Source organism: Vibrio sp. 10N.222.52.C3 (assembly GCF_041474195.1).
GTDB lineage: Bacteria > Pseudomonadota > Gammaproteobacteria > Enterobacterales > Vibrionaceae > Vibrio > Vibrio crassostreae_C.
Window position 1 is genome coordinate 1 of the sequence record NZ_JBFRTQ010000026.1, and the last position, 57,671, is coordinate 57,671.

Annotated in this window: 53 protein-coding genes, 1 pseudogene and 1 riboswitch (1 of these 55 running past the window's edge); of the genes and pseudogenes, 36 read left to right on the plus strand and 18 right to left on the minus strand. The window is 45.7% G+C overall.

What is annotated here, in order from left to right; all coding sequences use genetic code 11:
- Positions 1-467 precede the first annotated feature (467 nt).
- From hemG to AB4517_RS03835, 3 genes are read right to left on the minus strand one after another with little or no spacing between them, the layout of a single operon-like run.
- On the minus strand, positions 468-995 hold the full coding sequence (hemG, locus tag AB4517_RS03825; protein WP_065584162.1) for a menaquinone-dependent protoporphyrinogen IX dehydrogenase: 528 nt from the start codon (positions 993-995) through the stop codon (positions 468-470).
- Between the two features lie 10 nt (positions 996-1,005).
- Positions 1,006-2,463 (minus strand): TrkH family potassium uptake protein, encoded by a 1,458-nt coding sequence (locus tag AB4517_RS03830; RefSeq protein WP_372147918.1) that lies wholly within the window; start codon positions 2,461-2,463, stop codon positions 1,006-1,008.
- Positions 2,464-2,497: 34 nt separating this feature from the next.
- A complete protein-coding gene (locus AB4517_RS03835) occupies positions 2,498-3,121 on the minus strand; it encodes a YigZ family protein (RefSeq protein WP_372147919.1) in 624 nt (207 codons plus the stop codon).
- Between the two features lie 227 nt (positions 3,122-3,348).
- Between AB4517_RS03835 and fadB the strand changes: the two genes are divergently transcribed.
- The 3 genes from fadB to AB4517_RS03850 all read left to right on the plus strand — a co-directional run bounded on the left by fadB (position 3,349) and on the right by AB4517_RS03850 (position 7,933).
- Positions 3,349-5,520: a fatty acid oxidation complex subunit alpha FadB gene (gene fadB, locus AB4517_RS03840; RefSeq protein WP_372147920.1), complete on the plus strand. Its 2,172-nt coding sequence runs from the start codon at positions 3,349-3,351 to the stop codon at positions 5,518-5,520.
- Between the two features lie 26 nt (positions 5,521-5,546).
- Positions 5,547-6,710, plus strand: a complete 1,164-nt coding sequence (gene fadA, locus AB4517_RS03845) for an acetyl-CoA C-acyltransferase FadA (protein WP_017058821.1) — start codon at positions 5,547-5,549, stop codon at positions 6,708-6,710.
- Between the two features lie 242 nt (positions 6,711-6,952).
- Positions 6,953-7,933, plus strand: coding sequence for an MDR family oxidoreductase (locus tag AB4517_RS03850; RefSeq protein ID WP_019825590.1), 981 nt, complete (start codon positions 6,953-6,955; stop codon positions 7,931-7,933).
- 135 nt (positions 7,934-8,068) lie between these two features.
- Here AB4517_RS03850 and AB4517_RS03855 read toward each other — a convergent pair whose 3' ends face one another.
- Together AB4517_RS03855 and AB4517_RS03860 are read right to left on the minus strand one after the other, a co-directional pair.
- A complete protein-coding gene (locus AB4517_RS03855; RefSeq protein ID WP_017058819.1) occupies positions 8,069-9,010 on the minus strand; it encodes a LysR family transcriptional regulator in 942 nt (313 codons plus the stop codon).
- Positions 9,011-9,166: 156 nt separating this feature from the next.
- Positions 9,167-9,352, minus strand: a complete 186-nt coding sequence (locus AB4517_RS03860; RefSeq protein ID WP_004736674.1) for a hypothetical protein — start codon at positions 9,350-9,352, stop codon at positions 9,167-9,169.
- Between the two features lie 149 nt (positions 9,353-9,501).
- Here AB4517_RS03860 and tusA point away from each other — a divergent pair, with 149 nt between their 5' ends.
- Positions 9,502-9,753, plus strand: a complete 252-nt coding sequence (gene tusA / locus AB4517_RS03865; protein ID WP_004736675.1) for a sulfurtransferase TusA — start codon at positions 9,502-9,504, stop codon at positions 9,751-9,753.
- Between the two features lie 83 nt (positions 9,754-9,836).
- Here tusA and AB4517_RS03870 read toward each other — a convergent pair whose 3' ends face one another.
- Together AB4517_RS03870 and AB4517_RS03875 are read right to left on the minus strand one after the other, a co-directional pair.
- Positions 9,837-10,091: a hypothetical protein gene (locus tag AB4517_RS03870; RefSeq protein WP_017058818.1), complete on the minus strand. Its 255-nt coding sequence runs from the start codon at positions 10,089-10,091 to the stop codon at positions 9,837-9,839.
- A gap of 151 nt (positions 10,092-10,242) precedes the next feature.
- Positions 10,243-10,797, minus strand: coding sequence for a TMEM165/GDT1 family protein (locus AB4517_RS03875; RefSeq protein ID WP_017058817.1), 555 nt, complete (start codon positions 10,795-10,797; stop codon positions 10,243-10,245).
- Between the two features lie 93 nt (positions 10,798-10,890).
- A riboswitch (yybP-ykoY riboswitch) is annotated at positions 10,891-11,007 on the minus strand.
- Between the two features lie 210 nt (positions 11,008-11,217).
- Between AB4517_RS03875 and glyQ the strand changes: the two genes are divergently transcribed.
- From glyQ to AB4517_RS03895, 4 genes are all read left to right on the plus strand, one after another.
- On the plus strand, positions 11,218-12,135 hold the full coding sequence (gene glyQ, locus AB4517_RS03880) for a glycine--tRNA ligase subunit alpha (protein WP_017058815.1): 918 nt from the start codon (positions 11,218-11,220) through the stop codon (positions 12,133-12,135).
- A 2-nt stretch (positions 12,136-12,137) separates the two neighbouring features.
- The gene (gene glyS, locus AB4517_RS03885; protein ID WP_372147921.1) at positions 12,138-14,204 is read left to right on the plus strand and encodes a glycine--tRNA ligase subunit beta; all 2,067 of its coding nucleotides are present in this window, start codon (positions 12,138-12,140) and stop codon (positions 14,202-14,204) included.
- A gap of 202 nt (positions 14,205-14,406) precedes the next feature.
- Positions 14,407-16,494 (plus strand): alpha-amylase, encoded by a 2,088-nt coding sequence (locus AB4517_RS03890; protein WP_372147923.1) that lies wholly within the window; start codon positions 14,407-14,409, stop codon positions 16,492-16,494.
- 254 nt (positions 16,495-16,748) lie between these two features.
- The gene (locus AB4517_RS03895; RefSeq protein WP_372147924.1) at positions 16,749-17,999 is read left to right on the plus strand and encodes a valine--pyruvate transaminase; all 1,251 of its coding nucleotides are present in this window, start codon (positions 16,749-16,751) and stop codon (positions 17,997-17,999) included.
- Between the two features lie 106 nt (positions 18,000-18,105).
- On the opposite strand, the gene AB4517_RS03900 is transcribed toward AB4517_RS03895, so the two are convergent.
- Positions 18,106-18,540 (minus strand): Hsp20 family protein, encoded by a 435-nt coding sequence (locus AB4517_RS03900; RefSeq protein WP_009848140.1) that lies wholly within the window; start codon positions 18,538-18,540, stop codon positions 18,106-18,108.
- 142 nt (positions 18,541-18,682) lie between these two features.
- Between AB4517_RS03900 and AB4517_RS03905 the strand changes: the two genes are divergently transcribed.
- Complete coding sequence (locus AB4517_RS03905) at positions 18,683-18,805, plus strand: hypothetical protein (protein ID WP_267869012.1); 123 nt, start codon at positions 18,683-18,685, stop codon at positions 18,803-18,805.
- 239 nt (positions 18,806-19,044) lie between these two features.
- Here the strand turns inward: AB4517_RS03905 and gyrB are convergent, their stop codons facing one another.
- From gyrB to dnaA, 4 genes are all read right to left on the minus strand, one after another.
- The gene (gyrB, locus tag AB4517_RS03910) at positions 19,045-21,462 is read right to left on the minus strand and encodes a DNA topoisomerase (ATP-hydrolyzing) subunit B (protein WP_017058811.1); all 2,418 of its coding nucleotides are present in this window, start codon (positions 21,460-21,462) and stop codon (positions 19,045-19,047) included.
- A 17-nt stretch (positions 21,463-21,479) separates the two neighbouring features.
- The gene (recF, locus tag AB4517_RS03915; protein WP_017058810.1) at positions 21,480-22,559 is read right to left on the minus strand and encodes a DNA replication/repair protein RecF; all 1,080 of its coding nucleotides are present in this window, start codon (positions 22,557-22,559) and stop codon (positions 21,480-21,482) included.
- A gap of 53 nt (positions 22,560-22,612) precedes the next feature.
- Positions 22,613-23,713, minus strand: a complete 1,101-nt coding sequence (gene dnaN / locus AB4517_RS03920; protein WP_017058809.1) for a DNA polymerase III subunit beta — start codon at positions 23,711-23,713, stop codon at positions 22,613-22,615.
- An 81-nt stretch (positions 23,714-23,794) separates the two neighbouring features.
- The gene (gene dnaA / locus AB4517_RS03925; RefSeq protein WP_017058808.1) at positions 23,795-25,216 is read right to left on the minus strand and encodes a chromosomal replication initiator protein DnaA; all 1,422 of its coding nucleotides are present in this window, start codon (positions 25,214-25,216) and stop codon (positions 23,795-23,797) included.
- Positions 25,217-25,527: 311 nt separating this feature from the next.
- On the opposite strand from dnaA, the gene AB4517_RS03930 reads away from it, so the two are divergent.
- The 24 genes from AB4517_RS03930 to AB4517_RS04045 all read left to right on the plus strand — a co-directional run bounded on the left by AB4517_RS03930 (position 25,528) and on the right by AB4517_RS04045 (position 47,560).
- On the plus strand, positions 25,528-26,277 hold the full coding sequence (locus AB4517_RS03930; RefSeq protein WP_009848135.1) for an amino acid ABC transporter substrate-binding protein: 750 nt from the start codon (positions 25,528-25,530) through the stop codon (positions 26,275-26,277).
- Positions 26,278-26,412: 135 nt separating this feature from the next.
- Complete coding sequence (locus AB4517_RS03935; RefSeq protein ID WP_009848134.1) at positions 26,413-27,084, plus strand: amino acid ABC transporter permease; 672 nt, start codon at positions 26,413-26,415, stop codon at positions 27,082-27,084.
- Complete coding sequence (locus AB4517_RS03940) at positions 27,081-27,818, plus strand: amino acid ABC transporter ATP-binding protein (RefSeq protein WP_017063027.1); 738 nt, start codon at positions 27,081-27,083, stop codon at positions 27,816-27,818. The genes AB4517_RS03935 and AB4517_RS03940 overlap by 4 nt, the downstream gene beginning before the upstream one ends.
- A 206-nt stretch (positions 27,819-28,024) precedes the next feature.
- Positions 28,025-28,159, plus strand: a complete 135-nt coding sequence (rpmH, locus tag AB4517_RS03945) for a 50S ribosomal protein L34 (RefSeq protein WP_004735800.1) — start codon at positions 28,025-28,027, stop codon at positions 28,157-28,159.
- Positions 28,160-28,204: 45 nt separating this feature from the next.
- Complete coding sequence (gene rnpA, locus AB4517_RS03950; RefSeq protein WP_017055478.1) at positions 28,205-28,528, plus strand: ribonuclease P protein component; 324 nt, start codon at positions 28,205-28,207, stop codon at positions 28,526-28,528.
- A complete protein-coding gene (gene yidD / locus AB4517_RS03955) occupies positions 28,495-28,752 on the plus strand; it encodes a membrane protein insertion efficiency factor YidD (protein WP_004735802.1) in 258 nt (85 codons plus the stop codon). Before rnpA ends, yidD begins: the two co-directional genes overlap by 34 nt.
- Positions 28,753-28,754: 2 nt before the next feature.
- The gene (gene yidC / locus AB4517_RS03960; protein WP_017058806.1) at positions 28,755-30,377 is read left to right on the plus strand and encodes a membrane protein insertase YidC; all 1,623 of its coding nucleotides are present in this window, start codon (positions 28,755-28,757) and stop codon (positions 30,375-30,377) included.
- 130 nt (positions 30,378-30,507) lie between these two features.
- On the plus strand, positions 30,508-31,869 hold the full coding sequence (mnmE, locus tag AB4517_RS03965; protein WP_029235098.1) for a tRNA uridine-5-carboxymethylaminomethyl(34) synthesis GTPase MnmE: 1,362 nt from the start codon (positions 30,508-30,510) through the stop codon (positions 31,867-31,869).
- 50 nt (positions 31,870-31,919) lie between these two features.
- Positions 31,920-32,354 carry an FMN-binding protein MioC gene (gene mioC / locus AB4517_RS03970; protein WP_017058804.1) on the plus strand — a complete coding sequence of 145 codons (435 nt, stop codon included), beginning with the start codon at positions 31,920-31,922 and terminating at the stop codon, positions 32,352-32,354.
- A gap of 482 nt (positions 32,355-32,836) precedes the next feature.
- A complete protein-coding gene (gene mnmG / locus AB4517_RS03975) occupies positions 32,837-34,732 on the plus strand; it encodes a tRNA uridine-5-carboxymethylaminomethyl(34) synthesis enzyme MnmG (protein ID WP_017058802.1) in 1,896 nt (631 codons plus the stop codon).
- Positions 34,732-35,364: a 16S rRNA (guanine(527)-N(7))-methyltransferase RsmG gene (rsmG, locus tag AB4517_RS03980; protein ID WP_372147926.1), complete on the plus strand. Its 633-nt coding sequence runs from the start codon at positions 34,732-34,734 to the stop codon at positions 35,362-35,364. The genes mnmG and rsmG overlap by 1 nt, the downstream gene beginning before the upstream one ends.
- A gap of 14 nt (positions 35,365-35,378) precedes the next feature.
- On the plus strand, positions 35,379-36,152 hold the full coding sequence (locus AB4517_RS03985; RefSeq protein WP_017077301.1) for a ParA family protein: 774 nt from the start codon (positions 35,379-35,381) through the stop codon (positions 36,150-36,152).
- Positions 36,153-36,175: 23 nt separating this feature from the next.
- Positions 36,176-37,057 carry a ParB/RepB/Spo0J family partition protein gene (locus AB4517_RS03990; protein WP_017058799.1) on the plus strand — a complete coding sequence of 294 codons (882 nt, stop codon included), beginning with the start codon at positions 36,176-36,178 and terminating at the stop codon, positions 37,055-37,057.
- Between the two features lie 192 nt (positions 37,058-37,249).
- Positions 37,250-37,639, plus strand: coding sequence for a F0F1 ATP synthase subunit I (locus AB4517_RS03995; protein WP_017058798.1), 390 nt, complete (start codon positions 37,250-37,252; stop codon positions 37,637-37,639).
- An 8-nt stretch (positions 37,640-37,647) separates the two neighbouring features.
- Positions 37,648-38,445, plus strand: coding sequence for a F0F1 ATP synthase subunit A (atpB, locus tag AB4517_RS04000; protein ID WP_017058797.1), 798 nt, complete (start codon positions 37,648-37,650; stop codon positions 38,443-38,445).
- Positions 38,446-38,493: 48 nt separating this feature from the next.
- Complete coding sequence (gene atpE, locus AB4517_RS04005; RefSeq protein WP_004411110.1) at positions 38,494-38,751, plus strand: F0F1 ATP synthase subunit C; 258 nt, start codon at positions 38,494-38,496, stop codon at positions 38,749-38,751.
- 59 nt (positions 38,752-38,810) lie between these two features.
- Positions 38,811-39,281, plus strand: a complete 471-nt coding sequence (gene atpF, locus AB4517_RS04010) for a F0F1 ATP synthase subunit B (protein WP_032545592.1) — start codon at positions 38,811-38,813, stop codon at positions 39,279-39,281.
- 15 nt (positions 39,282-39,296) lie between these two features.
- Complete coding sequence (gene atpH, locus AB4517_RS04015; RefSeq protein ID WP_017058795.1) at positions 39,297-39,830, plus strand: F0F1 ATP synthase subunit delta; 534 nt, start codon at positions 39,297-39,299, stop codon at positions 39,828-39,830.
- A gap of 13 nt (positions 39,831-39,843) precedes the next feature.
- Positions 39,844-41,385 (plus strand): F0F1 ATP synthase subunit alpha, encoded by a 1,542-nt coding sequence (gene atpA / locus AB4517_RS04020; protein ID WP_102321083.1) that lies wholly within the window; start codon positions 39,844-39,846, stop codon positions 41,383-41,385.
- 48 nt (positions 41,386-41,433) lie between these two features.
- A complete protein-coding gene (gene atpG / locus AB4517_RS04025) occupies positions 41,434-42,300 on the plus strand; it encodes a F0F1 ATP synthase subunit gamma (RefSeq protein ID WP_017058793.1) in 867 nt (288 codons plus the stop codon).
- 34 nt (positions 42,301-42,334) lie between these two features.
- A complete protein-coding gene (atpD, locus tag AB4517_RS04030; protein WP_017058792.1) occupies positions 42,335-43,738 on the plus strand; it encodes a F0F1 ATP synthase subunit beta in 1,404 nt (467 codons plus the stop codon).
- A gap of 18 nt (positions 43,739-43,756) precedes the next feature.
- Complete coding sequence (locus AB4517_RS04035) at positions 43,757-44,179, plus strand: F0F1 ATP synthase subunit epsilon (RefSeq protein WP_017058791.1); 423 nt, start codon at positions 43,757-43,759, stop codon at positions 44,177-44,179.
- 182 nt (positions 44,180-44,361) lie between these two features.
- On the plus strand, positions 44,362-45,720 hold the full coding sequence (glmU, locus tag AB4517_RS04040) for a bifunctional UDP-N-acetylglucosamine diphosphorylase/glucosamine-1-phosphate N-acetyltransferase GlmU (RefSeq protein ID WP_136982680.1): 1,359 nt from the start codon (positions 44,362-44,364) through the stop codon (positions 45,718-45,720).
- Between the two features lie 220 nt (positions 45,721-45,940).
- Positions 45,941-47,560: a sensor domain-containing diguanylate cyclase gene (locus AB4517_RS04045; RefSeq protein WP_102429019.1), complete on the plus strand. Its 1,620-nt coding sequence runs from the start codon at positions 45,941-45,943 to the stop codon at positions 47,558-47,560.
- A 71-nt stretch (positions 47,561-47,631) separates the two neighbouring features.
- Here AB4517_RS04045 and punC read toward each other — a convergent pair whose 3' ends face one another.
- On the minus strand, positions 47,632-48,843 hold the full coding sequence (gene punC, locus AB4517_RS04050) for a purine nucleoside transporter PunC (RefSeq protein WP_017063021.1): 1,212 nt from the start codon (positions 48,841-48,843) through the stop codon (positions 47,632-47,634).
- A 163-nt stretch (positions 48,844-49,006) separates the two neighbouring features.
- Here punC and punR point away from each other — a divergent pair, with 163 nt between their 5' ends.
- The gene (gene punR / locus AB4517_RS04055; RefSeq protein WP_136974240.1) at positions 49,007-49,921 is read left to right on the plus strand and encodes a DNA-binding transcriptional activator PunR; all 915 of its coding nucleotides are present in this window, start codon (positions 49,007-49,009) and stop codon (positions 49,919-49,921) included.
- Between the two features lie 97 nt (positions 49,922-50,018).
- Here punR and ilvA read toward each other — a convergent pair whose 3' ends face one another.
- From ilvA to ilvG, 5 genes are read right to left on the minus strand one after another with little or no spacing between them, the layout of a single operon-like run.
- Complete coding sequence (gene ilvA, locus AB4517_RS04060; RefSeq protein ID WP_372147927.1) at positions 50,019-51,563, minus strand: threonine ammonia-lyase, biosynthetic; 1,545 nt, start codon at positions 51,561-51,563, stop codon at positions 50,019-50,021.
- Between the two features lie 2 nt (positions 51,564-51,565).
- On the minus strand, positions 51,566-53,407 hold the full coding sequence (gene ilvD, locus AB4517_RS04065; RefSeq protein ID WP_048610861.1) for a dihydroxy-acid dehydratase: 1,842 nt from the start codon (positions 53,405-53,407) through the stop codon (positions 51,566-51,568).
- A gap of 33 nt (positions 53,408-53,440) precedes the next feature.
- On the minus strand, positions 53,441-54,409 hold the full coding sequence (locus tag AB4517_RS04070; protein ID WP_065584154.1) for a branched-chain amino acid transaminase: 969 nt from the start codon (positions 54,407-54,409) through the stop codon (positions 53,441-53,443).
- A 12-nt stretch (positions 54,410-54,421) separates the two neighbouring features.
- Entirely contained in the window at positions 54,422-54,706 is a 285-nt protein-coding gene (gene ilvM, locus AB4517_RS04075) for an acetolactate synthase 2 small subunit (RefSeq protein WP_017055442.1), read from the minus strand.
- Between the two features lies 1 nt (position 54,707).
- Positions 54,708-56,354 carry an acetolactate synthase 2 catalytic subunit gene (gene ilvG / locus AB4517_RS04080; protein ID WP_017058784.1) on the minus strand — a complete coding sequence of 549 codons (1,647 nt, stop codon included), beginning with the start codon at positions 56,352-56,354 and terminating at the stop codon, positions 54,708-54,710.
- Positions 56,355-56,826: 472 nt separating this feature from the next.
- On the opposite strand from ilvG, the pseudogene AB4517_RS04085 reads away from it, so the two are divergent.
- Positions 56,827-57,471, plus strand: a pseudogene (locus AB4517_RS04085) (magnesium chelatase domain-containing protein); the annotation flags it as partial.
- A gap of 84 nt (positions 57,472-57,555) precedes the next feature.
- On the plus strand, positions 57,556-57,671 hold the start of the coding sequence (locus tag AB4517_RS04090) for a recombinase family protein (protein WP_372147928.1). It continues 1,531 nt past the right edge of the window; only the first 116 of its 1,647 coding nucleotides appear in the window; its start codon is at positions 57,556-57,558; the stop codon falls past the right edge of the window.

Consider the following 57,671-nt stretch of genomic DNA (forward strand, 5'->3'; position numbering starts at 1 on the left):
ATACTGACTTCAAAACTACAAAAAGTAATTCTAAAGCTATTACCATTCCAACAGAATGATAATGAATTGACTGTGCCGATAATAAATTATCGATTGGTCACTCAGTTCATTGAAATCAATGTGATTCCTAAGAATCAATTTTTGATATTCATCAACGAGTGCCCACACAGATTGATAGGTTTAAATTGTTAAAGAGCTTTTCCTTTTTGAGCTTCGCTCAAATCGGACGGCCATTTTAGCGATTTAAGTTTTAGTGTCAACCACTATTTTCAAAACTTTTTTCAAGCGCTTGGCTTGGCTAATTTGGCTTGCTGATTCGTTCTGGTTTCCTAAGAAGCCATCCCGTGTCAGCGAGGTGGCATTATAGAGATTTCGATCACACTGGCAAGCCCTTTTTTAAGTTTTTTTCGTTTTTTTATTCGTTCGATTAAAAAGAACTCAAAACGCCTCAAAAGTAGGCTTTTATCTTACATATTCTTCAGTTTTTCAGTGAACAAAGAGACTTTTTCCCAGTTTGTGTACTCAACTTCCTTCGTTGTATCCGTTTCACCACCTGTCATATTCATAATAAAGCGGATCATGGTTCTATCGAACCAGTTATAACGTGGGTAATAGAGGGCACCTGCAAATACACCGATTAAAGTCGGCTGCCATGGAGACTTGGTAAGGAACTTCTTAATATACGCACTGCCTTCTGGTGTATCTTTGCCTTGGTCTTCTTTACGCGCCGTTAAGTTAACACAGAAGAACGCAACCTTGCTTGATTGCAACTGAGTAAGGTTGGCATCAATAAATTGATATAGCTTCTTATTAAGGTGGCCATAACGAATCGATGCGCCAATCAACACTCTGTCGTACTGAGCAAAGTCCACCTTGCCAATAGTGTGCAGATCTTGAAGCTCACATTCGAACTCACTCATTTCTTCTTTTATATAGTTCAAGATTTTCTTGGTCTGCCCTTCACGGCTTGAATACAAAAATAGAGCTTTTGCCACAATGTTGTCCTTAGCTACGCCAAAACGTAGGGGTCAATAAGATTAATAAGGTGAAGATTTCTAATCGGCCAAACAGCATAGATACGATAAGTACCCATTTTGCTTTGTCGTTCACATCGCCAAAGTGCACCGCGACTTCACCAAGGCCCGGGCCAAGGTTATTTAATGTCGCCGCTACCGCAGAGAAAGCACTCAACTCGTCCATACCAGTTGCAATAAGAGCCAGCATACAAACCACAAACACTAATGCGTATGCAGAGAAGAAGCCCCAGACCGCATCTACAACACGTTGTGGTAGTGCAGAACCGCCAACCTTGATGGTATAGACAGCCCGTGGGTGAACAAGACGCTTCATTTCACGAGCACCTTGCAGAGTAAGTAGTAAGATTCGAATCACTTTCATACCACCACCCGTAGAACCTGCACATCCCCCTATAAAAGAAGAGAACAAAAGCAGTACGGGTAAGAACAATGGCCACTCTGAGAAACCCGTCGTTGTAAAACCCGCGGTCGTAGAGATAGACACGGTTTGGAACAAGGCTTGATCAAAGGCATCGTAATACGAGTCATAAGAGTGGTGATTCAGCAGTAATAAGAAACAAACCAAGAACAAGATCGCCTGAATAAAGATAAAGGCGCGGAATTCAGGGTCTTTCCAGTAATACTTAGGATGCACACCACCAGAAGCAAACGCAGCAAAGTGAAGCGAATAGTTACATGCGGATATAAGAAGGAACACAACTGTAATCATGTTGATCGCAGGGCTATTGAAATACCCCATGCTCGCATCGTGAGTCGAGAAGCCACCAATCGCAATAGTAGAGAAGCTATGACTGATGGCATCAAAGAAGCTCATCCCAGCAAGCCAAAACGCCACTGCACAAGCAATGGTTAAGCTCAGGTAGATGTACCAAAGCGCTTTTGCCGTTTCAGCAATACGCGGAGTCATCTTGCTATCTTTTACTGGACCCGGGATTTCAGCACGATATAGCTGCATACCACCGATACCCAGAACAGGGAGGATAGCTACCGCTAATACGATGATACCCATACCACCAAACCATTGTAGGAACTGACGGTAAAACAGAATCGCTTTAGGCAGATCATCAAGGCCAACAATTACAGTCGCACCTGTCGTAGTTAATGCAGAGAAGGATTCGAAGAAAGCATCGGTTACCGACACATTGGGGTTATCGGCGATCAAAAACGGCAGCGCACCCGCACTACCGATTACCGTCCAAAACAGAACAACAATCAAAAAGCCATCACGCGCTTTCAATTCATGCTTATAACGTCGGTTTGGAAACCAGCAAGTTGCTCCACAAAATAAGAGAACGAAGAAGGTCGTCACAAATGGCACACCCGCACCATCTCGATAGATCAGTGCGACGAGCGCAGGAGCAAGCATTGATACACTAAAAAGTGCTAATAATAATCCGACGATTCGAATAATTGAGCGAAATTGCATGAGCTATTGAACGAAGCGAAATGCTTCAAACTTCCTAGTTGTCTTTGACTTTCGTTACCAGTGCCTTAGCACCGCTTTTATTGATCATGGTTTGGGTAAACGAATCTACCTGAAGGAGCTCTATTTCAATAACAAGCTCAACTTGAACACCATAATCCGCTTGGACCTCAACAGCCTGATGCTGAGCCATGATGGATTGTGCGATCGGCACAAAGCCATAGTCTAACTCTAGCCGTAATTTTGTGGTTATTTTTTTCTCGATAGTTTGAAGCAGCTTGAGAGCTTGTTGTACACCACCGCCATAAGCCTTAACCAAACCGCCGGTTCCAAGCTTAATTCCGCCAGAGTAGCGCGTCACAACAGCCGTTAATTCACCGACGCCAGAGCCCGATAGTTGCGCCAAAATAGGCTTACCCGCTGTACCTGATGGTTCACCATCATCACTGAACCCCCAAAGCATTGAGTCTTCAGGTCGACCAGCAACAAAACCCCAACAGTTATGTCGTGCTGAAGAATGCTCTTTTTTCACCTGTTCTACGAACTGTTTTGCAGCTTCTACACTTGGAGTATGAGCAAGATGCGTAATAAAGACGCTCTTTTTTATCTCTTCTTCAAACAGAGCCGACGCAGAAGGTATTAAATAAGGCTGTTCATTCATATCGTTAACTTAGTTAATAAGAGCGACGAAGTGTATCACGCGTGAATAATAAGGGTTAGAGGATCTGTGCTATCGCACAATGTTAAACAATTGTTTAAAAAATGTATTGAAATTAATCAAGCAGAGGTACAGACTAAGATAACTGGTCTTACCAGGTATTCTACAATAATAGAAAGATAACAAGATTCTCTCAAACAATCGTGGATTGTATGTCATGGAGATAGACAATGATTTACCAAGCTAACACCCTACAGGTAAAGGAATTACAAGATGGTATTGCGGAATTAAGCTTCTGTGCACCAGCCTCTGTAAACAAACTCGACCTTGCTACTTTAGAATCACTAGACAAAGCGTTAGATGCTCTTAATGCTCACGCAGGATTACGTGGTTTAATCTTAACTTCAAACAAAGACGCGTTCATTGTAGGCGCAGACATCACTGAATTTCTTGGCCTATTTGCTAAGCCAGAAGCAGAACTTGATGAATGGTTAAGATTCGCTAATTCAATCTTCAGCAAGCTCGAAGACCTCCCTGTCCCAACTCTTTCAATGATGCGTGGCCATGCCCTTGGCGGCGGCTGTGAATGTGTACTCGCTACTGATTTCCGTATCGGTGACAAGACCACCAGCATTGGCCTACCTGAAACCAAGCTTGGCATCATGCCTGGTTTTGGTGGTTGTGTGCGCCTACCTCGTGTTATCGGTGCTGACAGCGCAATGGAAATTATCACGCAAGGCAAAGCATGCCGTGCAGATGAAGCGCTTAAAGTTGGCTTGTTAGATGCGATTGTTGAAACAGACCAGTTACTAGAATCGGCAATCAATACCATTTCTCTGGCTGCTAATGAAAAATTAGACTGGCAGCTACGCCGTAAACAAAAGACATCAGCGCTTTCACTAAGCAAACTCGAAGCGATGATGAGCTTTACCATGGCGAAGGGCTTAGTTGCTCAAAAAGCAGGGCCTCACTACCCAGCTCCGATTACTTCTGTGATTGCGATTGAAGAAGCAGCACGCAGCAATCGCGATGCAGCACTCGACATCGAACGTAAGCACTTCGTTAAGCTAGCGAAATCGGAAGAAGCAAAAGCATTAGTTGGCTTATTCCTGAATGACCAGTACATCAAAGGCTTAGCGAAACAAGCGGGTAAGTCAGCAAACAAAGCAACTGAGCGTGCAGCCGTACTTGGTGCAGGTATCATGGGCGGCGGTATTGCTTACCAATCAGCTCTAAAAGGCGTGCCAGTGATGATGAAAGACATCGCACAAGCATCGCTTGATCTAGGTATGAACGAAGCATCTAAGCTGTTGAATAAACGCTTATCACGCGGTCGCTTAGATGGATTCAAGATGGCAGGTATTCTGTCTTCTATTACTCCAAGCCTGCATTACGCGGGTGTAGAACAGTCGGATGTGATTGTTGAAGCAGTAGTAGAAAACCCGAAAGTAAAAGCAGCAGTACTGAGCGAAGTGGAAGGTTTGGTTGGTGAAGACACGGTTCTAACATCAAACACCTCTACAATTCCGATCAACCTGCTAGCGAAATCACTGAAGCGCCCAGAAAACTTCTGTGGCATGCACTTCTTTAACCCTGTGCATCGCATGCCTTTGGTTGAGATCATCCGTGGTGAACAAACTTCAGAAGAGACCATCAATCGCGTGGTTGCTTACGCAGCGAAGATGGGTAAATCCCCAATCGTTGTTAACGACTGCCCAGGCTTCTTCGTTAACCGTGTACTTTTCCCTTACTTTGGCGGTTTCAGCATGTTGCTACGCGACGGTGCTGATTTCACTAAGATCGATAAAGTGATGGAGCGCAAGTTCGGTTGGCCAATGGGCCCGGCTTACTTACTAGACGTTGTAGGCCTAGACACTGCACACCACGCACAAGCTGTGATGGCGCAAGGTTTCCCAGAGCGTATGGGCAAAGAAGGTCGTGATGCGATTGATGCACTTTACGTTGCTGAAAAATACGGTCAGAAAAACGGTAGCGGTTTCTACACATACAGCGTAGACAAGCGCGGTCGCCCTAAGAAGACCTTCTCTGAAGATATTCTTCCTATCTTGGCTGACGTATGCCAACAGCCACAAGACTTTGATGACCAGACCATTATCCAGCGCGTGATGATTCCAATGATCAACGAAGTGGTGCTTTGTCTAGAAGAAGGCATTATCGCGACACCGCAAGAAGCGGATATGGCACTGGTTTACGGTTTAGGCTTCCCTCCATTTAGAGGCGGCGTATTCCGCTACTTAGACAGTGTGGGCATTGGTAACTTCGTTGAAATGGCGAAAGGCTACCAAGACTTAGGTGCAATGTACCAAGTTCCTCAGCTATTGCTTGATATGGCAGCGAAGGGCGAAAGCTTTTACGACAGCCAACAAGCCAGTTCTCTGTAACCCACATTTGGAAAAGGAATAGCAAAATGAAAAATGTAGTTGTTGTTGATTGCCTTCGCACCCCAATGGGACGTTCCAAAGGTGGAGCTTTCCGTCACACTCGTGCTGAAGATCTGTCTGCACATTTGATGAAAGGCATTTTAGAGCGCAACCCAGAAGTAAACCCTGTCGAAATTGAAGATATTTACTGGGGTTGTGTACAACAAACACTAGAGCAAGGCTTCAACGTTGCACGTAACGCTGCCTTGCTTGCTGGTCTACCGATTGAGATTGGTGCTGTAACAGTCAACCGTTTATGTGGTTCATCTATGCAAGCTTTGCATGATGCAACTCGCTCTATCATGGTTGGTGATGCTGAAATCTGCCTGATTGGTGGTGTGGAGCACATGGGCCACGTACCAATGAACCATGGTGTTGATTTTCACCCAGGCATGTCAAAACACGTAGCAAAAGCGGCCGGCATGATGGGGCTAACCGCTGAGATGTTAGGCAAAATGCACGGTATTAGCCGTGAAGACCAAGATGCATTCGCAGCACGCTCACATGCTCGCGCTCAAGCAGCAACAGTTGAAGGTCGTTTCAAAAACGAAATTCTACCAACCGAAGCTCACGCTGCAGACGGTTCTCTGTTCACTCTGGATTACGACGAAGTCATTCGCCCAGAGACAACAGTTGAAGGCTTATCCCAGCTGCGTCCGGTATTTGACCCAGCAAACGGCACAGTAACAGCAGGTACTTCATCAGCTCTGTCTGATGGCGCTTCTGCAATGCTTATCATGAGCGAAGAGAAAGCTAACGCACTTGGCCTTAAGATTCGCGCTCGCGTGAAGTCGATGGCTATCGCTGGCTGCGATCCTTCAATCATGGGTTACGGCCCAGTACCAGCAACCCAAAAAGCACTTAAACGTGCAGGACTAACCATTGAAGACATGGGTGTGATTGAGTTAAACGAAGCGTTTGCTGCTCAATCTCTACCTTGTGCTAAAGACTTAGGTCTACTGGATGTTGTTGACGAGAAAGTAAACCTTAACGGCGGTGCGATTGCTCTGGGTCACCCACTAGGCTGTTCTGGTTCTCGTATCTCGACGACGCTAATCAACCTGATGGAAGCACAAGACGTGAAATACGGCTTGGCGACTATGTGTATTGGTTTAGGCCAAGGTATTGCAACGGTATTTGAACGCCCATAGCGTTTACTGACTGTAATATTTGAAGGGTAATCTTTTGTGCAGCTATATTTATATAGCTGCACTTTTTATTGCTTGGCATCCAACAATGCATCGATTGTGTTCAGCGAACTCAACGAGAGAAAAACCAACCCTGACATCTATGCACAAAACGCATATATTCAATGTTGATGTTTCATTATTTTTTCTCGGATGATTCAACTAAAGTTACTTCAGTTTCCTAATATTCCTCCACGGAGCAGATCATGTTTAAAGCACTTGTACTAAACCAAGAAGACAAAAAAACTATCGCGTCAGTTTCTCAAATTGAAGAATCTCAATTACCAGAAGGTAACGTGAAGATTGATGTTAGCTACTCTTCTTTGAACTACAAAGATGGTTTGGCGATTACAGGTAAAGGGCGCATTGTTCGCAACTTCCCTATGGTTCCTGGTATCGACCTTTCTGGTGTGGTTTCACAATCTGATGACCCTCGCTACAAAGCAGGCGACGAAGTGGTTCTAACTGGTTGGGGTGTTGGTGAAGGTCACTGGGGCGGCATGGCTGAGAAAGCGAGCCTAAACGGTGATTGGTTAGTGCCAATGCCAGCAGGTCTAGACGCTAAGAAAGTCATGGCAATCGGTACAGCAGGCTTCACAGCAATGCTTTGTGTGCAAGCTATCGTAGATGCAGGCATCAAACCAGAAGACGGTGAAATCCTAGTAACAGGTGCAAGTGGCGGCGTAGGTAGCGTATCTATCACTCTACTAAACCAACTGGGCTACAAAGTGGCAGCAGTGACTGGCCGTGCTTCTGTAAACGGTGAACTACTTAAATCACTAGGCGCGACACGTATTGTAGAGCGTGCTGAACTAGAAGAACCAGCTAAGCCACTAGAAAAACAACTGTGGGCTGGCGCTATCGATACGGTAGGCAGCAAAGTCCTTGCGAAAGTATTGGCGCAAATTGATTACAACGGTGCGGTTGCGATGTGTGGTCTAGCAGGCGGTTTTGACTTACCAACCACGGTAATGCCATTCATTCTGCGTAACGTTCGCCTACAAGGTGTTGATTCTGTAATGTGCCCTCGTGAAAAACGTATTAAAGCGTGGGAACAACTGGCTGAGCTACTACCAGAATCTTTCTACGCTCAAGCAACCAAAGAAGTGTCTTTAGACGGTGCAATTCAAGCAGCAGAAGACATCACTAACGGTCAAATCACTGGTCGCGTAGTCATTAAACTATAGGCTCTCAAACATAAAGTTATCAAACCTTAAGCAACAGCTTTAGGCTTGGATAACCCAAAACAACAAAGGGCTGATTTTTATCAGCCCTTTTGCGTTTTTGTCATTCGGGTCAAGTGAACTCAGACTCAGATCCGGTTAACCCAAACCGACATCCGCAATCCGTTTTTGAATCAACTCACCACACTCTTCTTTTACCACTCTTCTTAACCATTGTTGTGAAGCAGAAGAATCGCAACGCGAGTGCCAGATCAGTGAGTAATCAAACGGCATAAATTCAAATGGTAATGGCTTAACAACCAAGTCATAACGCTCTGCTACCAAATAAGCCAAATCAGCAGGCACAGTAATCACCAACGGCATTCTATCGACAATCGCCAATGCCGCTTCAAGGTGATAAGCACGCAGTACCATTTTTCTGGGTTGTTGATTAGCTAAAGCGTTGTCCAATAAAGCCTTAACACCATCACTGATCGCAATCATCGCATGTGGGAGTGAAACATAGTCTGCAAGGCTTAAAGGTTGATCGGCTAATGGATGGTTTTTAGATAACAGACACGACACACCAACCGGCCCCAAGACTTCTTGATGAAGTGGTGCAATGCTGCCACTCGGACGACAGATCGCCATATCAACGCGTTCGGTGCTGAGCTGTTTAAACAAATGCTCATGCTGCAACGGAGCAAACTCCAAAGAGATATTGGGTGCTTGTTCATAAATCTTAGGCAACGCATAAGGCAAGATGGTTTGCATCGCATAATCGGTGGTAGCGATCAGAAAACGTTCGCTGCAATAGTAAGGGTCAAAGTCACTCGGACTCAGCAATTGGCGAAAAGACTCCAAAGGCTGATCAATACGCTGACTGATCTCGAGTGCTTTCTTGGTAGGAATAAGGTGCTGACCTTGACGTGTAAACAACGGATCGTTTAGTAATTCTCTTAAACGCCCTAATACTCGACTGGTTGCGGATTGGCTTAAGTTAAGACGAAGCGCGGCCTGGCTTACGCTGCCCTCTTCAATCAATACCTTTAAAGCGACCAATAAATTAAGGTCTCTACGATAGATGTCTTCTAATTCCACGCCACTTACCTAGCTGTATACGATTGCCATTAGTCACTAAGTTGTTTATAGCATGCTTTAGATAAAAAAAATCCCGCAATTACGCGGGGAAGCCCAAGAAAATTTGGGGATAGTGTCGGAATGTTGTCGTATCGGAATTCGCTTGCTGTATTCGGGTTAGTGCTCTTGCTCTTCGGCTATGCCTTGCCAACGGCGCATCTCTACCCAAATACCAATAATCGTTGCTACTATGCCAAAAATAGGCATCAGTGAGGTCTCTGTCGATGAGCGTAGTACTAACGCACAAAAAGAAATAAAACAGAGAACCGAATAAATTGTTAATCTATCTAATCCTGTCAACATCGCCACTCCTTAGCTAGTTGCCTTTGCTTCAAGTTGTTATCAACTTGTTAACTAAGTTATAGGAAATGATTCTGTTTGCCAAGCACTTATTGCATATTTTTTCTGCAGACGTATTATTCACTCGTTAGATAGATATAGAGATACAAACCATGACATTCAAACCTGAACTGGCAACCCATACTTTAGAAGCTGAAGGCCTGCGTTGCCCGGAACCAGTAATGATGGTCAGGAAGACAATTAGAAACATGCAGGATGGCGATGTGTTACTGGTAAAAGCTGACGATCCTTCGACAACTCGAGATATTCCGAGCTTTTGTCGATTCATGGATCACCAGTTGGTAGGCCAAGCAACAGAAACGTTGCCTTACCAGTATTTGATCAGAAAGGGATTGGAGGCGTAACGCCCCACCGACTATCAAGTATCAAAAAAGCCGCTCGTACCTTATGTTCTTAAACAGAACTCAGAGTACGAGCGGCTTTTTGTTTATTCGCTTCTAGATTTGTTTTGCAGATGCTCCAGCTGATGCTGAATTTCTCGGATATCTTTGCGCATCGGAATAATATGCGCGACCCGAATCCAAGCCTCTACCGCAAGTGCAGTCATGATGATGGCACCCGCGACCATTGGCAGCCACATGTCCGTCAACACCATGCCTAACAGTGTAAGTGCAAGACCAAAAGTAAATAGATAACTTTGGCTTTGTGGAGTAATACCCATATAACGCGTCAACATAATCATGCCCTCGTGTTCTTAACTCACAAGATTAAAATATCATGACAAGTATGACAGTTATATGTCCATTCGCTCGATAAACCCCACAATACTGTAAGAGTATGACCTACAACACATTACTCTACTGATTGAGTATAATAAGACTCAATACCACCTGTTAATAGAAAGCAGCAGCGATAGCTAAACCCACGAATAGCAAGGCTGTGATCTTACGAATCAGATCAAGAGGCATCTTATCAGCAGACAGCTTACCGATGATCACCACAGGCACATTTGCCAGCAACATACCAATGGTTGTACCCAGAATCACCCACGCTAATGCATCCGCATATTGAGCCCCTAGGATAGAGGTCGCAATTTGGGTTTTATCGCCGATCTCAGCAATAAAGAAAGCGATAAAACTGGCGACAAACGGTCCTCGGTTTGAGATCTGTTCATCGTCATCTAACTTATCGGGAATCAAAATCCAGCCAGCCATCGCAATGAAACTGACCACCAGCACCCACTTTAATACTTCAGGTGAAAGATAATCAGCAACCACGACCCCGAGCCATGCTGCAAGGGCATGATTGGCAATGGTGGCAAAGAAGATAGCTGCGATGATAGGTATCGGCTTGCGATATCGACTGGCTAATAAAAGAGATAGCAACTGAGTCTTATCACCGATCTCGGCTAAGGCGACAGTTGTAATTGAAATTGCTAAAACGCTCACGACATGCTCATTTGGGATGGGGATTATTATATTTAACCAAAGACAAACCTCGCGCCCCATCCCGGTTCACGATGCTTGTCTATGGTCTTGCTAAGCACCACCAAGGTGGTGGTTGCCTCGAACGCCATGATGATTTTGCATCAATTATGTTGACGAACGAACTCATTCAATAGGATATGAATAAGTAAGCTACTCCCCAAAGACCGCGAGATTTTAATAGCCCATGCTTTCAAACACAAGTGTCAAAGTTATCAAAATATCCACTTGTGCCGAAAAACAAACATTAAAGGCACAAAAATCCACTAAACGACATTTTAGACCACTAATTAAACAAGATTACCCCTACTCGCTTTACGAATATCTCGGTATACTCAGAGGTTATTTTTCTCATTCATTTAAAAGAATCGCGCGAACCTGACTATGCAAAAATACGATATCAAAACCTTCCAGGGAATGATCCTCGCGCTGCAGGATTACTGGGCTCAAAACGGTTGTACCATTGTTCAACCTCTAGATATGGAAGTAGGTGCAGGCACCTCTCACCCAATGACATGTCTACGAGCACTTGGCCCAGAGCCAATGTCTACAGCTTACGTTCAACCTTCTCGTCGTCCGACCGATGGCCGTTACGGTGAAAACCCGAACCGTCTGCAGCACTACTACCAATTCCAAGTAGCGCTAAAACCATCGCCAGACAATATCCAAGAGTTGTACCTAGGCTCCCTAGAGGTTCTTGGTGTTGACCCACTTGTTCACGACATTCGCTTCGTTGAAGATAACTGGGAAAACCCAACACTAGGCGCATGGGGCCTTGGTTGGGAAGTATGGCTAAACGGCATGGAAGTAACTCAGTTTACTTACTTCCAACAGGTTGGCGGCCTTGAGTGTAAGCCAGTAACTGGCGAGATCACTTACGGTATCGAGCGTCTAGCAATGTACATCCAGGAAGTAGATTCTGTTTACGACCTAGTATGGAACGTAGCACCAGACGGTTCTAACGTGACTTACGGTGACATCTTCCACCAAAACGAAGTTGAGCAATCGACGTACAACTTCGAGCACGCAGACGTAGATTTCCTATTCACTTTCTTCGACCAGTGCGAGAAAGAGTGTAAAGAGCTACTTGAGCTTGAGAAGCCACTGCCGCTTCCAGCTTACGAGCGCATTCTAAAAGCAGGTCACGCATTCAACATCCTTGATGCGCGCAAAGCTATCTCTGTAACAGAGCGTCAACGTTACATCCTTCGTATCCGCAACCTGACTAAATCAGTTGCTGAAGCGTACTACGCGTCACGTGAAGCGCTTGGCTTCCCAATGTGTAAGAAGGAAGGTAAATAATCATGACGAAGAATTTTCTAATTGAACTGGGTACGGAAGAGCTTCCACCAACAGCACTTCGTTCTCTAGCAGAAGCGTTTGCTTCTAACTTTGAAGCAGGTCTTAAAACGGCTGAGCTTTCTCACGAAGGCATCAAGTGGTACGCAGCACCTCGTCGTCTAGCACTTAAAGTAACTGCACTGGCTGAAGGCCAAGCAGACAAAGTGGTTGAGAAACGTGGCCCTGCTGTTTCTGTGGCATTCGATGCTGAAGGCAACGCGACCAAAGCGGCACAAGGTTGGGCTCGTGGTAACGGTATTACTGTTGAGCAAGCTGACCGTCTGAAAACAGACAAAGGCGAGTGGCTTCTTTTCAAACAAGAAGTAGCTGGCAAACCAGTTCAAGAATTGGTGATGGACATTGCTGCGAAAGCACTGGCTGGCCTACCAATTCCTAAAGCAATGCGCTGGGGTAACTCAGACATTCAATTTATCCGTCCAGTAAAAACACTGACAGTACTACTAGGTGATGAGCTTGTTGAAGGCGAAATCCTAGGCGTAGCATCTGCTCGTACTATCCGTGGCCACCGTTTCATGGGCGAACAAGAGTTCACAATCGACTCCGCTGACCAATACCCTGCGATCCTAGAAGAGCGCGGTAAAGTAATGGCAGATTACGAAGCGCGTAAAGCGATCATCCTTGCTGATTCGCAAAAAGCGGCAGCTGCGGTTGGCGGTACAGCTGACCTAGAAGATGACCTTGTTGAAGAAGTAACGTCTCTGGTTGAATGGCCAGTAGTACTGACAGCGAAGTTTGAAGAAGAGTTCCTAAAAGTCCCTTCTGAAGCTTTGGTGTACACCATGAAAGGTGACCAGAAGTACTTCCCTGTCTATGACGACAACAAGAAGCTACTACCGAACTTCATCTTCGTATCGAACATCGAGTCTAAAGAGCCTCGTCACGTTATCGAAGGTAACGAGAAAGTGGTACGCCCACGTCTTGCTGATGCTGAATTCTTCTTCAACACAGACCGTAAGCGCCCGCTTATCGACCGTCTTGCTGAACTAGACCAGGCTATCTTCCAGAAGCAATTGGGTACTATCAAAGACAAAACAGACCGCATCACAGAGCTTGCAGGCTACATTGCTGAGCAAATCGATGCTGACGTTGAAAAGTCTAAGCGTGCTGGCCTACTGGCTAAGTGTGACCTAATGACCTCTATGGTATTCGAATTTACGGATACTCAAGGTGTGATGGGCATGCACTACGCGACTCACGACGGTGAAGACGAGCAAGTTGCACTGGCACTTTACGAGCAATACATGCCTCGTTTCGCGGGTGACGATCTACCAAGCACTGGTATCTCTTCAGCAGTAGCAATGGCAGACAAGCTAGACACTATCGTAGGTATCTTCGGTATTGGCCAAGCACCAAAAGGTTCTGACCCATTTGCACTTCGTCGTGCGTCTCTAGGTGTGCTACGTATCATCGTTGAAAACGGCTACAACCTAGACCTAACCGATCTGATCGGCAAAGCGAAAGAGCTACTAGGCGACAAGCTGACTAACAAAAACGTAGAAGCTGACGTTATCGACTTCATGCTAGGTCGTTTCCGCGCATGGTACCAAGATGCTGGTTTCAGCGTTGATATCATCCAAGCGGTACTAGCACGTCGTCCAACTAAGCCTGCTGACTTTGACCAACGTGTTAAAGCGGTTTCTCACTTCCGTGAACTGGAAGCAGCAGAAGCACTAGCAGCAGCGAACAAGCGTGTAGGTAATATCCTTGCGAAATTCGATGGCGAGCTACCAGCTGAAATCGACCTAACGCTTCTTCAAGAAGACGCAGAGAAAGCACTGGCTGAAAACGTTGAAGTAATGACGGAAGCACTAGAACCAGCATTCGCAACAGGTAACTACCAAGAAGCCCTAAGCAAGCTTGCTGATCTACGTGAACCAGTTGATGCATTCTTCGATAACGTAATGGTTATGGCTGATGACGAAGCGCTTAAGAAGAACCGTCTAACGCTACTGAACAACCTACGTAACCTGTTCCTACAGATTGCTGACATCTCTCTACTGCAAAAATAAGCACAAGTGAGACAATTACTCTAAGTCATACTCTGAGTAATTAACGGTAAACACCCAAAGGGAAGCGAAAGCTTCCCTTTTTGTTTTTGTGAACCAAGCATTTGTTTGTAGAGGTCTTATTGATTAACTGAATGAAACAGCACTCAGACTGTAGAGGGCATTGTTTGCTATAACTGACCTGTTTATTCAGGGGAAGGGAACAATGAAAAAAACAGTACTCGCGCTTTCAATACTCGCACTCAGCGCATGCAGCCAAACCAGTGACAACAACCTATTACTGACAATTGATAACGACACTGTCGTATTCGAATCATCCGGTAAAGGCACCGTGATTGCAGAACAGGAACTCGCGAAAGGTAGCTATACCTTCTCTATCAGCGATACTCAAAATACCTGTGGCACCAACTATGCGCTGGCTGAAGAAAACCGCATCAAATTCAATAAACCCCTTCGCCTAGACGACTGCGCCGAGAAGTCTGAATTAGATATCAAGATCTTTCGCGCTAACACCTATCAGTTTATGCTCAACCCACAAACCAATGAACTGACCGTTCAGATAAAGCCGAAGCAACAACAAGTACAAAGCTTTGCTTGTCCGGTTCCTAGTGACGAACCAACCATCATCGACGTTGCTCAAACCTTTGATGATGGCACCGTGGTTAGAGACGCTCTTTCAGGCAAACAAGTCACAGTAACGAATGGCAGCGTCACCATGCAGCCAGCAGAAAATAGCCAAGGTGTTCTGCTGCTTGAGAAAGTAGAACCAGAAACCAAAGCTGACTTTAGTTGGGATAACGCCACGGTTTACTTCGTAATGACTGACCGTTTCCACAATGGTAATCCTGATAACGACAACAGTTACGGTCGCAGCCAAGATGGACAAGACGAAATCGGCACCTTCCACGGTGGTGACTTGGCAGGCTTAACCGAAAAACTCGATTACATAGAATCACTCGGTGCTAATGCTATCTGGATAACGTCTCCGTTAGAGCAAATCCACGGCTGGGTTGGCGGCGGTGATCGAGGTGACTTCAAACACTACGGCTACCACGGCTACTACCATCAAGATTGGACCAAGCTCGATGACAACATGGGCACCGAAGACGAGCTAAAAACCTTCATCGATACCGCGCATAGCAAAGGCATTCGTGTTATTTGGGATGTGGTAATGAACCACACCGGCTATGCGACGCTTGCCGACATGCAAGAGTTTGATTTTGGTAAGCTCAACCTAACTGACGAAGAAGCCAAACAAACACTTGGCGAAAACTGGACAGATTGGCAACCTACCAAAGGTCAGAACTGGCACTACTTCAACAACTACATCTCTTACAGCGACAAAGAAGCGTGGGAAAAGTGGTGGGGCAAAGCTTGGCTACGCAGCGATATCGGCGCCTATGACTCTCCGGGCTACAATAACCTCACCATGTCTTTGGCGCATCTGCCCGATTTCAAAACAGAGTCGACAGAGACAATCGGGCTGCCTAATTTCTATCGCAATAAGTCCACCAGCGCGACCGATGAACTCAAAACACCTCGTAACCATTTAATCACTTGGTTATCGGATTGGGTGCGCGAATATGGTGTCGATGGTTTCAGGGTCGATACCGCTAAACACGTTGAACTCGAAGCATGGGCAGAACTGAAAGAGAGCACCAACCAGGCACTTGCCGAGTGGAAACAGAACAACCCAGACAAGGCCTTGGATGACTTACCCTTCTGGATGACTGGCGAAGTATGGGCACACAGCGTGGTCAAATCAGATTACTTCGCTAACGGATTTGATTCGATCATCAACTTTGAATTCCAGAGTGATATCGCACCAAAGGCGCTCAAGTGCCTATCCGATCTTGATGCTGATTACCTTCGATACGCAGAGAAGATCAACAACGACAGCGAGTTCAACGTACTGAGTTACCTTTCGTCTCACGACACCTCGCTATTCTGGACACAACATGGCAGTGACTTTGCAAAACAAACCAAAGCTGCAAACGCGTTGATGCTGGCTCCCGGTGCGGTACAGATCTATTACGGCGATGAAATCGCCCGAGACTTTGGCCCAACGGGTTCTGATCCAATGCAAGGCACACGCTCAGACATGCCTTGGGATCAAATCACTGGCGAACGTGCAGAGCTGCTAGAACACTGGCAAGCGCTTGGCCAATTCCGCCAACGCCACCCAGCCGTTGCTCAGGGTAAGCACATCATCCGTAACAGCAAGGGCTACTATGCGTTCGAACGCCAATACCAAGATGACAAGGTATTAGTCGTTTATACCGGTTCGAACTAAACCTTCATTAACATAAACACCAGAAACTAAAGGGGAAGCTTAGGCTTCTCCTTTTTTTATCGCTAAAGGTACGTTCAATAAGCAAGCTGTCACTCATTAACCAAACTTTATAGAAGTTTTTTACGTGTTAGAGCATTTGGCGCTATGCGTCGCAAAAACATTGCGGTATGTTCAAGGAATACACTAATGGCAGACATAAGGTCTGCCTTAATGACACGTAACAAGCAATCACAATGAATTAGGTAAAATTAGTAATGCAGTTCTCTAAGTTTGGCGAAAAGTTTAATCGATACTCTGGAATCACTCGTTTAATGGATGATTTGAATGATGGCCTGCGCACTCCTGGCGCTATCATGCTCGGTGGTGGCAACCCAGCCGCTATCCCTGCCATGCTCGATTACTTTAACCAAGCCAGTGCCGACATGCTCGCCAGTGGAGAACTCATCGCCGCCCTCGCCAACTACGATGGTCCGCAGGGTAAAGACAGCTTCATCAAATCGTTAGCGGCAATGCTGAAAGAGACCTATGGCTGGGATATCAGCGAGAAGAACATCAGCCTGACTAATGGCAGTCAAAGTGGCTTCTTCTACCTGTTCAACCTGCTAGCAGGCCAACAGCCTGACGGTTCACATAAGAAAATCCTACTGCCAATCGCACCGGAATACATCGGCTACGGCGACGCGGGTATTGATGACGATATCTTTATCTCTTACCACCCAGAGATCGAACTGCTAGAAAACCGTCAGTTCAAATACCATGTTGATTTTGAAAAGCTTAAGGTTGATGACTCGGTTGCCGCTATCTGTGCATCTCGTCCAACTAACCCAACAGGTAACGTACTGACCGACGAAGAAGTACGTAAATTGGATACACTGGCGCGTGAAAACAACATCCCACTGCTGATCGACAATGCTTACGGCCTGCCGTTTCCAAACATCATCTTTGAAGATGTCGAACCGCTCTGGAATGAAAATACGATTCTGTGCATGAGCCTTTCTAAGCTTGGTTTGCCGGGTGTGCGTTGCGGTATCGTGATTGCGAGTGAAGAAGTAACACAAGCATTGACCAACATGAATGGCATCATCAGCTTAGCGCCAAACAGCGTCGGCCCTGCAATTGCCAATCACATGATTGAAAAAGGCGATTTACTGCGCTTAAGTAGCGAGGTAATCAAACCTTTCTATAAAGATAAGTCACTACGTGCAGTTGAACTGTTACAAGACGCTATCGACGACCCTCGCTTCCGTATTCACAAGCCTGAAGGCGCTATCTTCTTATGGCTATGGTTTGATGAGCTGCCGATCACCACAATGGAACTGTACGACCGCCTTAAAGCTCGCGGCGTATTGATTGTTCCGGGTGAATACTTCTTTATCGGCCAAGAAGACGAGTGGGATCATGCTCACCAGTGCTTACGCATGAACTACGTACAAGATGATGAGGCGATGCAGAAAGGCATTGCTATCATTGCTGAAGAAGTGAAAAAGGCTTACTCAGAGCAGTAATAAGAGCTTTTAGCTTACCGCAGGTCAAATACAAAAAGAGCACCTCATTAGGTGCTCTTTCACTTTTACTTCCCGATATTTTTTAGCTCTAAGGAGCTAACAGTAATTAGCCTTCTAGTAGACTATTACCATTGATAGCAATCTTACGTGGTTGCATCGCTTCTGGGATTTCGCGTTCGAGGTCGATGTGAAGAAGACCATTTTCCATGCTTGCACCTACCACTTTTACGTAGTCAGCCAGTTGGAATTTACGCTCGAAATCGCGCTCTGCGATACCTTGGTATACGAAGGTTTTCTCTGCTTCTGCTTTACGCTCACCTTTCACAATTAGCATGTTCTCTTTCTGAGTCAGATCTAATTGGTCATCAGCAAAACCAGCGACTGCCATAGTAATACGGTAGTTGTTCTCGTCTTTTTGCTCGATGTTGTATGGAGGGTAACCGCCAGAAGAGTTCTTCGATGTATTCGCTTCCATCATGTTGAATAGACGATCGAAGCCGATTGCGTTGCGGTAAAGTGGAGTGAAATCTACAGTTCTCATAATGCTATCCTTTTAGTAAGCAATAGTCTTAGCTGCGAATTTTACTTGGATCTAACCTGTGTGTGACCCAGTAAACAGCTAAGAGATTCAATTCGCATTCCTCGGGTTTCACCTCTATTGGCGACAACGCTGGGACATGGCAATGAATCAATTTTTAAGTTGTGTGCTGCCAAAGTTATCCTCTATTGAGCGATACTTCGTTAGCGGTAATGAAGGTTCTGTTTCTTCTCTTGTAGAGCAAGACAGTCATCCTCTTCACAAATAGATATATGGATTGAGCAAAATAGTTTCAAGGGGTTATTTTCAATTATTTTTGCAACTCAATATTTTTCAATATCTTACAAACATAAAAAAGCACCATCCAAAGGATAGTGCTTTAAAATGATTTTAGTTTTTTGAGACGAAGCTATTTGGCTTTAGTTCAAGGAAGAGGCGCGGAGCATACGAATGTATGTGAGCACCTCTGACACAGAAATTAAGCCAAAGAGCGAAGTATCAAAGAGACTAAACGTCTAGGTTTGCTACTTTCAGTGCATTCTCTTCGATGAAGTTACGACGAGGTTCAACTTGGTCACCCATTAGCGTCGTAAACAACAAATCAGCACCAACAGCGTCTTCAATTGTTACTTGCATCATACGGCGAGTTTCAGGATCCATTGTGGTTTCCCAAAGTTGATCCGGGTTCATCTCGCCTAGACCTTTGTATCGCTGTAGGCTTAGACCACGACGAGACTCTTTCACTAACCAGTTCAGAGCATCAACGAAGCTAGAAACTTCTTGAGTACGCTCACCACGCTTAATGTAAGCGCCTTCTTCAATCAAGCCATCAAGAGCTTCAGAAAGATCCGCTAGCTTACCAAACTCTTTAGAGTTAATAAGATCGATGCTTAGTAGGTGTTCATGAGTCACACCATGAGTACGAACCACAATCTTAGGAACGCTTAAGCCTAGCTCTTCGTGTTTTTCAACTTCAAGGCTGTATTGGCTTGCACCTACTTCTTTCGCGTTTAGCTGTTCAACAAGCTGCTTACCCCAAGCTTCAACTGCCGCGTCATCATGACACTGCTCAGCCGTTAGACGAGGAACGTAAATCAGTTCGTGAACCAATGCGCGTGGGTAACGGCGGCTCATACGATCAACAAGCTTGATGCCTGCATTGTATTGCTGAACAAGCTTCTCTAAACCTTCACCTGCAAATGCTGGCGCTTCAGGGTTTACGTGCAGTTCTGCGTTGTCTAAAGCCAAAGATACTTGATACTGGTTCATCGCATCTTCATCTTTAATGTACTGCTCTTGCTTACCTTTCTTCACTTTGTAAAGTGGCGGTTGAGCAATGTAGATGTAGCCACGTTCAATCAGCTCTGGCATTTGACGGTAGAAGAACGTCAGTAGCAGGGTACGGATGTGAGAACCATCGACATCGGCATCGGTCATGATGATGATGTTGTGGTAACGCAGTTTATCTGGGTTGTATTCGTCACGACCAATACCACAACCAAGAGCGGTGATTAGCGTTGCTACTTCTTGAGAAGACAGCATTTTATCGAAACGTGCTTTCTCTACGTTAAGGATTTTACCTTTCAGCGGTAGGATTGCTTGGTTCTTACGGTTACGCCCCTGCTTAGCTGAACCGCCAGCAGAGTCTCCTTCCACAATATATAGTTCAGACAGTGCAGGATCTTTTTCCTGACAGTCAGCAAGCTTACCAGGAAGACCCGCTAAATCTAATGCGCCTTTACGACGAGTCATTTCACGAGCTTTACGCGCTGCATCACGAGCACGTGCTGCATCAATAATTTTAGAACAAACTGTTTTCGCTTCACCTGGGTTCTCAATAAGGAACTCAGACAACTTCTCACCCATTGTAGATTCAACGGCAGACTTCACTTCTGAAGAAACCAGCTTATCTTTAGTTTGGCTTGAGAACTTAGGATCAGGCACTTTAACAGAAACAATCGCCGTCAGACCTTCACGAGCATCATCACCAGAGGTCGCAGTCTTCGCTTTCTTAGAGAAGCCTTCCTTGTCCATGAAGCTGTTCAGAGTACGCGTTAGCGCCGCACGGAAACCTGCTAAGTGAGCACCACCATCGCGTTGAGGGATGTTGTTGGTGAAACAGTAGATGTTTTCTTGGTAGCCGTCATTCCACTGCATCGCAACTTCAACGGTAATACCGTCTTCGCGCTCAGAGTTAAAGTGGAAGATTTTTTGGATGATTGGCGTTTTGTTAGTATTAAGGTGTTCAACAAACGCTTGGATACCGCCTTCGTATTCGAAGTGATCCATTTTGTCTTCTTCGCGCTCGTCAATTAGCTTAATTGATACACCTGAGTTCAAGAATGATAGCTCACGTAGACGCTTAGCTAAAATGTCGTAATGGAACTCGATGTTAGTGAAGGTTTCTTCACTCGGCCAGAAACGAATCTCTGTACCTGTTTTATCCGTGTCACCGATAACCGCTAGTGGCGCTTGAGGCTCACCGTGGCTGTAGGTTTGAGTGTGGATTTTGCCACCGCGGTGGATAGTAAGAGTAACTTGCTTAGAAAGTGCGTTAACTACTGAAACACCAACACCGTGCAGACCACCAGATACCTTGTACGAGTTATCATCGAACTTACCACCAGCGTGAAGAACCGTCATGATTACTTCGGCTGCAGATACGTTTTCTTCTGGGTGCAATTCTGTTGGAATACCACGGCCGTCATCGCTCACAGACACAGAACTATCTTCATGGATAGTTACAATGATGTCATTACAGTGACCAGCTAGCGCTTCATCAATAGAGTTATCTACCACCTCAAAAACCATGTGGTGCAGACCGGTACCATCATCCGTGTCGCCAATGTACATTCCAGGACGCTTACGTACCGCATCCAGACCCTTCAGTACTTTAATACTCGATGAATCGTAATTATCTGACATAGTTACTCTCTGACTAATTATCCTTGCTCTATTTTGCCATGTTCCACATGAAACATCCTGCTATTTTCGTCATGCATATCTGCAATCTGATCAGCGGTAATAGAGCTTACAAAAACTTGAGCCTGGGTCGCCTTTAAACACTCAGCAAGACGTGCTCGGCGTTGGCTATCTAATTCGGAAGCGAAGTCATCTATCAAATAGATGCACTGCTTACCTGTCATTTGAGTGAGGTGTTGCCCTTGTGCTACTCGTAGCGCGCACACCATCAACTTCAATTGACCTCGTGACAAGACATCTTCCACTGGAGTGCCGTTCACTTTTATCTTCAGATCCGCTTTGTTTGGCCCACTAAAGGTGTAACCAAGCTGCTGATCCCTTTCAAAATTCTTTTCTAATATATCGGCGTACGGGGTGTCTTTGTCCCAGCCACGATAGTAGTTAATCTTTATCTCAAACTCAGGAAGGAAGGTCGCACAGATTTCTTCGGCGACTTCTTTGAGCTGATCAACGTAGGTGGCACGCCACTGACTGATGCTTTCTGCTAAACGGGCCAATTCTTGGTCCCAATAGCTCAGCTCTCGATAGTGCGTTGCCGTTTTCAATAAGGCGTTTCGCTGCTTATTGAGGCGCTTTACCCTGCCCCACGCATCATAAAAGCCCGACTCACTGTGGAAGACTCCCCAATCAATGAATGCTCGGCGATGCTTAGGTCCATCGGTTAGTAAATCAAACCCTTCAGGGTGAATCAACTGCAAAGGTAAGACTTGAGCTAACTGAGCCAACTTTTGCCCAGTTTGACCGCTTATTTTAACCTCTGTCGTGCCATCGCGCTGCTTATTAATGCCAATTGGCAGCTCAAATTGATCCGAGGTCATAAAACGGCCATGTACAAACAGCTCACTACACTCGTTTTGTATGATACGACCGGTAAGTGAACTCTTGAATGAGCGACCATGTCCGAGCAGATACACAGCTTCAAGGACACTGGTTTTGCCGCTTCCGTTAGCCCCTATAAGAAAGTTAAAGCCTGATGACGGTTGAATGTCACAGGCTTCAATATTTCTAAACTGCTTAACGATTAAGCGCGATAAAGGCATAACGTCTTCATATTAATCTTCAATCACGACTCGGTAGGTCAACATAGGGCTGCTTATAAGCGAATTGGCATAACAACGTACATCGCGCTGTCATCTTGTGCGTTCTCGATAAGAGCACTCGCATTGGCGTCTGACATTGAGATGCGAACCTGTTCACAACGCAGTGTGTTCAGAACATCCAATACGTAGCTTACGTTGAAGCCAATCTCTAGCGCGTCACCGTCGAAGTTAACATCGAGTACTTCTTCTGCTTCTTCTTGCTCTGGGTTGTTCGCGGTAATGCGCATCTCGCTATCCGCAAGGTTAACGCGAACACCACGGAATTTTTCATTCGATAGAATCGCAGCACGAGAAAATGCTGAACGTAATTCATCACAGCCAGCTTCAAGTGTCTTGGTGGTATTTTGCGGCATTACGCGGCGATAATCAGGGAAACGACCATCAACCAGCTTAGAAGTGAAGACATAGTTGTTCACTTCAGCTCGCACGTTAGAGTTACCAATTTGCAGTGTTACTGGCTGTTCAGGTGCATCCAATAGCTTCACTAACTCTTGAACACCTTTACGAGGAACAATGATCTGCTTCTGAGCAAAATCCGCACCCAGTTGTGCTTGAGATACTGCCATACGGTGACCATCGGTCGCTACGCTGCGCAGGATAGAGCCTTCAATCTCAAACAACATACCGTTGAGGTAGTAACGAACATCTTGGTTCGCCATTGAGAATTGTGTTTTCTCGATAAGACCGCGAAGTTCAGCTTGTGTCACTGACACTTCAACTTCACTGCTCCAGTCTTCAATATTTGGAAAATCTGCCGCAGGTAATGTTGCTAAAGAGAAGCGGCTACGACCAGAGCGAACCTGAATACGGTCACCATCCAATACCACCGTGATCACTGAGTTATCTGGCAATCCACGGCAGATATCTAGGAATTTACGTGAAGGTACGGTAATGCTACCCGCTTCGAAATCACCTTCAAGCGTTACACGGCTGATCAGTTCAACTTCTAGATCCGTCGCTGTCATCGACAACACGTTATCTTCTACTTTAATCAGTAGGTTTCCTAGAATTGGAAGCGTTGGCCTGCCACCGAGTGCGCCAGATACTTGTTGTAATGGCTTAATCAGGTGACTACGTTCAATGGTAAATTTCATATCTTGCTCTTACGGTCTAAATGGCACTGCGTAATAGTACGTGGCCAAGATTCTGCTTATTAAGGTTAAGAATACTGTGTATTAAGAAGAAAGGGTACGAATCAAGTTCGAATAATCTTCTTTAATGTCGTGGCTCTCTTCACGCAGCTGAGCAATCTTACGACAAGCATGCAGTACCGTCGTGTGGTCACGACCACCGAATGCATCGCCAATCTCAGGCAAGCTGTGGTTTGTTAGCTCTTTCGCCAGTGCCATCGCCAATTGACGTGGACGAGCAACAGAACGAGAACGACGCTTAGACAATAGATCAGCGACTTTGATTTTGTAGTACTCGGCTACTGTCTTTTGAATGTTATCAATAGTGACCAGTTTTTCTTGCAGTGCAAGTAGGTCACGCAGTGCTTCACGCACGAAGTCGATCGTGATCGGGCGGCCAGTGAAGTTTGCATTCGCAATAACACGGTTCAATGCGCCTTCCAGTTCACGAACGTTAGAGCGTAGACGCTTGGCAATAAAGAACGCCACTTCATCCGCAAGGTGAATTTGGTGGTCTTCGGCTTTCTTCATCAAGATCGCAACACGTGTCTCAAGCTCTGGTGGCTCAATAGCTACCGTCAAACCCCAGCCGAAACGAGATTTAAGACGATCTTCTACCCCGTTGATCTCTTTTGGATAACGGTCAGACGTTAGGATGATCTGTTGATTGCCTTCAAGCAGCGCGTTAAAGGTATGGAAGAACTCTTCTTGAGAACGCTCTTTATTAGCAAAGAATTGGATGTCATCGATAAGCAATGCATCAACACTACGGTAGTAGCGCTTAAATTCTTCGATCGCGTTGTTTTGCAGAGCCTTTACCATATCCTGAACAAAACGCTCTGAGTGCATGTAAACCACTTTCGCATTCGGCTTATTATCAACAATGGCGTTACCCACCGCATGCAACAAGTGCGTTTTACCTAAACCAGTGCCGCCGTATAGGAACAACGGGTTGTAGGCTGTACCTGGGTTATCAGAAACCTGACGTGCCGCAGCCAAACCGAGTTGGTTCGACTTACCTTCAACAAAGTTATTGAACTTATGTTTTGGGTTCACGTTTGAGCGGTGATTCAAGTCAACCGCGACAGGCTCTTCATCACGCCAGATATTATGGACAGGTTTGCGAGCTTGTAATTGCGCAGGTGCTGATGACTCAGCGGCCACATCAGCTGCAGTGCGAGTCTGAGTTGGTGTCGGTGTCGCAGGCTTTGGTGCAATCACACGCTTGCTTCCCACTTCAAAATGAAGATGTGGGATATCGTTACCGCAATATTCTTGCAGCAGACGGTTAATGCTATTTAGATACTTATCACGAACCCAATCGAGTACGAAACGGTTCGGTGCAAATAGAGTTAGAGTATTGTCATTGAGTTCCGCTTGTAACGGACGAACCCACATACTGAATTCTGTAGCTGGTAACTCTTCTTGAAGCTGTTGCAAACACTGCAACCAAAGCGAAGATGACACGGTGCCCTCACTCTATTTAAAGTAATATGAAATGACCGCTAATTTTACCTGTTGATAAGTCAGATCACCAGCAATTGATCACAGATCCAGTGAATAAGATCCAAGTTATTCACAATAAATTTGTAATTTATCGGTGGATCCACACATCTTGCCCCTAATTTACTCACACAATGATCCACTTATGCCCGGATCCTTGCTAGTTATCCCCAAATCGGGAATTCAATCTGGTTATGGTTAATAACATCTGGTTATTTATTCTAGTGAGCATTTTCCCAGTAACATCCAAACCCATAAATATAAGGAGTTACCAAATGAATAACTGGATTAAGGCTGCAATTGCGGCTATCGCACTCTCTGCTGCTACTGTTCAAGCTGCGACTGAAGTTAAAGTCGGCATGTCTGGTCGCTATTTCCCGTTTACGTTCGTTAAACAAGACCAGCTACAGGGTTTTGAAGTGGATTTATGGGATGAGATCGGTAAGCGTAACGATTACAAGGTTGAATACGTAACGGCAAACTTCTCTGGTCTGTTTGGTCTTCTTGAAACGGGTCGCATCGATACCATTTCAAACCAAATTACAATGACGGATGCACGTAAAGCGAAATACCTATTCGCAGACCCATACGTAGTAGACGGCGCACAAATTACCGTTCGTAAAGGTAATGACAGCATTAAAGGCATCGAAGACCTTGATGGCAAGACGGTTGCGGTAAACCTAGGCTCAAACTTTGAACAACTGCTTCGCAGCTACGACAAAGATGGCAAGATCAATGTAAAAACCTACGATACAGGTATTGAACATGACGTGGCACTGGGTCGTGCCGATGCATTCGTAATGGATCGCCTATCAGCACTAGAGCTTATCAAGAAGACTGGTCTACCATTACAACTAGCAGGTCAGCCATTCGAAACAATTGAAAACGCTTGGCCTTTCGTCGACAACGATAACGGCAAAAAACTGCAAGCAGAAGTAAATGAAGCATTAGCAGCAATGCGCGCAGATGGTACGCTAGAAAGTATCTCTCAGAAATGGTTTGGTGCGGACATTACTCAGAAGTAATTACTCACTTTCTCCATTCAAGGCCCACTGCTTTATACAGCGGTGGGCTTTTTTCTTTTGTGCACTGATTAAAAAACCTGATACAACAGTACTTACATATAGAACAACACTGCCAATAAAAATACGAGATAGATTATGGGATTTGACTTTAATTACATGCTAGAGCTGTTGCCAATACTACTGAAGTATTTAGGCACCACGATGGAGATGGCGACCTGGGGCTTGTTCTTTGCTCTGATCCTGTCTCTGATACTGGCGAATATTCGTGTATTCAAAATCCCAGTGCTCGACCAACTGAGCCAGCTGTACATTAGCTTCTTCCGAGGCACACCACTGTTGGTGCAGCTGTTCCTCCTTTATTACGGCTTACCACAAGTCTTCCCGTGGATGGTTGGGTTGGATGCCTTCAGCGCCGCTGTGATTGGCTTAACCCTGCACTTTGCCGCGTATATGGCAGAAAGTATTCGTGCCGCGATTATCGGTATTGATCGCAGCCAGATGGAAGCCAGCCTTTCGGTCGGTATGACAACCAGCCAAGCGATGCGCCGAGTGATCTTACCGCAAGCAACTCGCGTGGCACTGCCGTCGTTGATGAACTACTTCATCGATATGATCAAGTCGACTTCACTTGCCTTCACCCTAGGTGTCGCCGAAATCATGGCTAAAGCTCAGATGGAGGCTTCTTCAAGTTTCCGCTTCTTCGAGGCTTTCTTAGCAGTCGCACTGATTTACTGGGGCGTGGTGGTTATCCTCACTCGTATTCAAATTTGGGCCGAAGTGAAACTGAATAAGGCGTATGTACGATGATCAAATTACAAAGTATCCACAAGCAGTTTGGTGACACCGAAGTTTTGAAAGGGATCGACCTAGAAATCAAACAAGGTGAGATAATTGTCATCATAGGTTCAAGTGGTACGGGTAAATCTACCCTACTGCGTTGTGTGAATTTTCTAGAGCAAGCCGATCAAGGCACGATTTCGATTGATGATATCAAGGTTGATACTCAGAAACACACTAAGGCAGAGGTGCTTGCACTGCGTCGTAAGACCGGTTTTGTGTTCCAAAACTATGCACTGTTCGCTCACCAAACCGCGAGACAGAATATTGCTGAAGGTTTAATTACCGTTCGTGGTTGGAAAAAACAGCAAGCCCATGAAAAAGCACAACAAATACTTGATGATATTGGCTTAGGTGACAAAGGTGATAGCTACCCAGCCGCGCTCTCTGGTGGCCAGCAACAACGGGTGGGTATTGGCCGTGCAATGGCACTACAACCCGAGCTTTTACTGTTTGATGAGCCGACTTCAGCGCTCGATCCTGAGTGGGTTGGCGAAGTGCTTAACCTAATGAAAAAACTGGCAAATCAGCATCAAACCATGCTGGTGGTTACCCATGAAATGCAGTTCGCGAGAGAGGTCGCAGACCGAGTGATCTTCATGGCTGACGGTCATATTATCGAGCAGGGATCTCCACAGGATATTTTTGGTAATCCACAGGATCCTAAATTAAAAAAATTCTTAAATAAGGTTGGGATCGACTAAGGATCCTTGTGATTTTAGTTATTCTACGTATAATCCCCCGACCGGAATTTTAGTTAACCCAATCATTGACACTTTTTGTGACAGTGATTACAATTCCGCCTCTTTGTTGAGAGGCGTCGGTTTTCCTTTCTTATATAAAGAAGAGAAAAAATGCCCACGCCGGGTTTAACAAAAACCTAAAACTACTGATCAGTAAGGTAATTACAATGAAACGCACTTTTCAACCTACAGTTCTAAAGCGTAAGCGTACTCACGGTTTCCGTGCTCGCATGGCTACTAAGAACGGTCGCGCAACAATCAATGCACGTCGTGCAAAAGGCCGTAAGCGTCTTTCTAAGTAATCTTTGATTATTTTGAATAAGCTAGCCTTCGGTCGGGAGTTACGCTTGTTAACTCCCGAACATTATCAAAATGTCTTCAAGCAAGCTCATCGAGCTGGCTCCCCTCATTTCACCATCATTGCCCGAAATAACTCTCTTTCAAATCCTCGTCTTGGATTAGCCGTTCCGAAAAAGCAGATTAAAACCGCCGTGGGTCGTAACCGATTCAAGCGTCTTACTCGTGAAAGCTTTCGTAACACTCAACACAAACTTCCTAACAAAGATTTTGTTGTAATCGCTAAGAAGAGCGCGCAAGATTTAAGCAATGAAGAAATGTTCAAGCTACTCGACAAATTATGGCTTCGCCTGTCTCGCCCTTCGCGTGGATAGCGCTAATACCCATCTATTTTTATAGATGGTTTATTAGTCCACTCATCGGCCCACGCTGCCGATTTACTCCAACCTGCTCTTTATATGCGATAGAAGCGTTGAAAGCTCACGGTTTTGTAAAAGGGTGTTGGTTATCAGGCAAACGTCTATTAAAATGCCATCCTTTGAACGAAGGGGGCTTTGACCCCGTTCCACCAGTCCAAAAACAAGACAGAGATAAATAACGATGGATTCTCAACGTAATATCCTGTTAATCGCATTGGCTTTGGTTTCTTTCCTACTGTTCCAACAATGGAACGTAGCTCAGAATCCAGCACCACAAGCGGTTGAGCAGGCACAATCTGGCAGCACCCTACCAGCGCCATCTTATGCAGATGATCTAGACCCGGCTCCTGGTCAAGTTGCTTCTTCTGCTAAAACTATCACAGTAACAACTGATGTACTGACTCTGTCAATTGATACGGTTGGTGGTGATGTCGTTAAAGCAAACCTAAACGATTACTCTGCTGAGTTCGATTCTGAAGATACGTTTGTTCTTCTTAAAAACGAACCAGGTCACCAATTTATCGCACAAAGCGGTCTAGTGGGTCCTCAAGGTATCGATTTAAGCAGCACAAACCGCCCAAGCTACACAGTTTCAGCAGACAGCTTCACGCTTGCTGATGGTCAGGATGAACTACGCATCCCGATGACTTACCAAGCGAACGGCCTTGATTACACGAAAACATTCATCCTTAAGCGTGGCAGCTACGCAATGGATGTTGAATACGATGTAGTCAACAACTCTGGTAACAACGCGACATTCGGCATGTACGCTCACCTGCGTCAGAACGTAATGGATGACGGCGGTAGCCTAACAATGCCAACTTACCGTGGTGGTGCTTACTCTACGGAAGATACGCGTTACAAAAAATACAGCTTCGACGACATGCAAGATCGCAACCTGTCTCTTAACCTAGCAAACGGTCAAGGTTGGGCAGCGATGATTCAGCACTACTTTGCAAGTGCATGGATCCCACGCGACGAAGCAGGCAGCAACCTTTACACTCGTGTAATTGGTAACCTTGGCGACATCGGTGTTCGCATGCCGAACAAAACCATCGCTACTGGCGACGAAGCAAACTTCAAAGCAACGCTTTGGGTTGGTCCTAAACTTCAAGACCAAATGGCTGCTGTTGCACCTAACCTAGACCTAGTAGTTGACTACGGTTGGTTATGGTTCATTGCTAAACCACTTCATACTCTGCTTTCGTTCATTCAAGGCATCGTTGTGAACTGGGGTCTGGCAATCATCTGTCTAACTTTCATCGTTCGTGGTGCTATGTACCCACTAACGAAAGCTCAGTACACGTCTATGGCGAAAATGCGTATGCTTCAGCCTAAGCTGACTGCAATGCGTGAGCGTATCGGCGACGACCGTCAACGCATGAGCCAAGAAATGATGGAGCTTTACAAGAAAGAGAAAGTAAACCCACTAGGTGGCTGTTTACCTATCCTTCTGCAAATGCCTATCTTCATTTCGCTATACTGGGCACTAATGGAGTCTGTTGAACTGCGTCACTCACCGTTCTTCGGTTGGATTACTGACCTTTCAGCACAAGACCCATACTACATCTTGCCACTTCTGATGGGTGCTTCAATGTTCCTAATCCAGAAGATGAGCCCGACAACTGTAACGGATCCAATGCAGCAGAAGATCATGACCTTTATGCCGGTTATGTTCACATTCTTCTTCCTGTTCTTCCCTTCAGGTCTGGTTCTATACTGGCTAGTATCGAACATCGTAACTCTGATTCAGCAAACGCTTATCTACCGCGCGCTGGAAAAGAAAGGCTTACATTCTAAGTAAGTTCGATAATAGAAAGAGACAAAGAAAGGCGACCAAAAGGTCGCCTTTTTGTTTTTAGCTGATTACAATTCAGCTAATTGATTAATCGTGAGCGCCCCTTTTTGGCTTTCACATGCTAGCAGGCACAACTATGACTACAGATACGATTGTTGCTCAAGCGACTGCACCCGGCCGTGGCGGCGTCGGTATTATTCGCGTTTCAGGCCCACAAGCAGCCCAAGTTGCGCTTGAAGTTACCGGCAAAGTACTGAAACCACGTTACGCTGAGTACACCCCTTTTAAATCTCACGATGGTTTAGAGCTAGACCAAGGCATCGCGCTTTACTTTCCTAACCCGCACTCGTTTACCGGTGAAGACGTTTTAGAGCTGCAAGGCCACGGTGGTCCTGTGGTAATGGATATGCTCATCAAGCGCATCCTCGCTATTCCAGGGCTACGCGCAGCACGCCCAGGTGAGTTCTCGGAGCGTGCCTTCTTGAACGACAAGATGGATTTAACCCAAGCAGAAGCGATTGCTGACCTCATTGATGCCAGTTCAGAAGAAGCGGCGAAATCAGCTCTGCAATCGTTACAAGGCGAGTTTTCAAAACGCATTAATACGCTGGTGGATTCTCTGATTCACTTACGCATCTATGTTGAAGCCGCTATCGACTTCCCAGAAGAAGAGATTGATTTCCTTGCTGACGGTAAAGTAAGTGCTGACTTACAAGCTATCATCGACAACCTCGAAGCGGTTCGCCAAGAAGCCAATCAAGGTGCCATCATGCGTGAAGGTATGAAGGTGGTGATTGCAGGTCGTCCTAATGCCGGTAAGTCGAGCTTACTGAATGCATTATCGGGTAAAGACTCCGCGATTGTGACTGATATTGCAGGTACAACCCGTGATGTACTTCGTGAACATATCCATATTGATGGTATGCCACTGCACATTATTGATACCGCAGGCCTGCGTGAAGCCTCGGATGAAGTCGAAAAAATCGGTATTGAACGCGCTTGGGAAGAAATTGCTCAAGCCGATCGCGTTTTATTTATGGTCGATGGCACCACTACCGATGCAACCGACCCGAAAGATATCTGGCCAGATTTCGTTGATCGTCTGCCGAATAACATCGGAATGACCGTGATTCGTAACAAAGCCGATCAAACCGGTGAAGATCTCGGGATTTGCCATGTTAATGATCCAACTCTGATTCGACTATCAGCAAAGACGGGACAAGGCGTTGATGCACTACGTAATCACTTAAAAGATTGCATGGGCTTTGCTGGTGGCAATGAAGGTGGCTTCATGGCACGTCGTCGCCACTTAGATGCCCTAGAACGCGCATCTGAGCATCTAGATATTGGCCAGCAACAGCTCGAAGGCTATATGGCAGGGGAAATCTTGGCAGAAGAACTGCGTATAACGCAGCAACACCTTAACGAGATTACTGGTGAATTCAGTTCCGATGACCTACTCGGCCGTATCTTCACCTCTTTCTGTATTGGTAAATAACCTTTAAAGGCCGGCTCATGCTGGCCTTTTTCTTTAGTAAGGACAGCTTAATGATCCACATTATTACAGGCAGCACCTTAGGTGGTGCAGAGTACGTTGGCGATCACCTTAATGATCTTCTTGAAGAGCAAGGCCACGAGATCACCCTTCATAATCAGCCTGAATTCGATGATATTCCCCAACAAGGCTTTTGGTTGCTGGTGACTTCAACTCATGGTGCGGGTGAATTTCCAGATAATATTAAGCCGTTTATCGACGCATTGACCCAGCAATCTCCAGATTTAAGCCCGGTTCGCTTTGCTGTCGTGGCGCTTGGTGATTCGAGTTACGATACCTTCTGTTTGGCGGGAAAATCAGTCCACAGCCAGATGAAAGAGCTCGGTGCTCAGCCTATTTCTGACTGTTTTACCATCGATGTATTGGAAACTCCGGTACCAGAAGACGCAGCAGAAGCTTGGTTCAACGATCATAGCGACCAGTTTTAACCTCTCTCCTCTCTCAAAAAGCGGCTTATGCCGCTTTTTTTGTCTCTGAACATCGTGATTGTGAATAACTTTTTTTCAAAAACATCGAAAATTAGCGATCTATTTTCAATTTCTGCTGTGGATAAGATCATACATATACGGTGATTAACCTATAGTTATCCAAATAACAAGTTTTAGGCTAATTTCCTCCTGTGAATAAGTAGCCATTTTGATCCCAGCTAATCCTCATCCTGATCAAAGTTAGATCACATCATTTGATCCAAAAAAGATCCATGATCTCGTTGATCATTTCCGACTTATCCACAGATACCCTCGATCCTAATAATAGATCTAATAAAAGATCTCCTTAAAGATCTTATCTATATTAATTAAAAACAGCTTTTTCGAAAAATCCCAAAAACGTTTTCTCAGGCTATGAAAACAGGTAGAATATCGCTCCTTTTTATCAATCTAGAAAACGTTTGAATACCTGAGGTCGGTTCATGCTTTATCACGAAAAATTTGACGTCATCGTTGTTGGTGGTGGCCATGCAGGAACGGAAGCCGCACTCGCATCTGCACGTACTGGTCAAAGTACGTTATTACTTACTCATAATATCGATACACTAGGACAAATGTCTTGTAACCCAGCCATTGGCGGGATCGGTAAGGGCCACTTGGTAAAAGAGGTCGATGCAATGGGTGGATTAATGGCGCAAGCTATTGATCATGCAGGTATTCAGTTCAGAACATTGAACGCATCAAAAGGCCCTGCGGTTCGTGCTACTCGTGCACAAGCTGACCGCGCACTGTACAAAGCCTTTGTTCGTAACGTTCTTGAAAACACGCCAAACCTGACTTTGTTCCAACAGTCGGTTGATGACTTGATCGTTGAACAGGATCAAGTGGTAGGTGTGGTAACGCAGATGGGCCTTAAGTTCCGCGCAAGCGCTGTGGTTCTGACTGTGGGCACATTCCTAGGCGGCAAGATCCATATTGGTATGGAAAGTTCTTCAGGTGGCCGTGCTGGTGATCCACCATCGATCGCACTGGCTGACCGTCTTCGTGATCTTCCATTCCGAGTTGATCGCCTGAAAACAGGTACTCCTCCTCGTATCGATGCGCGTAGCGTTGATTTTTCTGAGCTTGAGGTTCAGCACGGTGATAACCCGACGCCTGTTTTCTCGTTCATGGGCAGCCGAGCTCAACAACCTCGTCAAATTCCATGTTACATCACGCATACCAATGAAAATACGCATGACGTAATTCGCGCTAATCTCGATCGTAGCCCAATGTATGCGGGTGTTATTGAAGGTATTGGCCCTCGCTACTGTCCTTCAATTGAAGACAAAGTGATGCGTTTTGCTGACAAGAACAGCCACCAGATTTTTATTGAGCCTGAAGGTCTAACGACTCATGAGCTATACCCGAATGGTATCTCTACCAGTCTGCCTTTTGATGTACAGGTTCAAATTGTTCGTTCGATGAAGGGTTTTGAAAATGCTCATATCGTTCGCCCTGGCTATGCGATTGAGTACGATTTCTTTGATCCTCGCGACCTTAAGCTGACTTACGAAACTAAGTTTATCAAAGGTCTATTCTTTGCGGGTCAAATCAACGGTACCACTGGCTACGAAGAAGCAGCTGCACAAGGCTTAATGGCGGGTCTGAACGCGAGTTTGTTTACTCAAGGCAAAGAAGGCTGGAGTCCGCGTCGTGACCAAGCTTACATGGGCGTGCTTATTGACGACCTATCGACCATGGGTACCAAAGAACCTTACCGCATGTTTACGTCTCGCGCGGAATACCGTCTGCTGCTTCGTGAAGACAACGCCGATATCCGCTTGACTGAAAAGTCGCGTGAACTTGGCCTTGTTGATGACGCTCGTTGGGCTCGTTTCAACGAGAAGATGGAAAACATGGAGAAGGAGCGTCAACGTCTGAAAGAGACTTGGATTAATCCAAAATCTGAAGATATTGATCAACTGAACCAAATTCTGAAAACACCAATGTCTCGTGAAGCGAGCGGTGAAGATCTTCTTCGTCGCCCTGAAATGACTTATTCACAGTTAACCGCATTGGATCGTTTTGGTCCTGCACTGGAAGATCAACAAGCGTCTGAGCAAGTTGAGATCCAAGTGAAGTACGATGGTTACATTCAGCGTCAACAAGACGAAATTGAAAAATCACTGCGTCATGAAAACACCAAACTGCCTGCTGATATCGATTACAGCAAGGTAAAAGGACTTTCTAACGAAGTGGTTCTTAAACTAACGACAGCTAAGCCTGACTCAATTGGTATTGCTTCGCGAATTTCAGGTATCACACCTGCAGCAATCTCAATTCTGTTGGTTTACTTGAAAAAACACGGCCTGTTGAAAAAAGGTGAGGAAGCATAATGAGCGCATTACGCGAAAAACTGGATCACCTTATTGGCCAGACTGAACTTGAAGTATCTGAAAAACAACGTGGCCAGTTGGTTGGCTACGTTGAGTTACTGAACAAGTGGAACAAAGCTTATAACCTAACATCAGTTCGTGACCCACAAGAAATGATGGTGAAACATATCTTAGATAGCATCATTGTTAGCACTCACTTACAAGGTAAGCGCTTTATCGATGTGGGTACGGGACCTGGTCTTCCTGGGATTCCGCTCTCAATCATGAATCCAGACTGCGAGTTTTACTTGCTAGACAGCCTAGGTAAGCGTATTCGTTTTATCAAACAGGTGATTCATGAGCTGGGTATCGACAACGTGGTACCGGTTCAAAGTCGCGTTGAAGAATTTCAACCAGAAGAAAAGTTTGATGTCGTGCTCAGTCGCGCATTTGCGTCAATGACAGACATGGTAGAGTGGTGTCACCATTTACCTAAAGAGCAATCCGGTGTATTTTTGGCTCTTAAGGGACAACATCCTAGAGACGAAATCGACCTGTTACCTGAATGGTGTTCAGTGACAGACATTAAAGCTTTGCAAGTGCCAGAGCTTGATGGAGAGCGTCATCTAGTTACTTTATCGCGTCAGGGATAATCAGCGAGGCCATAGTGGGTAAAATCGTAGCAATTGCCAACCAGAAGGGCGGCGTAGGAAAAACAACAACTTGCATTAATTTGGCAGCATCAATGGCGGCAACAAAACGCAAGATATTGGTTGTTGACCTCGATCCTCAAGGTAATGCCACTATGGCGAGCGGTGTCGATAAGTATCAAGTTGAAGCAACTGCTTACGATTTGCTGGTTGAAGACACCCCATTTGATGAGGTAGTTTGCCGAAGTACATCTGGCAATTATGACCTCATCGCCGCAAACGGTGATGTGACTGCGGCAGAAATCAAGTTAATGGAAGTATTTGCTCGTGAAGTTCGTTTAAAAAACGCACTCGAATCCATTCGCGACAACTATGATTTCATCTTTATTGATTGCCCACCTTCATTGAACCTTCTTACAATCAACGCGATGGCTGCGGCCGATTCCGTATTGGTTCCTATGCAATGTGAATATTTTGCTTTGGAAGGTTTGACTGCATTGATGGATACCATCAGTAAGCTCGCTGCGGTAGTAAACGAGAATCTGAAGATCGAAGGTCTTCTTCGTACAATGTATGATCCTCGTAACCGCTTATCGAATGAAGTCTCTGATCAACTCAAAAAACACTTCGGTAGCAAAGTTTACCGAACTGTGATCCCTCGAAATGTACGTTTGGCAGAAGCGCCGAGTCATGGCAAGCCAGCAATGTACTACGACAAATATTCCGCAGGAGCTAAGGCTTACCTTGCTCTTGCTGGCGAAATGTTGCGTCGTGAAGAAGTCCCAGTATAGGTCCAACCAAAGGAATTCGCTCAATGTCTAAGCGTGGTTTAGGAAAAGGGCTAGATGCATTGCTTGCAACTAGCTCATTGGCTCGTGAAAAACAGCAAGTTGCTTCTCATAGTCAGGCGTTGTCGGCTGATGGTGAGCTTATTGAACTGGCTGTTGGTTGCTTGAAGCCTGGTGTATATCAACCGCGTAAGGATATTGCGCCTGAAGCGCTAGAAGAGCTGGCAGCATCAATTCAATCTCAAGGCATTATCCAACCGATCGTAGTTCGCCCATTGGCGCACGACCAGTTCGAGATTATTGCTGGTGAACGTCGTTGGAGAGCGGCTCGTCAAGCTGGCCTTAAACAAGTGCCATGTTTGGTCAAGAGAGTCGAAGACAAAGCCGCTATCGCGATGGCGTTGATTGAGAATATTCAGCGTGAAGATCTGAATGTTATCGAAGAAGCACAAGCGCTAGAGCGACTACAGAACGAATTTGAGCTGACACACCAACAAGTCGCTGATGTAATCGGTAAATCGAGAGCTACGGTGAGTAACTTATTACGTCTAAATCAGCTCGAAAATGAAGTAAAAGGTTTAGTTTCCAATAAACAACTGGAAATGGGGCATGCTCGAGCACTGCTTGCGCTTGAAGGTGATACCCAGGTTGAAGCAGCAAACACTGCGGCAACCAAAAAAATGACCGTGCGTCAAACTGAGCAACTTGTCAAAAAGTGCTTAAAACCAGACGTTGAAGGTGAATCGAAGCCTGAAGACACAGAAGCTATCGAACTTTCACGAAGACTCACGGAAAAATTGCAAGCAAACGTTTCAGTTACTCGTTCTGTTAGCGGTAAGTCAAAAGTGACAATTACTCTTGATGAGCCTCACAAATTAGAGCAACTTATTGCTAAACTAGAGTACTAAATGAGATAATTGATTTAGGTCAATTATGTAATAAACAAGTAATTTCGTACAAAAGTTGTAGGTTTGTATGCAAAAATGTAAATGATTGCTGCATTGTTATTGCAATCAATTTGGCTGAACGTATAATTTTCGCCAATTTCTCAGCACGCTTTTAAGCGAGTAGTAAAGAAGGCTTAAAAGAGGAACGAATACATGGTAGCGGCGTTAGCAAGACCAGGACGAGTGCTTGCAAAGCAAATGTTATTGATCGAGCTTAGCGCGGTTATATTAGTGGCGATAGGGTTAGGTTTAGCTGTTAATCCTGATTGGGGTTTTGCTGCATTAATCGGTGGCGGTATTTTTGTCATCGCAAATGCAGTTTTTTGTGTGTGTGCTTTCCTATTTAGTGGAGCTCGCGCAACTAAGTTAGTTGCGGCGTCGTTCTATGCAGGCGAAGCGCTAAAAATCCTTATCACAGTTCTACTATTCTCTATTGTCTACATGTATATGCAGGTGGAATTAGTTCCCCTCAAACTGACCTATTTACTGGTTCTAGGTATTAATATCTTTGCGCCAGTGCTTTTCATTAACAATAAAAAATAGGATGAGTTATGGCTGCGCCAACAGCATCCGGATACATTGAGCACCACTTACAAAACCTTTCTTTAGCTAAGTTTGGTCTTGTAGAGGAGACAAGTTTCTGGAACGTACATATAGACAGTCTGTTTTTTTCGGTGTTGACAGGGATGTTATTCCTTTGGGTTTTTCGCTCAGTCGCTAAGAAAGCAACAGTAGGTGTACCTGGTAAGCTTCAGTGTTTTGTTGAAATGGTAGTTGAATTCGTTGATGGCAACGTTAAAGACACTTTCCATGGCCGCAACCCTCTGATTGCTCCATTAGCACTGACTATATTCTGCTGGATTATTTTAATGAACTTGATGGACTTAGTGCCTATCGATTTCTTACCATATCCTGCGGAGCATTGGCTAGGTATCCCTTATTTGAAAGTGGTTCCTTCAGCTGATGTTAATATAACCATGTCAATGGCCTTAGGTGTTTTTGCTCTGATGATCTACTACAGCATCAAAGTAAAAGGCTTAGGTGGATTCGCCAAAGAACTTGCTTTACATCCATTTAATCACCCAATCATGATCCCGTTTAACCTACTGATTGAAGTGGTATCGCTACTCGCGAAGCCTCTATCACTTGGTATGCGTCTATTCGGTAACATGTTCGCAGGTGAGGTTGTATTCATTCTTTGTGCGGCAATGCTACCGTGGTATTTACAATGGGTAGGCTCTCTACCTTGGGCTATCTTCCATATCTTGGTTATTTTGATTCAAGCATTTGTTTTCATGATGTTAACAATTGTTTATTTATCAATGGCCCATGAAGATGGCGATCACTAAAAATTTTTAAGTTTTATTCTAACTATTAATGTTAATCGGAGAACGTAAATGGAAACTGTACTAAGTTTTTCAGCAATCGCTGTTGCTATTATTGTTGGTCTTTGTGCCGTAGGTACTGCAATTGGTTTTGCTATTCTTGGTGGTAAATTCCTAGAAGGCGCTGCGCGTCAACCTGAAATGGCTCCAATGCTACAAGTTAAGATGTTCATCATCGCTGGTCTACTGGATGCTGTTCCAATGATCGGTATCGTAATCGCACTACTATTCACGTTTGCTAACCCATTTGTTGGTCAACTAGCAGGCTAATTAACTGTTAATTAGTTAATTAAATTTTTGTAGTTGATTCTTAACGAGGGGTAGCTGTTGTGAATATGAACGCAACTCTGTTAGGTCAAGCAATTGCTTTTTCTATGTTTGTTTGGTTCTGCATGAAATATGTATGGCCACCAATCATGCAAGCAATTGAAGAGCGTCAGAAAAAAATTGCTGACGGTCTAGTAGCCGCTGAACGCGCTGCTAAAAACTTGGATCTAGCACAAGCCAACGCTTCTGACCAATTGAAAGAAGCGAAGCGCACCGCAACTGAGGTTATTGAACAGGCAAATAAACGCAAGGCTCAAATTATTGATGAAGCTCGCGAAGAGGCTCAGGCAGAACGCCAGAAAATCTTAGCGCAAGCGGAAGCCGAAATTGAAGCTGAGCGCACACGTGCCCGTGATGACCTGCGCAAACAAGTCGCAACTCTGGCAATTGCTGGTGCTGAGAAAATCCTTGAGCGTACAATCGATAAAGATGTACACGATGATCTTCTTAACAACATTACTGCAAAACTTTAAAGCAAGGGGCTGTATATGTCTGATTTGACTACAATCGCACGCCCCTATGCTAAAGCAGCGTTTGACTTTGCGGTAGAGAAAGGTGAGCTAGACCAATGGGGTCAGATGCTTACTTTTGCTGCCGAAGTGGCACAAAATGATGATGTTCACAATTTCTTAAGCAGCTCTCAAACTGCTGAAAAATTAGCTGAAGTATTCATTGTAATTTGTGGCGAACAATTTGATGAATTCGGCCAGAACTTGATAAAAGTAATGGCAGAGAATGGCCGCTTAATGGCTTTTCCTGATGTTTGCAAAGAGTTCTTATTGCTCAAACAAGAGCACGAGAAAGAGATCGACGTTGAAGTCACTTCAGCGGTTGAACTTTCTAAAGAACAACGCGCAGAGATCAGCAGCAAATTGGAACAGCGCTTAGCGCGCAAAGTTCAGCTGAATTGCAGTATAGATGAGACTCTACTAAGTGGAGTTATTATTCGAGCCGGAGACCTAGTCATCGATAACTCAGCGCGCAGTCGTTTAGACCGCCTGAGCGATGCATTGCAGTCTTAATGGGGATTGGAGCATGCAACTTAATTCCACTGAAATTAGCGATCTAATTAAACAACGTATTGAATCTTTCGACGTTGTTAGTGAAGCTCGCAATGAAGGTACTATCGTTTCGGTAAGCGATGGCATCCTTAGCATTCACGGCCTAGCGGACGTGATGCAAGGTGAAATGATTGAACTACCGGGTGGCCGTTACGCGCTAGCACTTAACTTGAACCGTGATTCGGTTGGTGCTGTTGTAATGGGCCCATATGCTGACCTACAGGAAGGCATGAAAGTTACAGGTACGGGTCGTATTCTCGAAGTACCAGTAGGTCCTGAAATGCTTGGTCGTGTGGTAAACACGCTAGGTGAGCCAATTGATGGTAAAGGTCCTATTGATGCGAAATTGACTTCGCCTGTAGAAATTATCGCACCAGGTGTAATCGACCGTAAATCGGTAGATCAACCTGTTCAAACTGGTTACAAGTCAGTTGACTCAATGATCCCTATCGGTCGTGGTCAGCGTGAACTTATTATCGGTGACCGTCAGACTGGTAAAACAGCGATGGCGATCGATGCGATTATTAACCAAAAAAATTCTGGTATTTTCTCTATCTACGTTGCAATCGGCCAAAAAGCGTCGACTATCGCTAACGTAGTTCGCAAACTAGAAGAGCACGGCGCACTAGCAAACACTGTTGTTGTTGTTGCATCGGCTTCTGAATCTGCAGCGCTGCAATACCTTGCACCGTATGCTGGTTGTGCGATGGGTGAATACTTCCGTGATCGCGGTGAAGATGCACTGATTGTTTATGATGATCTATCTAAGCAAGCTGTCGCTTACCGTCAGATCTCACTACTGCTTAAGCGTCCACCAGGTCGTGAAGCGTTCCCTGGTGATGTTTTCTACCTTCACTCTCGTCTACTAGAGCGTGCTGCTCGTGTAAGCGAACACTACGTAGAAGAATTCACTAAAGGCGAAGTGAAAGGCAAGACGGGTTCTTTAACTGCTCTTCCTATCATCGAAACGCAAGCTGGTGACGTATCTGCATTCGTACCGACGAACGTAATCTCGATTACCGATGGTCAGATCTTCCTACAAACTGAGCTATTCAACGCGGGCGTACGTCCAGCTGTTGACCCTGGTATCTCAGTTTCTCGTGTAGGTGGTTCGGCGCAGACTAAAATCATCAAGAAGCTATCTGGCGGTATCCGTACTGCTCTAGCTCAATACCGTGAACTTGCAGCATTTGCTCAGTTCTCTTCGGATCTTGATGAAGCGACTAAGAAGCAGCTAGACCATGGTCAAAAAGTTACAGAACTGATGAAGCAGAAGCAATACGCTCCTATGTCTGTATTTGACCAAGCTCTAGTAATCTTCGCTGCAGAGCGTGGATACCTTCAAGACGTTGAACTTTCTAAAGTTCTAGACTTTGAAGCTGCTTTACTGTCGTTTGCTCGTGGTCAATATGCCGATCTAGCAACACAGATCGACACAACGGGTGCTTTCAATAAAGAAATCGAAGCTGAGCTGAAGAAGCTTGTTGACGATTTCAAGGCAACCCAGACCTGGTAATTGGTAGGTGGTCTTAGGGCCACCTCATACCATTAACGGAGAGTAACGATGGCCGGCGCAAAAGAGATACGTAATAAAATCGGTAGTGTTAAAAGCACACAGAAGATTACGAAAGCAATGGAAATGGTAGCAGCTTCAAAAATGCGTCGTTCTCAAGACGCAATGGAAGCTACTCGTCCATATGCAGAAACAATGCGTAAAGTGATCGGTCATTTGGCTAATGGTAGCCTCGAGTATAAGCATCCTTATCTTGAGGAACGTGAAGCCAAACGTGTTGGTTACATCATCGTTTCTACAGACCGTGGTCTTTGTGGTGGTTTGAACATTAACTTGTTCAAAAAAGCCATGAACGACATGAAAGATTGGTCTGAGAAAGGTGCTGACGTTGAACTTGCAATTGTAGGTTCAAAAGCGACAGCATTTTTCAACAACAGCGGCGCGAAAGTAGCAGCTCAAGTTTCTGGTCTGGGCGATCGCCCAAGCCTTGAAGACTTGATTGGCTCTGTAAGCGTTATGCTGAAGAAATATGATGAAGGCGAATTGGATCGCCTGTTCGTAGTGTTCAACAAGTTTGAAAACACTATGGTACAAGAACCAACGATCGATCAATTACTTCCTTTGCCTAAATCAGACAGCGAAGACATGAAACGCGATCATGCTTGGGACTACATTTATGAGCCTGAGCCAAAACCACTACTAGATGCACTACTGGTTCGCTACGTCGAATCTCAAGTATATCAAGGTGTGGTCGAGAACCTTGCTTGTGAGCAAGCGGCTCGAATGATTGCTATGAAATCAGCAACAGATAACGCTGGTGACATTATTGATGACTTAGAACTTGTGTACAACAAAGCGCGTCAAGCGGCAATTACACAAGAACTTTCTGAGATCGTTTCAGGCGCAGCTGCGGTTTAAGCTTAGGTAAAACTAAATAGTTAGAGGATTAACGATGGCTACAGGTAAGATCGTACAGATCATCGGTGCGGTAGTCGACGTAGAGTTCCCACAGGGTGAAGTACCTCGTGTATACGACGCTCTGAATGTTAATGAAGTACAAGAACGTCTAGTTCTTGAAGTTCAGCAACAACTTGGCGGTGGCGTAGTTCGCGCAATCGTAATGGGTAGCTCTGATGGTTTACGTCGTGGTTTGACAGTTGAAAATACTGGCGCTCCAATCTCAGTACCAGTAGGTACTAAGACATTGGGTCGTATCATGAATGTCCTAGGTGACGCGATTGATGAGTGTGGCGAGATTGGTGCTGAAGAGCATTACGCCATTCACCGTGAAGCTCCAAGCTACGAAGAGCAGTCTAACGAGACAGCTCTTCTAGAAACTGGTGTTAAAGTAATCGACTTGATTTGTCCATTCGCTAAGGGTGGTAAAATCGGTCTATTCGGTGGTGCTGGTGTAGGTAAGACCGTTAACATGATGGAACTTATCAACAACATCGCACTTCAACACTCAGGCCTATCTGTATTTGCAGGTGTAGGTGAGCGTACTCGTGAAGGTAACGATTTCTACTTTGAGATGCAGGAAGCAGGTGTTGTAAACATCGAAAAACCTGAAGAATCAAAAGTAGCGATGGTTTACGGTCAGATGAACGAGCCACCAGGTAACCGTCTACGTGTTGCCCTGACTGGCCTAACAATGGCAGAGCGCTTCCGTGACGAAGGTCGTGACGTTCTACTGTTCGTTGATAACATCTACCGTTACACACTAGCAGGTACTGAAGTATCAGCACTTCTAGGTCGTATGCCTTCTGCGGTAGGTTACCAACCTACACTGGCTGAAGAAATGGGTGTTCTACAAGAGCGTATCACGTCAACTAAAGCTGGTTCTATCACGTCTGTACAGGCGGTATACGTACCTGCGGATGACTTGACTGACCCGTCTCCAGCAACAACGTTCGCTCACTTGGATGCAACGGTTGTACTTAACCGTAACATCGCATCTATGGGTCTATACCCTGCGATCGACCCGCTAGATTCTACTTCACGTCAACTGGATCCATTGGTAGTTGGACAAGAGCACTACGACATCGCTCGTGGCGTTCAGTCTACTCTTCAGCGCTATAAAGAGCTGAAAGATATCATTGCTATCCTAGGTATGGACGAGCTATCTGAAGAAGATAAGCAAGTTGTATCTCGTGCTCGTAAGATTGAGAAGTTCCTAACTCAGCCTTACCACGTAGCGGAAGTATTTACAGGTGACCCAGGCATTTACGTACCTCTTAAAGAGACTCTACGTGGCTTCCAAGGTCTTCTATCTGGTGAATACGATGACATTCCAGAGCAAGCGTTCATGTACTGTGGTGCAATTGACGAAGCTATCGAGAATGCTAAGAAGCTATAAGGCTAACTAGGAGGCGATATGGCAGCAATAACCTTTCACCTAGACGTTGTAAGTGCAGAGAAACAAATTTTCTCAGGCCTTGTTGAGACGTTTCAGGTGACCGGTAGTGAGGGTGAACTTGGTATTTTCCATGGTCACTGTCCACTGCTGACCGCTATCAAGCCTGGCATGGTGCGTATTGTTAAGCAGCACGGCCACGAAGAAATCATTTATGTTTCTGGTGGTATGGTAGAAGTTCAGCCTGGTACAGCAACTGTACTGGCTGATACAGCTATCCGTGGTGAAGAGCTAGACGCAGCAAAGGCGGAAGAAGCTAAGCGCAAGGCTGTGGAGAATATCCAAAATCAGCATGGCGACATAGACTTCGCACAAGCGGCCGGTGAACTGGCTAAAGCCATTGCTCAGTTACGAGTTATCGAACTGACAAAACAGCGTCGTTAATCTTTTTAAGATTACAGACTCTGAGATAAAGGCGACCTAAGGGTCGCCTTTTTGCATTTTTAGATTCTCAAAAATGCTTCTTTTACGTATCACTACTGGTTAAATGGTTATTGCGATTTAATTTTTTGCCCAAAAACGGTTACAATATCGGCTTAATAAAAATAACGTTGGATAGGTTTACAATGAAGTTTAGCGCGGTAATTCTCGCGGCGGGCAAAGGCACTCGCATGTATTCAAACACACCAAAGGTTCTGCACACACTTGCGGGTAAGCCAATGGTGAAGCATGTTATCGATACATGTAATGGTCTAGGCGCTCAAAACATCAACCTGGTTTACGGCCACGGTGGTGATCAGATGAAGGCTACCTTAGCTGAAGAATCTGTAAACTGGGCACTGCAAGCTGAACAGCTCGGCACAGGTCACGCTGTGGATCAAGCATCTGCACATTTCGCTGATGATGAAAAAGTATTGGTGCTCTACGGTGATGTTCCACTAATCTCACCTGAAACCATTGAAAACCTATTAGACGCTCAACCAAACGGTGGCATCGCGCTACTTACTGTCGTGTTAGACAACCCGATGGGCTACGGACGTATTATTCGTCGTAATGGTCCTGTTGTGGCTATCGTTGAACAGAAAGATGCAACGGATGAGCAGAAGCTTATCAAAGAGATCAATACCGGCGTTATGGTGGCGACTGGTGGCGATCTGAAGCGCTGGTTGTCAGGTCTAAGCAACGACAACGCACAGGGTGAATATTACCTGACTGACGTTATCGCTGCGGCTCATGACGAAGGTCGTGCAGTTGAAGCGGTACACCCAGTAAGCCCAATTGAAGTGGAAGGCGTTAACGATCGTTCGCAACTGGCTCGCCTAGAGCGCGCTTACCAAGCTACGCAAGCCGATAAGCTATTGAAGCAAGGCGTGATGCTACGCGACCCTAGCCGCTTTGATCTACGCGGTGATCTGCAGTGCGGTATGGACGTTGAGATTGATACTAACGTTATCATTGAAGGCAGTGTCAGCATTGGTGATAATGTGGTTATTGGTACGGGATGTGTACTGAAAGACTGTGAGATTGACGACAACACCATCGTTCGTCCATACAGCGTTATTGAAGGGGCAACGGTGGGGGAAGACTGTACCGTTGGTCCATTTACTCGCCTACGCCCTGGTGCAGACATGCGTAACGATTCGCACGTTGGTAACTTTGTTGAAGTGAAGAACACTCGCCTTGGTGAAGGTTCTAAAGCGAATCACCTAACGTACTTGGGCGATGCTGAAATTGGTCAGCGTGTAAACGTAGGGGCGGGTGCAATTACTTGTAATTATGATGGTGCGAATAAGTTTAAGACCATCATTGGCGACGACGTATTCGTTGGTTCAGACAGCCAATTAATCGCGCCTGTTACGATTGGTAATGGTGCTACCGTTGGAGCTGGCTCTACCGTAACACGCGATGTTTCTGAAAATGAGCTGGTTATCAGCCGTGCGAAAGAGCGTAAGATTGCTGATTGGAAACGTCCAACTAAGAAATAATCTCTAACGTTCAAAAGATATTCTTACGAAAGCCAGTAGCATCGCTACTGGCTTTTTTGTATCGGTCACTCACTGCTAACAAAATAATCAATTTGGCAATTGTATTTTTTTAATAGATTGTTAATATTCGGGCAGTAGTTCGGTATAAATGGGTTGATGTACGGTGATATTGGTTGAAAAGAAATGGCAAACATTGCCGATCATTATTTTGTCTTTTTCAATGTTAATAGGTCTCTATGGCTTTTATGTAACGTTGGAAAAGCTGGTTGTTGAGAATGAGCGTGATCATCTTGTCTCTTTGATGTCCGATGTTATCTATGAAATTCGTGAAGACAGTGAGTTATTTACGGCTGGCGTGGATGTTGATCACTACATTGGAGGGTTAACCCAAGCCAATACTCGCCTTCGAATTCAAGTGATCAATACCGATGGGGTAGTGATAGGGGATACGGACTTATCTGAGCATGCATTGGCGAGAGTGGAAAACCACGCTAACCGCCCCGAATTCCAACAAGCGCTTCAACAAGGTATTGGCAGTGATGTCCGTTTTAGTACCGTGACCTCCATCGACCGAATCTATTATTCAATGAAAGAGAGCGTTAACGGACAAGATTTCGTTGTCGTGATCTCCTCGCCAATGCATCAATTGAAACAGATGAACTTCCAATTAATGGGAATACTGGTGGGCATGGTCGTGCTGAGTTTAAGCTTCTTGATTGGCACCTCTTACGTGAGCAATCGCCAAATCGTTCAGCGAGTGGAAGAGGAGCAAAAGAAGCAAGATGAACGGATTCGCCAAAGAACCCATGAAATTGAGCTGATGCATCGCCTTGCGACTATGCTGGCCGCGTGCAGCAACATGGTTGAGGCGCAGCAGATCGTTTCAGATATCTTGCCGCGTATTCTTGGTCAGGTGAATGGCAGTGTTTCTTTGATGCGTGCATCTCGTAACCAGTTGATCACTCAGCTTGATTGGGGAGAAACATGGCCAGGCAGTGTCAGCTTTGCTCCGGAAGAGTGCTGGTCGCTGCGCAAAGGGCGTGCTCATCTATCGAATAACGATTTTCATTCTCTTACTTGTGGTCACATGCATGAAATGGACAACAATCAAACCTTGTGTATTCCGCTGACGGCGCACGGCAATACCATTGGCATTATGCACCTCTATTTTGGTCAAGGTGATATCAAGATTGATCCGATTATCGAACAGTTGGCTTTTAGTGTTTCTGAACACTTGGGGCTCGCTTTAGCCAACCTCAGCTTGCAAGAGAAACTGCGTTCTCAAGCATTGAGCGATCCGCTGACTGGCTTATTCAACCGTCGTTTCTTCGAACAAAAACTGGAAGAGCACTCAATGAATTCGCCCACCAGCGAGCAGCCATTATCGCTATTGATGCTCGATTTGGATCACTTCAAACGCTTCAATGACAACTTTGGTCATGATGCAGGTGACTTCGTATTGAAAGAGATCAGCGCACTGCTCAAACAGAGTGTTAGCGAAGACGAGATTGCTTGCCGACTCGGTGGTGAGGAGTTAGCGGTACTGCTTCCACATTATTCAATGCAAGAAGCGACGGAGTTTGGTCAAACCTTATGTGATACGGTGCGTTCAATGCACCTTGAGCATAAAGGTCTGTCATTAGGTCAGTTGGGTGTTTCGATAGGTGTCGCCACTTATCCTAAGCCAGCGTCTGATACCGAGTCTCTGGTTAAGATGGCCGATAATGCTTTGTACATGGCGAAAGATATGGGCCGCAGCCGAGTGGTTAACTATGATGAATATAGCCGCCATAAAGCGCCAGCGTTAGAAGTAGTCGATGGTGAAGTTGCTGCAAAATAAGTAGAAGTAAAATTTAGATATAAAAAAAGAGCGAGTAATCTCGCTCTTTTTTGTTTTCGTTAACTTAGAAACTAGTCTTGTTTCTCGTCAGCGACTACTCGAGAGTTGTCAGGTGTCGCGAAGTGTTCAGAAAGCTCTTTGTTCGAAACAATATAGCCAACCCACAACGCACCCAAACAGATCACAACGGCAATACCCGTCGCGCTTAGTGCTTGGCTAGCCATTGCCGCGACCAATGCACTTGATAGGCCACTGATACTGATTTGCAGGCTGTTTTGTAGACCAGCAGCTGTTGCTGGGCTTTGTTTAGCGCTTGATAGAGCACGGTTTACTACGATTGGGTAAAGTGCGCCGTTTGCGACAGCAATCAAACAGAAAGGCGCAAGTAGAGGCCAGATTGACGTCAGTTCCCACTGTGATGCGATAAAGATAAGCATCGCCGCTACACTGAACAAACCGATAAGGTTTCTTAGTACAACGCCATCGCCATATTTCTTCACTGCTTGCTTACCGAAGTAACCACCCGCCATGAACGCGATTGTTTGTGGGATAAAGCTCAAACCGATGTCTTTTGCTTCATAACCTAGTTGAGCCATGATCTCTGGCATACCCGTTAGGTAAGCGAAGAACGCTGCAGATGCTGAAGCAAACATTAAGACATTACCCATGTAAGGCTTTGATTTAAGCAACATCTTGATGTCTGTCTTAATCGATGTCTGTTTTACTTCAGGCGCTTCTTTTGGTTGAGCCATTGTTGTCGCCACTAGCAGTGCACCCATCAAGGTTAATGTGATGAAGATGCTGTGCCAGCCAAAGCTATCCGCCAGTAACACACCTAGCTGAGGTGCTAATGCAGGAGATAGCGCAACCAAAGGCATGATGGTTGCAAAAATTTGTTGGCTACTGCTTTGTGAGTAACGCTTGATAACCATTGCTTGCCAGATTACCGCAGGAGCACATACGCCGATCGCTTGAATGAAGCGCAGTGTCAGTAGATGCCATACCTCGGTGCTGAATGCTAAGCCGAATGAAGCTGCGGTAAAGATAACAAGACCAACCGCCAGCGTATTACGGTGACCATACTTGTCACTCGCCAGACCCCAAAGAAGCTGACCCATTGCCATACCGCCAAGGAATACCGTTAAAGACAGGGCAATCTGCTCTGGGCCGGTTGCGAAATCAACTTCCATTGCCTTAAATGCAGGAAGGTACATATCGGTCGCAATAAAGCCAAGCATTGAAAGAACTGCAAGGTAGACCAATTGAAATTTAGAAATATTCATAAGATGCCATTAAGCTAAAGGTAATGATGTTTTTATCATCAAAAAAATTGTTTGATATACAGAAGTGAAAGCCCCTGTTTATTTATGCTGACATTCTATTTTTCAGACCTGATAAAATAAAACGCTAAAATATGTGGTTATCAATCAAAAAATTTGAAGGCTTATGTTCTCTAAATCCTCTTTAGAAATGCTCGATACGGTAGCGCGCTTGGGCAGTTTTACCGCGGCGGCTGAGCAGTTGCACAAAGTGCCCTCGGCGATCAGTTATGGTGTCAGACAGGTCGAACAAGAACTGGATGTGCTGCTTTTCAGGCGTTTACCGAGAAAGGTTGAGCTCACTCCGGCAGGTGAACTGTTCATTGAAGAGGCGCGTGCACTACTGAGGCAAATGGAAGAGGTCAGTGCCCAGACTCGTCGAGCAGCTCGAGGTTGGAAGAAAACCTTGCGTCTGACGCTCGATAATGTGGTGAAGCTCGACAAGATGAAGCCGATGATTGAAGAGTTCTATCAAACCTTTGAGTTTGCCGAACTTCAGATCAACATGGAGGTTTTCAACGGCTCATGGGAAGCGATTGCACAGGGCAGGGCGGATATCGTGATTGGCGCCACCTCAGCTGTGCCAGTTGGTGGCGATTTTGAAGTCAAAGACATGGGGCAATTAGATTGGGCATTTGTAATGTCGCCAAGTCACCCGTGTGTGCGCGAACAGAACCTCAACGAAGAGTTCGTGAGCCAATATCCAGCCATCTGCTTGGATGATACCTCCAGTGTGCTCCCTAAGCGACACACAGGCCACTACTCAAGTCAAAGACGCCTGTTGTTACCCAATTGGTATAGCGCAATTGAATGCCTTAAAAATGGAGTAGGGGTGGGTTATATGCCGAGGCACATTGCCGCGCCAATTATCGAACAAGGCTTACTGGTGGAAAAAATACTGCCTGAACCGAGTCCGCAGAGTCATTGTTGTTTGGTGTGGCGAAAAGACGATAACCATAAGTTGATCGAGTGGATGGTGAAATACCTAGGATCGAGTGAACAACTTCACCAAGATTGGTTGGATCATCGCAAGGCGGTCTAATGATCTTAGCGAGAAGATCCTTTTCAAGTTTGAGTTGAATCAGCACCAATAAAAAGAGCGAGTAAATACTCGCTCTTTTTGATTCGGTCGTTAACTCTTATGACAAGAAGAACTTGTAGGAAGGGTTATCGGTTTCATCTTTACACTGATAGCCAAGCTCTCGTAGATGTGTTGAGAACTGAGCCAAATCATCGTCATCAAGTTCAAAGCCACACAATACACGGCCGTAGTCGGCACCGTGGTTACGGTAATTGAATAGGCTGATATTCCAGTGTGTCCCTAAGGTATCAAGGAATTTAATCAATGCACCTGGGTACTCTGGGAACTCAAAGCTGTATAGGCGTTCTTTCAGTGGCTTCGATGGTTTACCGCCAATCATGTAGCGAATGTGTAGTTTTGCCATCTCATCATCAGAGAGATCGACAACCGGGTAGCCGCCCTCACGTAAGTCATTGATGATGTGTTCGAGTTCTTCTTGACCACCTTGTAGGCGTACACCAACGAAGATATTCGCTAGGCTTTCGTCGTTGTGGCGGTAGTTAAACTCAGTTACCGCTCGACCACCAATAATATTACAGAACTCTAGGAATGCTCCTTGTCGCTCTGGAATCGTAACCGCAAGTAGACCTTCTCGCTTCTCACCTAGTTCACAACGTTCAGAGACATAACGCAGACCGTGGAAGTTGGTGTTAGCACCAGACAATACCGTTGCTAATTGCTTGTCTTGCAGTTGGTTCTGTTCAGCAAACTTTTTCAAACCAGCCAGAGCAAGCGCTCCTGAAGGTTCAGCAATCGCACGAGTGTCTTCAAAGATGTCTTTCACCGCAGAGCATATCTCATCGCTAGAGACTGCAATGTGACCGTCAATGTACTGTTGGCAAAGACGGAATGTCTCTTCACCAATGCGTTTAACCGCAACACCATCAGCAAACATACTGACCTGATCCAGTACCACAGGTTCACCGGCATCGAGGGCCGCTTTTAAGCAAGACGAATCTTCTGGTTCTACTGCAATGACTTTAATCTCTGGCATCAGCTGTTTTACTAATACAGCAACACCCGCAGCTAAGCCACCACCACCAACCGGCACAAAGATGTAATCCATATGACCATTCTGCTGCAGCATCTCCATACCCATCGTGCCTTGTCCTGCAATCACCAACGGGTGATCGAATGGAGGAACAAAGGTATAGCCGTGTTCAGCTGAAAGACGTTCAGCCTCTGCTTTAGCTTCATCAAAGTTGCTGCCGTGCAGAACCACGTTACCGCCAAAGCCACGTACCGCATCAACCTTGATGTCTGGTGTGGTTTTCGGCATCACAATCGTGGTTTGAATACCAAGCTTAGAACCGGACAGCGCCATACCTTGAGCATGGTTACCTGCCGATGCTGCAATTACACCTGCGGCTTTCTGTTGCTCAGAAAGGCTTGATACCATGTTGTAGGCGCCGCGTAGCTTGAACGAGTGCACCGGCTGACGGTCTTCTCGCTTAAGCTGAACCTGATTACCAATGCGCGCGCTTAAACGCGGCATATCCTGTAGAGGTGTTACGATTGCCGCTTCGTAAACCGGCGCTCTCAGGATCTGACGCAGGTAATCTGCGCCAGTTTGTTTCTGGGGACTGGAGGTGTCATCACTCATAGTTAGCCCTCAAGTTTAGACTTATCACGTACTGCGCCTTTGTCGGCACTAGTCGCCATGCTTGCGTAAGCCTTCAGTGCGAAAGACACTTCACGCTGGCGGTTTTCTGGTTTCCAGCCTAGTGCATCTTGTTTAACGCGACGTGCTTCAAGTTCTGCTTCAGGCACATCAAGTGTGATTGAGCGGCTAGGGATGTCGATAGTGATGATATCGCCAGTGTTTACTAGACCAATCACACCGCCACTTGCTGCTTCTGGAGAAGCGTGACCGATAGACAAACCTGATGTACCACCCGAGAAACGACCATCTGTTAATAGAGCACAAGACTTACCTAGACCCATAGATTTTAGGTAGGTAGTTGGGTAGAGCATTTCTTGCATGCCCGGACCACCTTTAGGACCTTCGTAACGGATAACAACCACTTCGCCTGCTTTTACTTTACCCGCTAAGATGCCGTCTACTGCCGTATCTTGGCTTTCGAATACGATTGCAGGGCCTTGGAATTTAAGGTTTTCTTCATCAACACCCGCGGTCTTAACGATACAACCATCAACCGCGATGTTACCTGAAAGTACCGCTAGGCCACCTTCTTGGCTGAATGCGTTCTCTTTGGTACGGATACAACCATCGACGCGGTCATCATCCAGGCGATCCCAACGACAATCTTGTGAGAAAGCTTTGGTAGTACGGATACCAGCAGGGCCTGCGCGGAAGAATTTAAGCACGGCTTCGTCTTCTGTCTGCATGATGTCGTATTGAGCAAGTTGCTCTTGCATGCTTAGACCAAGAACGGTGCGAGTTTGGTTGTTCAGTAGGCCAGCACGATCAAGCTCACCTAGGATAGCCATTACGCCACCAGCACGGTGAACGTCTTCCATGTGGTATTTAGGTGTTGAAGGCGCAACCTTACATAGGTGTGGAACGCGGCGAGACATCTCGTCGATATCACCCATATCAAAGTCAATTTCACCTTCTTGAGCTGCCGCTAAAAGGTGAAGTACTGTGTTACTTGAACCCCCCATCGCGATATCTAGCGCCATAGCATTATCAAAGGCTGCGCGGTTTGCGATGTTACGAGGCAGTGCTGATTCGTCATCTTGCTCGTAGTAACGCTTGGTTAGGTCAACGATGCGCTTACCAGCATTGATGAATAGCTCTTCACGGTCTGCGTGGGTTGCTAGCATAGAACCGTTACCTGGCTGAGATAGACCAAGCGCTTCTGTTAGACAGTTCATTGAGTTCGCTGTGAACATACCTGAACATGAACCACATGTCGGACATGCAGAACGCTCTACTTGCTCACTTTGCTCATCAGAAATGGTTGGATCGGCACCTTGGATCATTGCGTCAACAAGGTCTAGCTTGATGATTTGATCGGAAAGCTTAGTTTTACCCGCTTCCATTGGGCCGCCTGATACAAAGATCACTGGGATGTTAAGGCGCATTGCTGCCATCATCATTCCCGGAGTGATTTTGTCACAGTTAGAGATACACACCATCGCATCCGCACAGTGTGCATTGACCATGTATTCTACTGAATCCGCGATAAGCTCACGTGATGGCAGTGAGTACAGCATGCCGCCGTGGCCCATTGCGATACCATCATCGACTGCGATGGTGTTGAATTCTTTAGCGATACCGCCCGCTTTCTCGATTTCACCCGCAACCAGTTGACCCATATCTTTAAGGTGAACGTGGCCTGGTACGAATTGAGTGAACGAGTTTACAACTGCGATGATTGGCTTACCGAAGTCATCATCTTTAACGCCAGTTGCACGCCATAAAGCGCGCGCACCAGCCATGTTGCGTCCGTGGGTAGTCGTTGCTGAACGATAGATTGGCATTGCTTAAATCCTTATAAAATATTTGGCTGTTGCTTACTTAGTTGTTTGCGTTTGGTTTTCTGAAGTTTGGCCTGCTGGATAAACGTAGTCTAACCAGCCCCACTTATCTTCAGTGGTGCCATTGAATAGACCAAAGTAAGCCGCTTGAACTTTTTCAGTGATAGGACCGCGTTTGCCTTCACCTACTGTAATTTTGTCTACGCTACGAACCGGAACGATTTCCGCCGCTGTGCCTGTCATGAATACTTCATCAGCAAGGTATAGCGCTTCACGAGCAATGTTCTCTTCACGGATCTCATAACCCATGTCTTTTGCTAGTGTCATGATCGAATCACGCGTGATACCCGGCAGAATCGCACTGGTCGCTGGTGGTGTGGATAGCACGCCGTTACGTACCACAAAGATGTTCTCACCAGCCCCTTCAGAAAGGTAACCATCAACACTCAGTGCGATGCCTTCATCGTAACCATGACGGCGAGCTTCGCCACCAACTAATAGTGAAGATAGGTAGTTACCACCGGCTTTTGCTGCGGTTGGGATCGTGTTTGGAGCGGCACGGTTCCAGCTAGAAATCATTGCATCAACGCCGTTTTCTAGTGCTTCTTCGCCTAGGTAAGACCCCCAAGGGAAAGCAGCGATGATCAGTTCCATCTCAGTATTTTCTGGCGGGCAGACACCCAAACCAACGTTACCTACGAAACCTAGAGGGCGGATGTACGCTGACTCTAGCTTATTTTGGCGTAGCGTTTCGCGAGTCGCTTCCATAATTTCTTCCTCAGTGTAAGGAATAGGGAAGCGATAGATTTTTGCTGAGTCTTTTAGGCGCTTAGCATGTTCAGGGTGACGGAAGATAACCGGCCCTTTTGGTGTGTTGTAACAACGAACACCTTCAAACACAGAAGTACCGTAGTGCATTGCGTGAGTCAGGACGTGAACGTTCGCCTCTGCCCAAGGAACCATCTCACCGTTAAACCAAATATAGTCTGCTGTTTTAGCTGTCATGTTTGCGGTTCCTTATGCGTTTATCTTTTGTTGTAAGTTGTTGTTTGGCAGTTCATTACGGCTGATCGAGATAACGTCAACGGTACGCACATCCCACAGCTTTTCGATTTGATTGACCAAAAAAGAGATTGGACGGTCACTGTCTACAATGATCTCTACACTCGCCACTTTACTTTCGTGGTTTTGAGTGCCCGCGACTTGCTTAACAATAAAGCCACGGTGGCGGATAACACGAAGAACACGCTCTAGTAGTACAGGCTTATCATCGGCTTTGATGTCTAATAGGTATCTTTTCATGTTATGTGTTCTCCAACATCTCACTGTTTGAAGCACCTGGCGGTACTAGTGGCCATACGTTCTCTTCTTCATCAATAAGAACATGAAGTAGGTAAGCGGTTTTGCTTTCTAGCATCTCTTTCAGTGCTGGCTCTACTTCTTCTTTGCGCGTGATGGTTTTACCCGGGATATCGAAGGCTTTCGCTAGCATCACGAAGTCTGGGTTGTCATCTAGGATGGTTTCACTGTGGCGGCCATCGAAGAACAACGATTGCCATTGGCGAACCATACCCAAGCGAGAGTTGTTTAGAAGCACCATCTTCACTGGGATTTGGCGGCGTTTCAGTGTGCCAAGCTCTTGCACGTTCATCATGAACGAGCCATCACCAGAGATTAGAATAGATTGGTCATCAGGACGCCCAACCGAAGCACCCATTGCAGCTGGCAAGCCAAAGCCCATGGTGCCTAAACCGGCAGAGGTAATGAAGTTCTGTGGATCGCGAGGCTGAATGTGCTGAGCTGCCCACATTTGGTGTTGGCCCACATCAGTCGATACGATAGAGCTTGCTGGCATCATGTCTGACAGTTGCTTCAACAGCAGTGGAGCAAAAATCAGATCACCAGGGTGGTCGTAACGCCATTTGAATGAGCTACGAAGACCTTCAGAGTGATGAACCCAAGAGGAGATGTCTTGGCTTAGCTCTAGTTGAGGCATGATCTTGTTGATGTCACCGCGAATTGGCGCATTGGCAAGACGCAGTTTGCTGAACTCAGCGGCATCGATATCGATATGGATAACCTTAGCATGCGGCGCAAAGGTATCGAGTTTGCCAGTTACTCGGTCATCAAAACGAGCACCGACAACAATCAACAGGTCACTCTCTTGAACCACAAGGTTAGCGGCTTTAGTGCCGTGCATACCCAGCATGCCAAGGTAGTGTGGGTCGTCACGTTCGATAGTGCCCAAGCCTTTCAGTGTGCTTACTGCTGGCATTGGGTTTAGGCGTAAAAACTCACGAACCGCATCGGTTGCTTTAGCAAGTTGAACACCACCACCTACGTATAAAACAGGACGGGTCGCTTGAGACAAAAAGTACTGTGCCTGTTCAATGGCATCAGTTGTCGCAACAGGAATTGCGGGTGGAGTAAATTCAGGAAGAGCGTTAACAGGTGCTTCTGCTAGTTGAACGTCTTTAGCGATATCGACGATAACCGGGCCAGGGCGGCCAGACTTTGCTACCACAAACGCTTCAGCGAGGGTTGGAGCTAGCTCTTCAATATCAGTTACTAGGTAGCTGTGTTTAGTACATGACAGAGACATACCAATCACATCCATTTCTTGGAATGCATCGGTACCAATGTGGGAACTTGCAACCTGACCTGTGATAGCAACCAATGGGATTGAATCCATAAAGGCATCAGCAAGGCCAGTGACTAGGTTGGTTGCACCTGGTCCCGAGGTTGCCATACAAACAGCGACATCTTGTGTTGCTCTAGCCATGCCGATCGCGGCCATAGCGGCGCCTTGCTCATGGCGACATAGGATATGTTCAACCCCGCCGTCATAGAGTGCATCGTAGATTGGCATGATGGCACCACCGGGGTAACCAAATACGGTCTCAATTCCTTGTTGCTTGAGTGCGGATACGACTAGTTCTGCGCCTTTCATCGGAATTCTCCCGTATTACCTTTATTTTGGTAACTGTTTCCTTTGTCTCTGCACATCTTGTGCTCCCATTCTTCCTGTAAATCGGCAAAGCCGAAAATGCTCAAAAATATAAAAATCGAATGTTTAAATTAGAAAAAACCCCCGGACTTGTCAGTGCGGGGGTTTTTTCTAATTCGTGGTTACTTTCTTCCCACTCGCCCCCGCGCAGTCTTAATAATGACTACGATAATCAGGTTAATCAGTGCGTAAATGCGAGCGTTAAAAATCATAATATTCGAGTTTTCTCGTTTATTGTCTTCAGTAAATGTCTACATCTCTAGTGTTATCACACAAATCTGCCGCATGACAAGGGAAATGTCATTCTTTTTTCACATTAAAATACCATTCCACCAAGCTATATAACAACCTTATCGCTTTGGTGAGCAACGAATATCCAGAGCGAATACTTTTAAATCAAAGACAAAGGAAAGTTATGGGACTCGCGATAATTCATAGCCGAGCTAGTGTGGGTGTAGAGGCGCCAGAAGTGACCGTTGAGGTGCATATAAGCAACGGAATGCCTGGCTTCACGCTGGTGGGTCTACCTGAAACAACGGTCAAGGAATCTAAAGATCGAGTGAGAAGCGCGATCATCAATTCTCGCTTTGAGTTTCCATCGAAAAGAATCACGGTTAATCTCGCCCCAGCCGATTTGCCCAAAGAAGGTGGCCGTTTTGACCTGCCCATCGCGCTTGGGATTTTGGTGGCGTCAGATCAGCTTCCGACATCAAAAATAGCTCAACATGAATTTATCGGTGAGTTGGCATTGTCAGGAGAACTTCGCTCGGTAAAGGGCGTTTTGCCTGCGACGTTAGCCGCCGACAGTGTAGAGCGATGCTTAGTTGTCCCACATCATAACGGTGATCAGGCTGCGCTGGTGGGCAAGGGAGCGCATAAATCTGCACAAACCTTGTTGGAGGTTTGTGCTGACATGTGTGGACAGGCTCAGCTTGGGCTATATAGAACGGAACATCATCAGGCTGATGTTTCAGTGCTTCGCGACCTACAAGATATTATCGGCCAACAACAAGGCAAGCGAGCTCTAGAGATAGCCGCTGCTGGGAATCATAACTTATTGTTAGAGTGTCTGGAATAACCCCTCCTTGAATACGCAGACTGAAACTCCTAGAGTGCAGCAAATTTTTTTGAAAGAGGTTGGCTTGTGAATCTTGCTTACAGCTACATTAGGTTTAGTTCATTAGAACAGGCAAAGGGTGACTCGTTTCGAAGACAGACGGCTTTAGCCAAAGACTACTGTGACAAGCGTGGGCTCAGCTT

Coding starts and splice junctions, on each gene's coding strand:
- AB4517_RS03830 (WP_372147918.1), bottom strand. CDS start 2,463: ATGCAATTTCGCTCAATTATTCGAATCGTCGGATTATTATTAGCACTT.
- AB4517_RS03835 (WP_372147919.1), bottom strand. CDS start 3,121: ATGAATGAACAGCCTTATTTAATACCTTCTGCGTCGGCTCTGTTTGAA.
- fadB (WP_372147920.1), top strand. CDS start 3,349: ATGATTTACCAAGCTAACACCCTACAGGTAAAGGAATTACAAGATGGT.
- fadA (WP_017058821.1), top strand. CDS start 5,547: ATGAAAAATGTAGTTGTTGTTGATTGCCTTCGCACCCCAATGGGACGT.
- AB4517_RS03850 (WP_019825590.1), top strand. CDS start 6,953: ATGTTTAAAGCACTTGTACTAAACCAAGAAGACAAAAAAACTATCGCG.
- AB4517_RS03860 (WP_004736674.1), bottom strand. CDS start 9,352: ATGTTGACAGGATTAGATAGATTAACAATTTATTCGGTTCTCTGTTTT.
- tusA (WP_004736675.1), top strand. CDS start 9,502: ATGACATTCAAACCTGAACTGGCAACCCATACTTTAGAAGCTGAAGGC.
- AB4517_RS03870 (WP_017058818.1), bottom strand. CDS start 10,091: ATGATTATGTTGACGCGTTATATGGGTATTACTCCACAAAGCCAAAGT.
- glyQ (WP_017058815.1), top strand. CDS start 11,218: ATGCAAAAATACGATATCAAAACCTTCCAGGGAATGATCCTCGCGCTG.
- glyS (WP_372147921.1), top strand. CDS start 12,138: ATGACGAAGAATTTTCTAATTGAACTGGGTACGGAAGAGCTTCCACCA.
- AB4517_RS03890 (WP_372147923.1), top strand. CDS start 14,407: ATGAAAAAAACAGTACTCGCGCTTTCAATACTCGCACTCAGCGCATGC.
- AB4517_RS03895 (WP_372147924.1), top strand. CDS start 16,749: ATGCAGTTCTCTAAGTTTGGCGAAAAGTTTAATCGATACTCTGGAATC.
- AB4517_RS03900 (WP_009848140.1), bottom strand. CDS start 18,540: ATGAGAACTGTAGATTTCACTCCACTTTACCGCAACGCAATCGGCTTC.
- AB4517_RS03905 (WP_267869012.1), top strand. CDS start 18,683: ATGAATCAATTTTTAAGTTGTGTGCTGCCAAAGTTATCCTCTATTGAG.
- gyrB (WP_017058811.1), bottom strand. CDS start 21,462: ATGTCAGATAATTACGATTCATCGAGTATTAAAGTACTGAAGGGTCTG.
- recF (WP_017058810.1), bottom strand. CDS start 22,559: ATGCCTTTATCGCGCTTAATCGTTAAGCAGTTTAGAAATATTGAAGCC.
- dnaN (WP_017058809.1), bottom strand. CDS start 23,713: ATGAAATTTACCATTGAACGTAGTCACCTGATTAAGCCATTACAACAA.
- AB4517_RS03930 (WP_009848135.1), top strand. CDS start 25,528: ATGAATAACTGGATTAAGGCTGCAATTGCGGCTATCGCACTCTCTGCT.
- AB4517_RS03935 (WP_009848134.1), top strand. CDS start 26,413: ATGGGATTTGACTTTAATTACATGCTAGAGCTGTTGCCAATACTACTG.
- AB4517_RS03940 (WP_017063027.1), top strand. CDS start 27,081: ATGATCAAATTACAAAGTATCCACAAGCAGTTTGGTGACACCGAAGTT.
- rpmH (WP_004735800.1), top strand. CDS start 28,025: ATGAAACGCACTTTTCAACCTACAGTTCTAAAGCGTAAGCGTACTCAC.
- yidD (WP_004735802.1), top strand. CDS start 28,495: ATGGCTTCGCCTGTCTCGCCCTTCGCGTGGATAGCGCTAATACCCATC.
- yidC (WP_017058806.1), top strand. CDS start 28,755: ATGGATTCTCAACGTAATATCCTGTTAATCGCATTGGCTTTGGTTTCT.
- mnmE (WP_029235098.1), top strand. CDS start 30,508: ATGACTACAGATACGATTGTTGCTCAAGCGACTGCACCCGGCCGTGGC.
- mioC (WP_017058804.1), top strand. CDS start 31,920: ATGATCCACATTATTACAGGCAGCACCTTAGGTGGTGCAGAGTACGTT.
- mnmG (WP_017058802.1), top strand. CDS start 32,837: ATGCTTTATCACGAAAAATTTGACGTCATCGTTGTTGGTGGTGGCCAT.
- rsmG (WP_372147926.1), top strand. CDS start 34,732: ATGAGCGCATTACGCGAAAAACTGGATCACCTTATTGGCCAGACTGAA.
- AB4517_RS03990 (WP_017058799.1), top strand. CDS start 36,176: ATGTCTAAGCGTGGTTTAGGAAAAGGGCTAGATGCATTGCTTGCAACT.
- AB4517_RS03995 (WP_017058798.1), top strand. CDS start 37,250: ATGGTAGCGGCGTTAGCAAGACCAGGACGAGTGCTTGCAAAGCAAATG.
- atpB (WP_017058797.1), top strand. CDS start 37,648: ATGGCTGCGCCAACAGCATCCGGATACATTGAGCACCACTTACAAAAC.
- atpE (WP_004411110.1), top strand. CDS start 38,494: ATGGAAACTGTACTAAGTTTTTCAGCAATCGCTGTTGCTATTATTGTT.
- atpH (WP_017058795.1), top strand. CDS start 39,297: ATGTCTGATTTGACTACAATCGCACGCCCCTATGCTAAAGCAGCGTTT.
- atpA (WP_102321083.1), top strand. CDS start 39,844: ATGCAACTTAATTCCACTGAAATTAGCGATCTAATTAAACAACGTATT.
- atpG (WP_017058793.1), top strand. CDS start 41,434: ATGGCCGGCGCAAAAGAGATACGTAATAAAATCGGTAGTGTTAAAAGC.
- atpD (WP_017058792.1), top strand. CDS start 42,335: ATGGCTACAGGTAAGATCGTACAGATCATCGGTGCGGTAGTCGACGTA.
- AB4517_RS04035 (WP_017058791.1), top strand. CDS start 43,757: ATGGCAGCAATAACCTTTCACCTAGACGTTGTAAGTGCAGAGAAACAA.
- glmU (WP_136982680.1), top strand. CDS start 44,362: ATGAAGTTTAGCGCGGTAATTCTCGCGGCGGGCAAAGGCACTCGCATG.
- AB4517_RS04045 (WP_102429019.1), top strand. CDS start 45,941: ATGTTAATAGGTCTCTATGGCTTTTATGTAACGTTGGAAAAGCTGGTT.
- punC (WP_017063021.1), bottom strand. CDS start 48,843: ATGAATATTTCTAAATTTCAATTGGTCTACCTTGCAGTTCTTTCAATG.
- punR (WP_136974240.1), top strand. CDS start 49,007: ATGTTCTCTAAATCCTCTTTAGAAATGCTCGATACGGTAGCGCGCTTG.
- ilvA (WP_372147927.1), bottom strand. CDS start 51,563: ATGAGTGATGACACCTCCAGTCCCCAGAAACAAACTGGCGCAGATTAC.
- ilvD (WP_048610861.1), bottom strand. CDS start 53,407: ATGCCAATCTATCGTTCAGCAACGACTACCCACGGACGCAACATGGCT.
- AB4517_RS04070 (WP_065584154.1), bottom strand. CDS start 54,409: ATGACAGCTAAAACAGCAGACTATATTTGGTTTAACGGTGAGATGGTT.
- ilvM (WP_017055442.1), bottom strand. CDS start 54,706: ATGAAAAGATACCTATTAGACATCAAAGCCGATGATAAGCCTGTACTA.
- ilvG (WP_017058784.1), bottom strand. CDS start 56,354: ATGAAAGGCGCAGAACTAGTCGTATCCGCACTCAAGCAACAAGGAATT.